Origin of the sequence: Pantoea phytobeneficialis, assembly GCF_009728735.1 — a bacterium.
GTDB classification, from domain to species: domain Bacteria; phylum Pseudomonadota; class Gammaproteobacteria; order Enterobacterales; family Enterobacteriaceae; genus Pantoea; species Pantoea phytobeneficialis.
The window spans coordinates 2,177,062-2,232,964 of sequence record NZ_CP024636.1 but is presented as its reverse complement, the minus strand read 5'-3'; the positions used below and the strand labels follow the sequence as shown (position 1 = coordinate 2,232,964).

General features: G+C 54.9%; 56 protein-coding genes (2 of these 56 running past the window's edge). 29 read left to right on the top strand and 27 right to left on the bottom strand.

Going from position 1 to position 55,903, the window contains the following annotated elements; genetic code table 11:
* Window positions 1–1,369: the 3' portion of an ABC transporter substrate-binding protein gene (locus CTZ24_RS10410; protein ID WP_208723475.1), read on the top strand. The gene continues 227 nt to the left of window position 1, outside the view; only the last 1,369 of its 1,596 coding nucleotides appear in the window; its start codon lies beyond the left edge, outside the window; the stop codon is at window positions 1,367–1,369.
* A 3-nt stretch (window positions 1,370–1,372) separates the two neighbouring features.
* Here the strand turns inward: CTZ24_RS10410 and CTZ24_RS10405 are convergent, their stop codons facing one another.
* Complete coding sequence (locus CTZ24_RS10405) at window positions 1,373–2,299, bottom strand: LysR family transcriptional regulator (protein WP_208723474.1); 927 nt, start codon at window positions 2,297–2,299, stop codon at window positions 1,373–1,375.
* A gap of 149 nt (window positions 2,300–2,448) precedes the next feature.
* Here CTZ24_RS10405 and CTZ24_RS10400 point away from each other — a divergent pair, with 149 nt between their 5' ends.
* Both CTZ24_RS10400 and CTZ24_RS10395 read left to right on the top strand, forming a co-directional pair.
* Window positions 2,449–3,870: a M20 family metallopeptidase gene (locus tag CTZ24_RS10400; RefSeq protein ID WP_208723473.1), complete on the top strand. Its 1,422-nt coding sequence runs from the start codon at window positions 2,449–2,451 to the stop codon at window positions 3,868–3,870.
* Entirely contained in the window at window positions 3,867–5,141 is a 1,275-nt protein-coding gene (locus tag CTZ24_RS10395) for an MFS transporter (RefSeq protein ID WP_208723472.1), read from the top strand. Before CTZ24_RS10400 ends, CTZ24_RS10395 begins: the two co-directional genes overlap by 4 nt.
* Before the next feature lie 45 nt (window positions 5,142–5,186).
* Here CTZ24_RS10395 and aldA read toward each other — a convergent pair whose 3' ends face one another.
* The 3 genes from aldA to CTZ24_RS10380 all read right to left on the bottom strand — a co-directional run bounded on the left by aldA (window position 5,187) and on the right by CTZ24_RS10380 (window position 7,272).
* The gene (gene aldA, locus CTZ24_RS10390) at window positions 5,187–6,623 is read right to left on the bottom strand and encodes an aldehyde dehydrogenase (RefSeq protein ID WP_208723471.1); all 1,437 of its coding nucleotides are present in this window, start codon (window positions 6,621–6,623) and stop codon (window positions 5,187–5,189) included.
* A 202-nt stretch (window positions 6,624–6,825) separates the two neighbouring features.
* Complete coding sequence (locus tag CTZ24_RS10385) at window positions 6,826–6,924, bottom strand: YoaK family small membrane protein (protein ID WP_150105782.1); 99 nt, start codon at window positions 6,922–6,924, stop codon at window positions 6,826–6,828.
* 24 nt (window positions 6,925–6,948) lie between these two features.
* Entirely contained in the window at window positions 6,949–7,272 is a 324-nt protein-coding gene (locus CTZ24_RS10380; protein ID WP_021183177.1) for a hypothetical protein, read from the bottom strand.
* A gap of 367 nt (window positions 7,273–7,639) precedes the next feature.
* On the opposite strand from CTZ24_RS10380, the gene rhaT reads away from it, so the two are divergent.
* Window positions 7,640–8,674, top strand: coding sequence for an L-rhamnose/proton symporter RhaT (gene rhaT, locus CTZ24_RS10375; RefSeq protein ID WP_021183178.1), 1,035 nt, complete (start codon window positions 7,640–7,642; stop codon window positions 8,672–8,674).
* A 93-nt stretch (window positions 8,675–8,767) separates the two neighbouring features.
* Here the strand turns inward: rhaT and rhaR are convergent, their stop codons facing one another.
* Together rhaR and rhaS are read right to left on the bottom strand one after the other, a co-directional pair.
* A complete protein-coding gene (rhaR, locus tag CTZ24_RS10370) occupies window positions 8,768–9,631 on the bottom strand; it encodes an HTH-type transcriptional activator RhaR (protein WP_208723470.1) in 864 nt (287 codons plus the stop codon).
* Window positions 9,632–9,647: 16 nt separating this feature from the next.
* A complete protein-coding gene (gene rhaS / locus CTZ24_RS10365) occupies window positions 9,648–10,469 on the bottom strand; it encodes an HTH-type transcriptional activator RhaS (RefSeq protein ID WP_208723469.1) in 822 nt (273 codons plus the stop codon).
* Between the two features lie 292 nt (window positions 10,470–10,761).
* On the opposite strand from rhaS, the gene rhaB reads away from it, so the two are divergent.
* The 4 genes from rhaB to rhaM are packed head-to-tail and all read left to right on the top strand — an operon-like array spanning window position 10,762 to window position 14,640.
* Window positions 10,762–12,243, top strand: a complete 1,482-nt coding sequence (gene rhaB, locus CTZ24_RS10360) for a rhamnulokinase (RefSeq protein WP_208723468.1) — start codon at window positions 10,762–10,764, stop codon at window positions 12,241–12,243.
* The gene (locus CTZ24_RS10355) at window positions 12,227–13,483 is read left to right on the top strand and encodes an L-rhamnose isomerase (protein WP_208723467.1); all 1,257 of its coding nucleotides are present in this window, start codon (window positions 12,227–12,229) and stop codon (window positions 13,481–13,483) included. Before rhaB ends, CTZ24_RS10355 begins: the two co-directional genes overlap by 17 nt.
* 10 nt (window positions 13,484–13,493) lie before the next feature.
* Entirely contained in the window at window positions 13,494–14,336 is an 843-nt protein-coding gene (gene rhaD, locus CTZ24_RS10350; protein ID WP_021183183.1) for a rhamnulose-1-phosphate aldolase, read from the top strand.
* Window positions 14,326–14,640, top strand: a complete 315-nt coding sequence (gene rhaM, locus CTZ24_RS10345; protein ID WP_208723466.1) for an L-rhamnose mutarotase — start codon at window positions 14,326–14,328, stop codon at window positions 14,638–14,640. The genes rhaD and rhaM overlap by 11 nt, the downstream gene beginning before the upstream one ends.
* An 84-nt stretch (window positions 14,641–14,724) precedes the next feature.
* Here the strand turns inward: rhaM and CTZ24_RS10340 are convergent, their stop codons facing one another.
* The gene (locus tag CTZ24_RS10340; RefSeq protein WP_208723465.1) at window positions 14,725–15,372 is read right to left on the bottom strand and encodes a TetR/AcrR family transcriptional regulator; all 648 of its coding nucleotides are present in this window, start codon (window positions 15,370–15,372) and stop codon (window positions 14,725–14,727) included.
* 270 nt (window positions 15,373–15,642) lie between these two features.
* Between CTZ24_RS10340 and bhsA the strand changes: the two genes are divergently transcribed.
* Window positions 15,643–15,900, top strand: a complete 258-nt coding sequence (gene bhsA, locus CTZ24_RS10335; protein WP_021183187.1) for a multiple stress resistance protein BhsA — start codon at window positions 15,643–15,645, stop codon at window positions 15,898–15,900.
* A 53-nt stretch (window positions 15,901–15,953) separates the two neighbouring features.
* Here bhsA and CTZ24_RS10330 read toward each other — a convergent pair whose 3' ends face one another.
* The 4 genes from CTZ24_RS10330 to ynfM all read right to left on the bottom strand — a co-directional run bounded on the left by CTZ24_RS10330 (window position 15,954) and on the right by ynfM (window position 19,659).
* Window positions 15,954–17,138 (bottom strand): sugar transporter, encoded by a 1,185-nt coding sequence (locus CTZ24_RS10330; RefSeq protein WP_021183188.1) that lies wholly within the window; start codon window positions 17,136–17,138, stop codon window positions 15,954–15,956.
* 192 nt (window positions 17,139–17,330) lie between these two features.
* Window positions 17,331–17,873, bottom strand: coding sequence for a cytochrome b561 (gene cybB / locus CTZ24_RS10325; protein ID WP_208723464.1), 543 nt, complete (start codon window positions 17,871–17,873; stop codon window positions 17,331–17,333).
* A 111-nt stretch (window positions 17,874–17,984) separates the two neighbouring features.
* A complete protein-coding gene (locus CTZ24_RS10320) occupies window positions 17,985–18,236 on the bottom strand; it encodes a hypothetical protein (RefSeq protein ID WP_208723463.1) in 252 nt (83 codons plus the stop codon).
* A gap of 166 nt (window positions 18,237–18,402) precedes the next feature.
* The gene (gene ynfM / locus CTZ24_RS10315) at window positions 18,403–19,659 is read right to left on the bottom strand and encodes a multidrug efflux MFS transporter YnfM/SxtP(Kp) (protein ID WP_021183191.1); all 1,257 of its coding nucleotides are present in this window, start codon (window positions 19,657–19,659) and stop codon (window positions 18,403–18,405) included.
* Between the two features lie 94 nt (window positions 19,660–19,753).
* On the opposite strand from ynfM, the gene CTZ24_RS10310 reads away from it, so the two are divergent.
* The 5 genes from CTZ24_RS10310 to CTZ24_RS10290 all read left to right on the top strand — a co-directional run bounded on the left by CTZ24_RS10310 (window position 19,754) and on the right by CTZ24_RS10290 (window position 25,864).
* Window positions 19,754–20,650, top strand: a complete 897-nt coding sequence (locus tag CTZ24_RS10310) for a LysR family transcriptional regulator (protein ID WP_021183192.1) — start codon at window positions 19,754–19,756, stop codon at window positions 20,648–20,650.
* A gap of 135 nt (window positions 20,651–20,785) precedes the next feature.
* Window positions 20,786–22,003, top strand: coding sequence for a sugar metabolism global transcriptional regulator Mlc (gene mlc / locus CTZ24_RS10305; RefSeq protein ID WP_021183193.1), 1,218 nt, complete (start codon window positions 20,786–20,788; stop codon window positions 22,001–22,003).
* Window positions 22,004–22,107: 104 nt separating this feature from the next.
* On the top strand, window positions 22,108–22,809 hold the full coding sequence (gene bioD / locus CTZ24_RS10300; protein ID WP_208723462.1) for a dethiobiotin synthase: 702 nt from the start codon (window positions 22,108–22,110) through the stop codon (window positions 22,807–22,809).
* Between the two features lie 178 nt (window positions 22,810–22,987).
* The gene (locus tag CTZ24_RS10295) at window positions 22,988–24,361 is read left to right on the top strand and encodes a nucleobase:cation symporter-2 family protein (RefSeq protein WP_208723461.1); all 1,374 of its coding nucleotides are present in this window, start codon (window positions 22,988–22,990) and stop codon (window positions 24,359–24,361) included.
* A 153-nt stretch (window positions 24,362–24,514) separates the two neighbouring features.
* Complete coding sequence (locus CTZ24_RS10290) at window positions 24,515–25,864, top strand: hypothetical protein (RefSeq protein WP_208723460.1); 1,350 nt, start codon at window positions 24,515–24,517, stop codon at window positions 25,862–25,864.
* Window positions 25,865–25,954: 90 nt separating this feature from the next.
* Here CTZ24_RS10290 and osmV read toward each other — a convergent pair whose 3' ends face one another.
* The 4 genes from osmV to CTZ24_RS10270 form a co-directional block, all read right to left on the bottom strand.
* The gene (osmV, locus tag CTZ24_RS10285; protein WP_021183195.1) at window positions 25,955–27,091 is read right to left on the bottom strand and encodes an osmoprotectant ABC transporter ATP-binding protein OsmV; all 1,137 of its coding nucleotides are present in this window, start codon (window positions 27,089–27,091) and stop codon (window positions 25,955–25,957) included.
* The gene (gene osmW, locus CTZ24_RS10280; protein WP_021183196.1) at window positions 27,091–27,738 is read right to left on the bottom strand and encodes an osmoprotectant ABC transporter permease OsmW; all 648 of its coding nucleotides are present in this window, start codon (window positions 27,736–27,738) and stop codon (window positions 27,091–27,093) included. Before osmW ends, osmV begins: the two co-directional genes overlap by 1 nt.
* A gap of 9 nt (window positions 27,739–27,747) precedes the next feature.
* Window positions 27,748–28,596 (bottom strand): glycine betaine ABC transporter substrate-binding protein, encoded by an 849-nt coding sequence (locus tag CTZ24_RS10275; RefSeq protein ID WP_244634044.1) that lies wholly within the window; start codon window positions 28,594–28,596, stop codon window positions 27,748–27,750.
* Window positions 28,597–28,690: 94 nt separating this feature from the next.
* Entirely contained in the window at window positions 28,691–29,407 is a 717-nt protein-coding gene (locus CTZ24_RS10270; RefSeq protein ID WP_021183198.1) for an ABC transporter permease, read from the bottom strand.
* 322 nt (window positions 29,408–29,729) lie between these two features.
* Between CTZ24_RS10270 and CTZ24_RS10265 the strand changes: the two genes are divergently transcribed.
* Window positions 29,730–31,193: an MDR family MFS transporter gene (locus tag CTZ24_RS10265; protein WP_208723458.1), complete on the top strand. Its 1,464-nt coding sequence runs from the start codon at window positions 29,730–29,732 to the stop codon at window positions 31,191–31,193.
* Window positions 31,194–31,261: 68 nt separating this feature from the next.
* On the opposite strand, the gene CTZ24_RS10260 is transcribed toward CTZ24_RS10265, so the two are convergent.
* Both CTZ24_RS10260 and CTZ24_RS10255 read right to left on the bottom strand, forming a co-directional pair.
* Window positions 31,262–31,555 carry a DUF1161 domain-containing protein gene (locus tag CTZ24_RS10260; RefSeq protein WP_021183200.1) on the bottom strand — a complete coding sequence of 98 codons (294 nt, stop codon included), beginning with the start codon at window positions 31,553–31,555 and terminating at the stop codon, window positions 31,262–31,264.
* Between the two features lie 52 nt (window positions 31,556–31,607).
* Window positions 31,608–31,943, bottom strand: coding sequence for a DUF1283 family protein (locus CTZ24_RS10255; RefSeq protein ID WP_208723457.1), 336 nt, complete (start codon window positions 31,941–31,943; stop codon window positions 31,608–31,610).
* Between the two features lie 130 nt (window positions 31,944–32,073).
* Between CTZ24_RS10255 and CTZ24_RS10250 the strand changes: the two genes are divergently transcribed.
* Entirely contained in the window at window positions 32,074–32,403 is a 330-nt protein-coding gene (locus CTZ24_RS10250) for a YnfA family protein (protein ID WP_021183202.1), read from the top strand.
* Window positions 32,404–32,444: 41 nt separating this feature from the next.
* On the opposite strand, the gene ydfG is transcribed toward CTZ24_RS10250, so the two are convergent.
* Both ydfG and CTZ24_RS10240 read right to left on the bottom strand, forming a co-directional pair.
* Window positions 32,445–33,191 carry a bifunctional NADP-dependent 3-hydroxy acid dehydrogenase/3-hydroxypropionate dehydrogenase YdfG gene (gene ydfG / locus CTZ24_RS10245; RefSeq protein ID WP_021183203.1) on the bottom strand — a complete coding sequence of 249 codons (747 nt, stop codon included), beginning with the start codon at window positions 33,189–33,191 and terminating at the stop codon, window positions 32,445–32,447.
* Window positions 33,192–33,794: 603 nt separating this feature from the next.
* On the bottom strand, window positions 33,795–34,136 hold the full coding sequence (locus CTZ24_RS10240; RefSeq protein WP_208723456.1) for a hypothetical protein: 342 nt from the start codon (window positions 34,134–34,136) through the stop codon (window positions 33,795–33,797).
* Window positions 34,137–35,120: 984 nt separating this feature from the next.
* Here CTZ24_RS10240 and guaD point away from each other — a divergent pair.
* The 5 genes from guaD to dcp all read left to right on the top strand — a co-directional run bounded on the left by guaD (window position 35,121) and on the right by dcp (window position 43,135).
* Window positions 35,121–36,449: a guanine deaminase gene (gene guaD / locus CTZ24_RS10235; RefSeq protein WP_208723455.1), complete on the top strand. Its 1,329-nt coding sequence runs from the start codon at window positions 35,121–35,123 to the stop codon at window positions 36,447–36,449.
* On the top strand, window positions 36,446–37,888 hold the full coding sequence (gene xdhA / locus CTZ24_RS10230; RefSeq protein WP_208723454.1) for a xanthine dehydrogenase small subunit: 1,443 nt from the start codon (window positions 36,446–36,448) through the stop codon (window positions 37,886–37,888). Before guaD ends, xdhA begins: the two co-directional genes overlap by 4 nt.
* Complete coding sequence (gene xdhB / locus CTZ24_RS10225) at window positions 37,878–40,244, top strand: xanthine dehydrogenase molybdopterin binding subunit (RefSeq protein ID WP_208723453.1); 2,367 nt, start codon at window positions 37,878–37,880, stop codon at window positions 40,242–40,244. The genes xdhA and xdhB overlap by 11 nt, the downstream gene beginning before the upstream one ends.
* A complete protein-coding gene (gene xdhC / locus CTZ24_RS10220; protein WP_021183207.1) occupies window positions 40,231–41,004 on the top strand; it encodes a xanthine dehydrogenase accessory protein XdhC in 774 nt (257 codons plus the stop codon). Before xdhB ends, xdhC begins: the two co-directional genes overlap by 14 nt.
* Before the next feature lie 82 nt (window positions 41,005–41,086).
* Window positions 41,087–43,135, top strand: a complete 2,049-nt coding sequence (dcp, locus tag CTZ24_RS10215; protein WP_208723452.1) for a peptidyl-dipeptidase Dcp — start codon at window positions 41,087–41,089, stop codon at window positions 43,133–43,135.
* Window positions 43,136–43,235: 100 nt separating this feature from the next.
* Here dcp and hpxO read toward each other — a convergent pair whose 3' ends face one another.
* Window positions 43,236–44,393 carry an FAD-dependent urate hydroxylase HpxO gene (hpxO, locus tag CTZ24_RS10210; protein ID WP_021183209.1) on the bottom strand — a complete coding sequence of 386 codons (1,158 nt, stop codon included), beginning with the start codon at window positions 44,391–44,393 and terminating at the stop codon, window positions 43,236–43,238.
* Window positions 44,394–44,704: 311 nt separating this feature from the next.
* On the opposite strand from hpxO, the gene CTZ24_RS10205 reads away from it, so the two are divergent.
* Entirely contained in the window at window positions 44,705–44,944 is a 240-nt protein-coding gene (locus tag CTZ24_RS10205; RefSeq protein ID WP_036625193.1) for a hypothetical protein, read from the top strand.
* Between the two features lie 75 nt (window positions 44,945–45,019).
* The gene (locus CTZ24_RS10200) at window positions 45,020–46,279 is read left to right on the top strand and encodes an acid phosphatase (protein WP_208723451.1); all 1,260 of its coding nucleotides are present in this window, start codon (window positions 45,020–45,022) and stop codon (window positions 46,277–46,279) included.
* A 120-nt stretch (window positions 46,280–46,399) separates the two neighbouring features.
* On the opposite strand, the gene CTZ24_RS10195 is transcribed toward CTZ24_RS10200, so the two are convergent.
* A complete protein-coding gene (locus CTZ24_RS10195; protein ID WP_208723450.1) occupies window positions 46,400–46,729 on the bottom strand; it encodes a DHCW motif cupin fold protein in 330 nt (109 codons plus the stop codon).
* Window positions 46,730–46,792: 63 nt separating this feature from the next.
* Complete coding sequence (locus CTZ24_RS10190) at window positions 46,793–47,632, bottom strand: class I fructose-bisphosphate aldolase (protein WP_021183213.1); 840 nt, start codon at window positions 47,630–47,632, stop codon at window positions 46,793–46,795.
* Window positions 47,633–47,804: 172 nt separating this feature from the next.
* On the opposite strand from CTZ24_RS10190, the gene CTZ24_RS10185 reads away from it, so the two are divergent.
* The 4 genes from CTZ24_RS10185 (at window position 47,805) to CTZ24_RS10170 (ending at window position 50,555) form a co-directional block, all read left to right on the top strand.
* Window positions 47,805–48,248, top strand: a complete 444-nt coding sequence (locus tag CTZ24_RS10185) for a GNAT family N-acetyltransferase (protein WP_208723449.1) — start codon at window positions 47,805–47,807, stop codon at window positions 48,246–48,248.
* A 16-nt stretch (window positions 48,249–48,264) separates the two neighbouring features.
* Window positions 48,265–48,720: a GNAT family N-acetyltransferase gene (locus CTZ24_RS10180; protein WP_208723448.1), complete on the top strand. Its 456-nt coding sequence runs from the start codon at window positions 48,265–48,267 to the stop codon at window positions 48,718–48,720.
* A gap of 21 nt (window positions 48,721–48,741) precedes the next feature.
* Window positions 48,742–49,137, top strand: coding sequence for a VOC family protein (locus CTZ24_RS10175; RefSeq protein ID WP_013509118.1), 396 nt, complete (start codon window positions 48,742–48,744; stop codon window positions 49,135–49,137).
* 89 nt (window positions 49,138–49,226) lie between these two features.
* The gene (locus CTZ24_RS10170) at window positions 49,227–50,555 is read left to right on the top strand and encodes an NAD(P)/FAD-dependent oxidoreductase (protein ID WP_208723447.1); all 1,329 of its coding nucleotides are present in this window, start codon (window positions 49,227–49,229) and stop codon (window positions 50,553–50,555) included.
* Window positions 50,556–50,558: 3 nt separating this feature from the next.
* Here CTZ24_RS10170 and CTZ24_RS10165 read toward each other — a convergent pair whose 3' ends face one another.
* Genes CTZ24_RS10165 through CTZ24_RS10145 form a run of 5 tightly spaced genes read right to left on the bottom strand, consistent with a single transcriptional unit; the run spans window position 50,559 to window position 54,656 of the window.
* On the bottom strand, window positions 50,559–51,500 hold the full coding sequence (locus CTZ24_RS10165; RefSeq protein ID WP_208723446.1) for an agmatinase: 942 nt from the start codon (window positions 51,498–51,500) through the stop codon (window positions 50,559–50,561).
* Window positions 51,490–52,254 (bottom strand): amino acid ABC transporter ATP-binding protein, encoded by a 765-nt coding sequence (locus tag CTZ24_RS10160; RefSeq protein ID WP_437180277.1) that lies wholly within the window; start codon window positions 52,252–52,254, stop codon window positions 51,490–51,492. Before CTZ24_RS10160 ends, CTZ24_RS10165 begins: the two co-directional genes overlap by 11 nt.
* A gap of 8 nt (window positions 52,255–52,262) precedes the next feature.
* Entirely contained in the window at window positions 52,263–52,934 is a 672-nt protein-coding gene (locus tag CTZ24_RS10155) for an amino acid ABC transporter permease (RefSeq protein ID WP_208723445.1), read from the bottom strand.
* Between the two features lie 12 nt (window positions 52,935–52,946).
* Window positions 52,947–53,675 (bottom strand): transporter substrate-binding domain-containing protein, encoded by a 729-nt coding sequence (locus tag CTZ24_RS10150; protein WP_208723444.1) that lies wholly within the window; start codon window positions 53,673–53,675, stop codon window positions 52,947–52,949.
* 15 nt (window positions 53,676–53,690) lie between these two features.
* Window positions 53,691–54,656 (bottom strand): agmatinase, encoded by a 966-nt coding sequence (locus CTZ24_RS10145; RefSeq protein WP_021183221.1) that lies wholly within the window; start codon window positions 54,654–54,656, stop codon window positions 53,691–53,693.
* A gap of 106 nt (window positions 54,657–54,762) precedes the next feature.
* On the opposite strand from CTZ24_RS10145, the gene CTZ24_RS10140 reads away from it, so the two are divergent.
* Together CTZ24_RS10140 and CTZ24_RS10135 are read left to right on the top strand one after the other, a co-directional pair.
* Window positions 54,763–55,644 carry a LysR family transcriptional regulator gene (locus CTZ24_RS10140; protein WP_208723443.1) on the top strand — a complete coding sequence of 294 codons (882 nt, stop codon included), beginning with the start codon at window positions 54,763–54,765 and terminating at the stop codon, window positions 55,642–55,644.
* Between the two features lie 246 nt (window positions 55,645–55,890).
* On the top strand, window positions 55,891–55,903 hold the 5' portion of the coding sequence (locus tag CTZ24_RS10135) for a helix-turn-helix domain-containing protein (RefSeq protein ID WP_021183223.1). It continues 422 nt past the right edge of the window; the window shows 13 of its 435 coding nt (coding positions 1–13); its start codon is at window positions 55,891–55,893; its stop codon lies off the right edge, out of view.

The following is a 55,903-nucleotide window of genomic DNA, read 5'->3' as shown; positions in this document are numbered from 1 at the left end:
CTGGGATATCAGCCCGGACGGCACGGTCTATACCTTCCACCTGCGCCAGGGCGTGAAGTTCCACAGCAACAAATTCTTCAAGCCAACGCGAGATTTTAACGCTGATGACGTCATCTTCTCGTTTATGCGGCAGATGGACCCGAACAATCCGTACCATAACGTTTCCGGCGGGGTATATTCCAACTTCAACAGCCTGGAGTTCGCCACGCTGATTAAGAAAATCGATCGGGTTGATGACCACACGGTCCGTTTCACGCTGACGCATGCTGAAGCGCCTTTCCTCGCCGATCTGGCGTGGTATTTTGCCTCCATCCATTCGGCGGAATATGCCGACCAGATGCTGAAAGCCGGGACACCGGAAAAGGTGGATATGGAACCGATTGGCACTGGCCCGTTTGAGCTGGTGCAGTATCAGAAAGACTCCCGCATTCTCTACAAAGCCTTCCCGGAATATTGGCAGGGCAAGGCGAAGCTGGATCGCATCGTATTCTCGATCACGCCGGATGCGTCAGTGCGTTACGCCAAACTGGAGAAAAACGAGTGTCAGATCATACCATTCCCCAATCCGGCTGATCTCGACAAAATGCGCAAAAATCCTGACCTGACCCTGATGCAAAAGTCCGGTCTAAATACCGGCTTCCTCTCCTTCAACACCACCAAAGCACCGCTGGATAACGTGAAAGTGCGCCAGGCGCTGGCGATGGCGATCAACAAACAGGCGATTATCGATGCGGTGTTCCAGGGCACCGGTACGGTGGCAAAAAACATTCTGCCGCCCGGCGTCTGGAGTGCGGATAACAATCTGAAAGATTACGACTACGATCCTGAGAAGGCGAAAGCCTTACTACAGGAAGCGGGCATCAAACCGGGCACCGAGATCTCGCTGTGGGCGATGCCGGTCCAGCGACCTTACAACCCCAATGCGCGACGAATGGCTGAGATGATTCAGGCTGATTGGGCGAAAGTGGGTATCAAAGCCAATATCGTCAGCTATGAGTGGGGCGAATATCTCAAACGTATCCGCAATGGCGAGCACCAGGCGGCGCTGATGGGCTGGACCACCGCTACCGGCGATCCGGATAACTTCTTCGGCCCGCTGTATAGCTGCACCTCGGCGAAGGACGGTTCGAATTCGGCGAAGTGGTGCTATGCACCGTTTGATAAAATCATCACTGAGGCGCGTGCCGAACAGGATCACAACAAACGCATTGCGCTGTACCTGGAGGCACAGCAAATCATGCATGACCAGATGCCTGCGGTGATGATTGCCCACTCGACCATCTTCGAACCGGTACGCAAATCGGTTACCGGTTATCAGGTGGACCCGTTTGGCAAACACATCCTCTATCCGGTGGATATCCAGCAGTAAATCTCAGGGCTTCCAGCGCTGGCGCAGGGGTTCCTCCAGCGCGTTGAGCTGCTGATGGAGAAAGTCCAGCAACAGATTCAGGGCGGCACTACGGGGCCGCCCTGATTGCGTCTGGAGTTGCAGGGTGCGTTGATTTAACTGGTCGATCCCGACCGAACGCAGGATCAACCCGTGCGTTTCCGCTTCATACAACACGGTAAACGGGCTGCTGATGGTCACGGCCAGCGGAGTGCGCAGCAGGAAGTGATAGAGGGTGGAGAAGTTATCGCAGGTCAGCACCGGTTCTACCACGTTCCCGCTCATATGGCAGGAGAGGTCAAACAGTTGGCGCACCGTGGTGTTTTGCTCTGGCAGTGCCAGCGGGTACTGGCTGAGATCCGCCAGCGAGACCTGATTGCCGTGGGCCAGTGGATGACTGTGATGCATGACCAGTAATACCGGCGCGGGCCAGGAACCAATCACCTCGACACCGCGTTCGGCATGCAGACTAAACTGCAACGCCAGATCACATTCGCCGTTGCGCACCCACTCGGCTACCCCCTGAGTGCTGCCAACTTTCAGGCTGAACAGCACCCCGGGATTGCTGAGGCGAAAATCGGCAAACAAGCGCGGCAACAGGGTGAAGGCCATGCCATCGGTACAGGCAACGCGGATCTGTGTGCGGCGTACCGCCGTTAAGCCCTTAATCTCCGCCAGCGCATACTCCATCTCCAGCATATTTTTACGTACCTGATGCGCAAAAATTTCCCCCGCTTCGGTCAGTACCATGCCGCGCGCGTGGCGCTCAAACAACGGCACGCCAACCTGTGCCTCAAGGCGTTGAATCTGACGGCTGATGGCGGATACCGCCACAAACAGTTGTTCACTGGCAGCACTTAGCGATCCGGCATTCACGACGGCGAGAAAATATCGGATTTCACTGCTTTGCATATTTCTGCTTCCTGGTGGTGCATGCCTCAAAATCGGGCAGCTAAGCTTTGCTTTAAAAGCAAATCTTACTCGATAAATTGATAATTGTGGCAAATCAGCCTTTCCGCAAAGATAAGGATGATGATAAAACCAACAACAGACAGGCAAACATGACAGCACAACAGGCCGTACAACAGGCCAGCGACTATTTTGACAGCGGGGAATTCCAGCAACTGCTGACGCGCCGGGTGGCGCAGGTCACCGAAAGCCAGCGTGCGGATCGTGACCAGCAGCTGCATGATTATTTGCACAAGGAGATTGGCCCACAACTGGTGGCGCTCGGTTTCACGCTGCACTTTATCGACAATCCCGTCACCACAAATCGCCCGTTCCTGGTGGCGGCGCGCATCGAAGATCCGGCGCTGCCAACGCTGTTGAGCTACGGTCACGGCGATGTGGTGTTTGGCGATGATGAAAACTGGCGTGACGGGTTATCGCCGTGGCAACTGAAAGAAGAGGGCGATCGCTGGTATGGTCGCGGTAGCGCAGATAATAAAGGCCAGCACTGCGTCAATCTGGCCGCGCTGGAGCAGGTGTTTCAGGCACGCGGTGGACGCCTCGGTTTTAACTGCAAAATGCTGTTTGAAATGGGGGAAGAGATTAGCTCACCGGGTCTGGCGGAGCTGTGCGAGCAATACGGCGATCTGCTGAAGGCCGATTTGTTTATCGCCTCCGATGGCCCGCGCCTGAATGCGGTGCGTCCGACGTTGTTCCTCGGATCGCGCGGCTGCGTCAATTTCCGCCTGACCATCAACGCACGCGACAATGCGTACCACTCCGGTAACTGGGGTGGCTTACTGACCAATCCGGGAACACAACTGGCAAATGCCATCGCCACGCTGGTCAATGCCCAGGGCGTGTTGCAGGTTGAAGCACTGAAACCGACCTCTCTGACCGACGACGTGCGCGCCATCCTCAGCGATATCGAGGTGGGTGGCATGCCCGGCGATCCGGCGATCGAGGTGAACTGGGGTGAGCCGGGCCTGACACCGACCGAACGCCTGTATGGCTGGAACACGCTGGAAGTGCTGGCGTTTCTCACCGGCAACCCGGCACGTCCTATGAACGCCATTCCCGGCAGCGCGACCGCCGTGTGTCAGTTACGTTTTGTGGTGGGAACAGATTGGGAAAATCTGGCACAGCACATTGAAGCGCATCTGCAAAACCACGGCTTTGACCAGGTGAAGGTCGAGTTTATGCGCGGATCGCCAGCTACCCGTCTCGACCCCACCGATCCGTTGGTGAGCTGGGTGCTGGAGAGCATGGCGCAAACCAGCGGAAAAAAACCGGCGTTGTTACCGAATCTCGGCGGTTCACTGCCCAATGAAGTGTTCTCCGACATCCTCGGCTTGCCGACGCTGTGGGTGCCGCATTCCTATCCGGCCTGCGGTCAGCACGGCGTTAACGAACATATGTTGAAATCCATCGCCCGTGAGGGGCTGCAAATCATGACGCGTCTGTTTTGGGATCTGGGTGAGCAAGGCGCAGACCTGATTGCCCGTCACCAGGCGCATGCCGGAGGTGCCAAATGAGTAGCATCAGTCACAGCGCACCCACCAGCGCGGTTAAACCCAATCTGCATAAAACCCTGTTCGCCACCTGCATCGGCAATGCGCTGGAGTGGTTTGACATTGCGGTGTATGGCTTTTTCGCCAGCTATATCGCCCATGCCTTTTTCCCGACCAGCGATCCCTCGGTATCGCTGCTGCTGACCTTTGGCAGCTTTGGCGTCTCATTCCTGATCCGCCCGCTGGGGGCGATTGTGCTCGGTAACTACGCCGATCGTCATGGCCGTAAAAAGGCGCTGCTGCTGTCGATCAACCTGATGATGCTCGGCGGGGCGATTATCACCTTTATGCCGGGTTATACCTCAATTGGCCTGGCCGCTCCGGTGTTGATTCTGCTGGCGCGTCTGATTCAGGGCTTCTCCGCCGGTGGTGAATTCGGCAGCTCCACCGCGTTTCTGGTGGAACACTTCCCGGAGCGTAAAGCCTTTATCGCCAGTTGGCAGTTTGCTACGCAAGGGGCCAGTACCCTGATGGCATCGGCGTTTGGCCTGGGTCTGACGCAGATTCTGAGCGAAAGCCAGATTCAGGACTGGGGCTGGCGTATTCCGTTTGCCTTTGGCCTGCTGATTGGCCCGCTGGGTATTTACATCCGTCGTCATGTACATGAACCGGCCAGCTTTGCACAGCAGCAGCCGGAAGCAGCACCGCTGAAGCGTCTGTTTGGTCGTCAGAAGGAGCTGATGCTGCTGGCGATTGGTTTGATGGTGATCTCCACCGCCGTTAACTACATGCTCAACTATGTGCCGACCTATGCCACCAAAACGCTGCATCTGCCGGGTTCGGCGGCGTTCAGCGCCACTTTGCTGGCTGGGGTGATCCTGACGGTGGTGACGCCGCTGATGGGGCTGTGGGCCGAGAAGGTCGGTCGGGTACCGCTGATGTGGGGATCGTTGATTCTGCTGCTGGTGACCATCTATCCGGCGTTTACCCTGGTGGTCAATCACACCACACCGCTGACGCTGATGTTGCTGGTGGGCTGGATGGCACTGCTGAAATCAGTTTACTTCTCGACGGTGCCTTCGGTGATGGCCGATCTGTTCCCGATTGGCACCCGTGCCAGTGGCATGGCGATCAGCTATAACATTGCGGTCACGGTGTTTGGCGGTTTTGCACCGTTGATTTGTACCCTGTTGATTAGCGCGACCGGCACCAGTCTGGCACCGAGTTATTATCTGATGGCAGTCGCATTGCTGAGCGGCATTGCGCTGGTCCGTAGTAAACAACGCCTGAGTTAATAGCTTACGTCGCGGCGCGATACGTCGTGCCGCGACGGGTTATTTTTATGCAAACTGCAAATAGGCCACATGGGTTTGCAGATACTCTTCCAGACCGTGGCGACCATCCGCGCCGCCAACCCCGGATTTCCGCCAGCCCGCATGGAAGCCCTGCATCGCTTCAAAATTCTCGCGGTTAATGTAGGTTTCACCGAATTTCAGCTGACGCAGCGCAATCATCGCGGTGTTCAGATTTTGGGTATAAATCGATGAAGTCAGGCCATATTCGCAGTCGTTTGCCAGGCCAATCGCCTCATCCAGCGTTTTAAAGGTCATCACCGGCAGCACCGGACCAAAGATCTCTTCGCGCATGATCTCCATCTCCTGACGCACGTCAGTGATGATGGTCGGCTCAAAATAGAAGCCTTGTTCTCCGACACGCTTTCCACCGAGAATCACTTTCCCGCCTTGCTCCACGGCTTTCGCCACTTTTTGTTCGACACGACCGAGCGCCGCCGCCGTGATCAGGGGTCCCATATCAATATCGGTACGCTCGGCAGGATTCCCGAATTTCACCTGTTTAAAGGCATCCGTCAGGGCGCTGATAAAGCGATCGTAAATACCTTCCTGCACATAAACGCGCTCAGCGCAGTTACACACTTGTCCGGTATTGATGACGCGGGAACTGACAATGGCTTTTACCGCCAGATCGAGGTCGGCATCATCCATTACAATCGCCGGGGCTTTGCCACCCAACTCCAGCGACACTTTGGTCACATTCTTCGCTGCCGCTTCCATGGTGGCGATACCGGCATTCACGCTGCCGGTGAGGCTGACCAGTCCCACTTTCGGGTTAGCTGCCAGCTCCTGACCGACCTCCGGCCCATAGCCGTAAACAACGTTGATCACTCCAGCCGGCAGACCGATATCATGCAGGATCCCGGCGAAAATGGCGGCGTTATTCGGTGTCAGCTCACTCGGTTTAATCACGATGGTATTGCCGGTGACCAGCGCCGGTGCCGCTTTACGCGCAATCAGGAAGAAGGGGAAGTTCCACGGCAGAATGCCTGTAGTCACGCCGATAGCTTTCTTAAACACGAAAATGTTTTCGTTCGGGCGGTCGCTGTTGACGATTTCGCCCTCGTAGCGGCGTGCCCACTCGGCCATATAGTCGAGATAATCCGCGGTGAACAGCACCTCGGTTTGCGCCAGTCCCTGAGTTTTCCCGCCCTCGGCCACGATAGTCGCGGTGAGTTCTGCCTCGTGCTGACGAATACCATTGGCGATTTTGCGCAGCCAGTTACCGCGATCAATTGCCGGTAACGCTTCCCAGCCGGGTTGTGCCGCTTCTGCGGCAGCAATCGCCTGACTGGCGATCTGTCTGGTGCCTTCTGGTACGCGTGACAGCAGCGCTTCGGTGGCCGGGTTAATCACTTCAATCCATTTGTCGTTCTGATTGGCAACAAACTCGCCATTGATGAAATGTTGATGGTGCGTTGTCATCTGTAGGGTCTCCGCGATCGGTTTCGTTAAATTTGTGTGAAATGCAGAGTGAAGCAGATCAAGGTGTAGCACCTTTTTGTCATTGCCAGGGTAAGGGGGCAGATGGCAGCGAAGGGAAGAAACAGATGACAAGCGCAGCATATCTGGCGAAATGCTGCGTATTCAGCAGGTTAGCTGGCAGAACGGCCAAGTCTGAAAAAGGTCACGACCCCGGCATCATCGCGCCACTGGCGATAAACCAGGCGAGAAAGCTGACACCGGCAATGATAATAGCGATGGGGAAAAGCAGTCCGATTTTCATGATTATCCTAAAGTGAAAGCGGGTTCAGGTAAGCTGAACCAGTGCGCGATGCGTTTTCATCATACTGAACAGCTGGAACTGCGTGGCATCGTCAATTTCACGCAGGTGTTCACCTTTCTGATAATGGATACTGTGAATATGACCCAGTTGCCGCCACACCACAATCGCTGAGGCCAGCAGGGCACAGTTATCTTCGCTCTGCACGCACTCAAGACGGGCATAGTGTATATCTTCCAGCCCGTTAATAAAGATGTTGAGTGACTCGGGCGGCACAATGGCGCGGATATCATCCAGCATTACGCGACTCACCGGACGTGAGAGCAACAGCGTCAACCTCTTGGTATTCATCCCAATCCTTGTCCTGATGATTTTTCTCAACGTTATACGGATTAATTGCAGTCGGGGGAAGCCACGATCCGTGCTTTGTGTGATTGCCATGTTAACGATGCGCATGGCAGTCAGGTTAAAACTGTGCTGATCAACACAACATTTCCAGAAAATATCGATAATAATAAACAGGTTATCTTTTTTTCTGACGTGCCTGCCTGCAAATGCGATTTTGTGATCCTTATGTTGAAAACCCACCGGATATTGCCAATTCCGCCCACTCTCCGGCAGCCATTCAAAGGCTGAGGAAAAGCTGCCCGCCGTAGACTGCCGGGTAATCGGGAGACCGCCGGTTTCCTGTTGGCCTCAACCTTACGAAGGAATAACAATGAACAGTGCCATCATTGCAGGTATCTTCTGGCATCTGGTGGGTGCCGCCAGTGCTGCATGTTTTTATGCTCCGTTTAAACAGGTGAAAAAGTGGTCATGGGAAACCATGTGGTCGGTCGGTGGCGTGATGTCGTGGCTGATTCTGCCCTGGGTCGTGAGCGCGGTGCTGCTGCCGAATTTCTGGGCCTACTACGGTAGCTTTAGCTTCTCCCAGCTGTTGCCGGTGTTTCTGTTTGGTGCCATGTGGGGTGTCGGCAACATCAACTACGGTCTGACCATGCGCTATCTGGGGATGTCGATGGGTATCGGTATTGCCATTGGCATTACGCTGGTGGTGGGCACGCTGATGACGCCGTTGTTACAGGGGCGTTTTGTCGAACTGTTCAGCTCAGAAGGTGGTCGGCTGACGCTGTTGGGCGTATTTGTTGCGTTGATCGGCGTGGCGATTGTCTCCCGTGCCGGATTGTTAAAAGAGCGGGCGCTGGGGATTAACGCGGAAGAGTTTAACCTGAAGAAGGGGCTGGTGCTGGCGGTAATATGCGGCATTTTCTCCGCCGGGATGTCTTTTGCGATGGATGCGGCCAAACCGATGCACGAAGCAGCCGCCAGCCTGGGTATCAATCCGTTGTACGTGGCGCTGCCCAGTTATGTGGTGATTATGGGCGGCGGGGCGCTGGTTAACCTCGCGTACTGCTTTATCCGCCTGGCGGTGAAACCTGAACTTTCCGTTCGCGCTGACTTCTCCGTAGCCAAACCGATGTTGCTGGCCAACATCGCCTTTGCGGTGCTGGGCGGTACCATGTGGTATCTGCAATTTTTCTTCTACGCCTGGGGTCATGCCAAAATCCCGCCGCAGTATGATTTTGTCAGCTGGATGCTGCATATGAGCCTGTATGTGCTGTGTGGCGGTTTGGTCGGATTGGTGCTGAAGGAGTGGAAGGCCGTAGGACAACGTCCGGTGCGCGTGTTGTCACTGGGCTGCGTGGTGATTATTATCGCGGCCAACATTGTCGGGCTGGGGATGGCATCCTGATGGGGCGTGATTAATAACGTATATCCGATGGCCTGATTTGCAGCGGCGCGATTTATCGCGCTGTTTTTTCCAGCATCGCGCCGTTACCGGGGCTTAATGCGGTGCGCCAATCAGCGCCGGGCGGTGCGGTAAAAATCGCTGCCGCCAGGCGCTCGGCGTCAGACCGGTTTCCCGCGTGAACACCACCGAAAAGTAATTGCTGTCATCAAAACCGCAACGCGCGGCCACTTCACTGATTAACCAATCCTGCGTGCGCAGCAGGTATTTTGCCTGGCACAACTGCAACTGACGCAGATAATGACCAACAGTCATGCCGGTTTGCTGACGAAACAACTGCTTCAACGCGCGTTCACTCAATTTATTCTGCTGACAAAAAACGGCGAGGTCGAAGGGGCGGTCAATCGCACCCTGCAACGCTGACATCAGCAGATCCAACTGTTCGCCTTCCGGTAACGCCGACGGCCGATCCGCGGCGTAACCGTGGCGACGCAATATCAGCGCCAGCTGCAAAAACAACGCTTCGGAGAGCTGGGTCGACAGTGAGTCGCTTTTGCGGCTTTCGCGTTCCAGTTGAGTGATTACGCCGCGAGCCAGCGCCATGCCGCGCGTGGTTAAGCGCCAGCAGCCGGGGCAGGCGGCATCTTCCGGTGGCAGCAACTGGCTCCAGTCCAGCCCAAGCTGAAAACGGTCACGGCAGTAGAGAATATTATCCAGTGCCAGATCGTTGACGCTGTCGTAGCTGTGGCAGTCGTTATCGCGGATATAAAAGACATCGCCACAGGTGATCAGCCACGGTCGGTCATTGAGAATATGCAGACCGTTGCCGCGCCAGACGATAACGATCTCACTGAACTCATGTCGATGCGGCGGGAAGGAGGGTTGCGGCAGGCGTTCGGCCACCGCAATCGGCAGATTCGGGGCCGGGAAGTAGTCTTCGCGCGTCAATATTAGCGACATGAGGATGCACTCCAGGTTACAACATCTGCTGGCGCTCCGCTCGGGGCGCACAGCCAAATTCCCGCCGAAACAGCGTGGAAAAATGGTTACTGTCACCAAATCCACACTGATAGGCGATATCCGTAATGCGCATATCACTGTGCCGCAGCAAGTGGCGCGCCTGCAACAGACGCAACCGATTCAGATAACGTTGCGGCGTATTGCCGGTTTGCTGCTTCATCTGCCGATGCAGGGTACGCAGCGACAGCGAAAACTGGTCAGCCAGCGCCTCCCAGGCAATTTCTTCACTGTAATGTTCATTCAACCAGTCGAGCAAACGATGCAGGCGAGCTTCCTGGTCCTGCGCTTCTTCGTTATGACCGGCCTCGCGCAGCAGCACCAGCAGTTGCAGGAAAGCTTGCTCCTGGCGCGCCTGTTTCTCCAGTGACCAGACGCCCGGCTGGTTCATCTGCGCCACGATCTGCAACGCCTGGTTCATCACCTTGTGGTTAATGCGCCAGTGCGAGCTGTATTGGCCCTCTTCCTCACGCGGGAGCAACGCCTGCAAACCGGAGAGAAAACGAAACGAGGCCGGGCTGCGATACAGCACGTTAGTCAGGCATAAATTGTCGGTTTGCTCATACAGATGACGATCGTGATCGCGTACAAAACACACGCACCCGGCACACAACGCCTGCGGCTGACCATTAAACACATGGATGCCGGAACCCTGTTCCACCAACACGATCTCATGAAAATCATGGTGATGTTCGGGGAAGGCCAGCTGTGGCACGCGCGGCTCGACGGCAATGGTGTACTCCCCAGCGGGGAAAAAATCTGCGCTGTGTAACACGGTCATGGTTCGCCTCTCATTATTAACAAAACCGTAACCGAGTCTACTCAGGCGATCAGCACCTTACCTTGAATTTCACACCGGGTGATGCAGGAAAATGGCTAATTTTTCAAGATCTCCGGGCTTGATGCAGAAAATGCGGCAAAGCTCACAACTCGGCGCTTGTGTGGTTCTGTGAGCTGTCTCACGAACATCTTTGCCACGGTGCCAGCGGGTCTGACGCGCTGGCAGTAACGGGAAGGTGAGGAAAAGGCGGGATTTTTACTCTGTACGCATCTCATCACAGGAAGAACACGCCATGAGTATGCGTAACATTGTTGCCATTGATTTAGGCGCATCCAGCGGGCGCGTGATGCTCGCGCAATGGACCACAGAAACCCAGCGACTCACGCTGCGTGAAGTGCGTCGTTTTGCTAATCAGCGCGTACGGCGTGCCGGTTATGACAGTTGGGATCTGGAGGGGCTGGAGCAGGAGATCCGTCAGGGACTGCAACAGCTGGATGAAGAAGGCATCGTGCCGGACAGCATTGGCATCGATACCTGGGGCGTGGACCTCGTCCTGCTGGATGCCGACGGCCAGCGGGTCGGCGAGGCCGTCAGCTACCGCGATGCCCGCACCGACGGCCAGATGGCGCAGGCGATCAACGAGCTGGGTAAATCCAACATTTATCAGCGCACCGGTATTCAGTTTCTGCCATTCAATACCCTGTACCAGCTACGCGCGCTGCATTTGCAACAACCTGACTGGCAGGCGCAGGTCAGCCATGCGTTGATGATCCCTGATTACCTGCATTATCGCCTGACCGGTCAGTTGAACTGGGAATACACCAATGCCACTACCACGCAGTTGCTGAACATCACTCATGGCGACTGGGATGACGAGTTACTCGCCTGGGCCGGCGTACCGGCCAGTTGGTTCGGCAAACCCAACGCACCGGGTAACACCGTCGGCCACTGGGTCAGCCCACGCGGTCATCATATCCCGGTGATCGCGGTGGCGACCCACGACACCGCCAGTGCGGTGCTGGCGACGCCGCTGATGCTGGACGACGCCGCCTATCTGAGTTCAGGCACCTGGTCGTTGATGGGCATTGAAAGCCTTCAACCCTGGCTCAGCCCGGCAGCGCTCGACGCCAATATCACTAACGAGGGTGGTGCAGAAGGTTATCGGGTGCTGAAAAATATCATGGGCCTGTGGCTGTTGCAGCGCGTATGCAGCGAGTTGCACATCAGCGACTTGTGCGCCTTGATTCAGCAAGCCGCCGATGAACCCGCCTGTGTCGCGCTGATCAACCCCAATGACAATCGCTTTATTAACCCCGCCAATATGGTGCAGGAAATTCAGGATGCCTGTGCGGAGCAGCAGATGCCGGTGCCGCAAACTGCTGCCGCGCTGGCGCGAACCATTTTTGACAGCCTCGCGTTGCTGTATCGCCAGGTGATGGGTGAACTCGGCCAGTTGCGTGCGTCACCGTTGCGTCAACTGCATGTGGTGGGCGGTGGTTGTCAGAATCCGCTGCTGAACCAACTGTGTGCAGATGCCTGCCAGTTACCGGTGTTCGCCGGGCCGGTAGAAGCGTCAACGTTGGGTAATGTCGGTTGCCAGTTGATCGCCCTCGGTGAATTGCGCGATGTGGCGGATTTGCGTCGCTGCATCAGCCAGAACTTTCCGTTAGAAAAATTTGCCCCGCTTAACAACAGCGCTTTTGCTGCCAACCTGGCACGCTTCGCCGCGCTGAGCCAACCCGCTAAGGAACTTGCTTATGACAAAGCTGATTGAACAGGCCTTTGACCTGGCGAAACAACGTTACGCTGCGATTAACGTCGATGTAGAACAGGTGATGACACAACTGGACCGCATTCCAGTCTCGATGCACTGCTGGCAGGGCGATGACGTACGCGGCTTCGAGAATCCGCACGGCGCGCTCACCGGCGGGATTCAGGCCACCGGCAACTATCCTGGCCGGGCGCGTAATGCCGAGGAACTGCGTGCTGACCTCGACAAAGCCCTGTCGCTGATCCCCGGCGCGAAGCGCCTCAATCTGCACGCTATTTACCTGGAAAGCGATATACCGGTGGAGCGCGATGCGATTGAACCGGCGCACTTCAGCAATTGGGTCGCATGGGCGAAAAATAATAAGTTGGGGCTGGATTTCAACCCCACCTGTTTTTCCCATCCGCTAAGTGCCGACGGCTTTACCTTATCCCACGCGGATAAGGGGATTCGCCAGTTCTGGATTGATCACTGCAAAGCCAGTCGCCACATTTCGGCCTTCTTTGGCGAGCAGTTGGGGACGCCTTCGGTGATGAATATCTGGGTGCCGGACGGCATGAAAGATCTGACGGTCGATCGTCTGGCCCCGCGTCAGCGTCTGCTGGCGGCGTTGGATGAGATCATCAGCGAAAAACTTAATCCTCAGCATCATATCGATGCAGTGGAAAGCAAGCTGTTTGGTATCGGTGCGGAGAGCTACACCGTGGGTTCCAACGAGTTCTACCTCGGCTATGCCTGTAGCCGCCAGACGGCGCTGACGCTGGATGCGGGCCATTTTCATCCGACTGAGGTGATCTCCGACAAAATCTCTACCGCCATGTTGTATGTGCCGCGCCTGCTGCTGCACGTCAGCCGTCCGGTACGCTGGGACAGCGATCATGTGGTGATTCTGGATGATGAAACCCAGGCGATCGCCCATGAAATCGCCCGCCAGAAACTGTTCGACAAAGTGCATATCGGCCTCGACTTCTTTGATGCTTCCATCAACCGCATCGCCGCCTGGGTGATTGGTACGCGCAATGCCAAGAAAGCGTTGCTGCGTGCCTTACTGGAGCCAACGGATCAATTACGCCAACTGGAAGCAGCAGGGGACTACACCGCTCGTCTGGCCTTGCTGGAAGAACAAAAATCGCTGCCGTGGCAGGCAGTCTGGGAGGCCTGGTGCCTGCGTCACGATGTCCCGGCCGACGCCAGTTGGCTGAGCGATGTCCGTCACTATGAACAACAAATTCTGGCTCAACGTTAAGGGACACACCATGCAAAGTATTCTTTCTTCTGCGTTTGTACAGGGAATGGTTAAAGCGACTAGTGATATGTGGCTGAAGGGCTGGGATGAGCGCAACGGGGGGAATGTCAGCCTGCGCCTGCTGCCGGACGAGGTGCAGCCCTATGCTGCCGACTTTTATGCTGAACCGCGTTGTATCGAACTGAGTAAACCCGCCCCGGCGCTGGCGAACGACTGGTTTCTGGTGACCGGTTCCGGCAAGTTTTTCCGCAATGTGCAACTGGATCCGGCTGACAGCCTGGTGTTGTTGCAGGTGGATGATAAAGGGCTGTCGTACAAAATCCACTGGGGTCTGAGCAACGGTGGGCTGCCAACCTCAGAGCTGGCGGCGCATTTCCAGTCACATAGCGTACGCAAACAGGTGAGCAACGGCGCCGACCGCGTGATTATGCATTGCCATGCAACCAACTTTATGGCGCTGAGCTACGTGGTGGAACTGGATGCGGCACGTTTCACCCGTCTGCTGTGGGAAGGCAGCACCGAATGTCTGGTGGTGTTCCCGGATGGGGTGGGTATTCTGCCGTGGATGGTGCCGGGCACCGATGGTATCGGCCAGGCCACGGCGGATGAGATGGCGACGCACAGCCTGGTGATGTGGCCGTTCCACGGTATTTTTGGTGCCGGACCGACGCTTGATGAAACCTTTGGGCTGATCGACACCGCCGAGAAGTCGTCAGAGGTGGTGGTGAAGGCGCTATCGATGGGCGGGATTCGCCAGAGTATCACCACCGAGCAGTTGATTGCGTTGGGTGAGCGTTTTGGGGTGCAGCCGTGGCAGGCGGCTTTACAGGTGGAGCGCGCCAATGTTGCGTAGAGCCTTCGTGATGCAGGTGCATGCGGATTGCCATGATGAGTATCTGCGTCGCCATTCACCCATCTGGCCGGAACTGGCGGCAACGCTGAAGACGCATGGCGCGAGTAATTACGCCATCTGGCTGGATGCGGAACGCAATCTGCTGTTTGCCAGTGTCGAAATCGAGTCGGAAGCCCGCTGGCAGGCGGTGGCGCAAACCGAGGTTTGCCAACGCTGGTGGGCGTCCATGAAGGATTTGATGCCGTCGAACGCGGATCACAGCCCGGTCAGCGCTGAGCTAAAACCGATGTTTTTCCTGCCTTAAACCACGACCATCCCACATATTGCACGTCTCCTTCTCCCGCAAGCGGGAGAAGGCCGGGATGAGGGGACGGATGTAAGCGGCAGGTTAGTTAAGCGCGCAATATCCCGCCAAAGCGGGCCAGATCGCCATCTGCGTATCCACAATCTGTTCTAAATCTTCCCGGTTTGCGCCTTCACGGGCGCGCACAGACATACCCTGCAATACACAGGCGAGGAAGCTCGCCAGCGTTGCGGTATTGCTGCACGCGGGTAACTCACCGCGCTGCTGGCGTGCGGCAAGGAACTGCTGCAAGGCCCGTTCCTGCGCATGATGCTGTTGTTCCAGCATGTGCGCCACTTCTTCAGAACTGGCCGACAGGGCGCTGGAGGTGCAGATAAAAAAGCAGCCAGCGGGTTTATCACATTCGGTAAAACAGGCTGCGGTGGCGCGAAAATAGGACTCAACCGCGGTTTTCACATCCAGCGAGGCATCATTCAGCACCGCGTTACGCTGCGCACTAAACCTTTCGATATAGCGCTGCATGGCGGCTTTAAACAAACCTTCTTTGTTAGCAAACTCCGCGTAAAGCGTTGGCGCTTTGGCGCCAGTGGCACTGACCAGATCCGCCAGTGAGGTGCCTTCATAGCCGTGTGCCCAGAACAGCATCAGGGCTTTATCCAGCGCATCGTCACGATCGAAGACTTTAGGTCTGCCACGACTTTTACGCAGGGTCGGTTCAGTTATCTGGCTCATAGATCCTCACCACAGCTCAACATGCTTATTAAATTACCGATCATTAAATTAATATGCAACACCACTTTGTCCGTTTGTGCCTTCCTGGGCAAAATCCCCTGAATGGTAAAGTCCCGGTACGCGCTGAAGCCCATACTTACGCCACTTCTCATTAAAATAACGACCGTTAATAAAATAGTTGACGCGCATCCGACTTTGGATTTAGTATTTATTTAACGGTTGTTAATTAAATGGCGACCCACCCAACTTCATCTGCAAAGAGAGACGATCATGAAAAGCATTAAACTGACCCTGGCCGCTGTGGCCCTGTCATCAATCGCATTCGGTACAATGGCGGCTGACCTGGTAAGCGAAGCACCGGTTAATCAACAGCAAATCGGTGTGGTAAGCGCATCTGGCAGTACGGATCTGACTTCACTGGAAAATCAACTGGCGGAGAAGGCGAGCGCTGCGGGAGCAAAGTCTTTCCGCATCACTTCGACCTCTGGCAACAACAACCTGCATGGCACCGCAGAGCTTTATAAATAGTAGGGATCGAGAGGGGACAGGCTTCAGATAGCGGCTATCTGAAGCCCCTTTTTTTAACCGTTGGAACGTAACTGCGGATAACGACGGAAGATATAGATACACCAGAACAGCGCTACCAGGCCGATTAACCCACCAATATTACCCACATCCGCCATTTTCAAATGCAGGCTGACCTGATTTCCGAGTAGCGCACCCGCACCGATGCCGATGTTATAAATACCGGACATCAGTGACATAGCAACGTCGGTTGCGTCCGGTGCCAGCGACAGCACACGCACCTGCATTGCCAGACCAATCATCATCATCGCCATGCCCCAGAAAATACACAGGGTTGTAATCGCGGCAGGGCGCACGGCGGCAAAAATCAGCAGACCCATGCATAAGGTGATCACCGCAATCGCAGCAATCAGCAGCGCCGAAGGATATTTATTGCCGAGGGTGCTGAACAGCACGCTGCCGATAATTCCTGCCGATCCAAACAGCAGCAGCAACAGCGTGGTGAAGTTTTCCCCGGCGTTCGCCACCACCTGCATAAAGGGTTCAATGTAGCTGTAGGCGGTGTAATGCGCTGTCACCACTACCGTGACCAACACATACATGCTGACCAGCGCCGGGCGGCGAAACAGCATCGGCACGCTGCTGAGTGACCCGGTATGCTCGCTGGGCAGGCGTGGCAGAATACGTGCCAGCAGCACCAGCAGAACCAGCGCAGACAAACCAATCATGCCGAAGGTGGTTCGCCAGCCGAGATACTGGCCGACAACACGACCAATCGGCACGCCCAGCACCATCGCCAGCGCCGTACCGGTCGCCAGCATACTGAGCGCCTGGGTTTTCTTACCTGCCGGCGCGACACGAATGGCCAGCGAGGCGGTAATTGACCAGAACACCGCATGTGCCAGCGCGATACCAATGCGGGAGATAACCAGCGAGGTGAAATCCCAGGCGACCGAGGAGAGCACATGGCTGGCGATAAACAACACAAACAGAATCGACAGCAGCAGACGACGCTCAATATTGCGCGTCAGCAGCATCAGCGGCAGCGACAGCAGCGCCACCACCCAAGCGTAAATGGTCAGCATGATGCCGACATCTGCCGTTCTCATCCCATAACTGGCGGCGATATCTGACAGTAAGCCGACCGGCACAAACTCGGTGGTATTGAAGACAAAAGCGGCGATGGCCAGCAACACGACGCGTAGCCAGGCCGTTTTACGGGAGACGGTTGTTGATTGCATGAAATTCAGATCAGTCAGGCAGCAAATGAGGGGCGAAAGGCCCGATGTAAAGTGACCTTTGTCACAAATTATGCCTATTGTGGAGGATTAATACGCTGAGGGAAACCATCTAACCGTATTTTATTGCTGAATATTTTTTATCACCGACGCCCAGGTTGATAGCCTGGGGTTATCGTCAGAACCATCGCGCCGCTACGGGTTGCGCTTGCGCGCAGGCATCATGCGGATCAGCGTGTTGTCCTTCAGAATATAGTGATGCAGCAGTGCGGCGACGGCATGCAGGCCAATCAGCCAGTAGCCGAGCGGTGCCAGGGTTTCATGCCAGCCAATCAAGGTATCGGCGAGGTCAAAATTCGGTGTGCTGCTCACCGGCATCGACAAGCCAAATACCTGCCAGGGACGACCATTGAGATATTTCGAGGCAACGCCGAGAGTCGGTAACGCCAGAAACAGCGCGTACAGCAGGAAATGCATCAGATGGGCGAGCATATGCTGCCAGCGTGGTGGTGCGGGATTGATATCAGGCGATGTATGACGATGACGTAATGCGGCACGCACCAGCATCAGCACCCACACCGATACGCCACAGCTAAAGTGCGTCATGATCATCAGGCTGCGCGCAACCGTACCGCGGGCCGCCAGACCTCGTAGCTCAATGGTGGTATAGGCAACAGCGATTAATAACAAGGTCAACCAGTGGAGGGCGATTTGCGACGTTGCGTATTTTTCCCGCATGAGCGTTCTACCTGAAGCAATATTATTGGTGTCTAACATAGCGAAATGCCACAGGAAAACTTAACAAAATGGCGCAACGTCGCGGGCCGTATCAGACTGGGAATATCAGAGTCAGACCATGTGTTTTAGCGCCACGCTATTCTGTGTGGTCAGGTTTTTTTTTACCGTAATTGGGCAACAATGTTCACAGCCCAGTGCAGAAGGATAAAACTTGCGCGCCTGTTGAATGGCAGCGTTAGCGGTATAAAAAGTGCCAAGAAAGCGCCTTGCGGCGTCGGGAGGAAGGAAAGGGCAACCCGTTGCATGTACCACATGATTGTCGTTATAGCCGGCGTATTTATCGACGTAATAGTAAAGTTCCATTTGGCTTCCTCGTTGCTGTGAAAGAAAAAATCCAACTATTTTTGGAATAGAATAAATTATAGCTAGCGATTGCTATTTTGTTTTCACTGGCACTGAAAGTTTGCCGACAGGTGTGATTACGCGAGGGGAAACGGGGCACAGTGGCCCCGCATACTGATGGAGAGAATTACAATTGGCGGCACTGCAAACGCCAGCCGACCAGCAAGGCCAGCACCAGCAACACGCTGATAAAAGCGGTCACACCGCCCCAGCCAAAACTGTGCCAGAACACGCCACCTAACGTACCGGCAACGCTGGAACCCACATAATAACTGAAGAGATAGAGCGACGAGGCCTGGCCTTTTGCCCGACGGGCGCGTGGGCCGATCCATCCGCTGGCAACCGAGTGGGCGGCAAAAAATCCGGCGGTAAACAGCATCATACCCGGCAGGATGATCCACAAGGTATTGAACGCCGTCAGCAGCAGGCCGCACAGCATGATCGCCGTGGCGGTAATCATCACCGGCCCCCGGCCAAAGCGACTGGTCATGGCTCCGGCTTTGGGTGAACTCCAGGACCCGGTCAGATACACCACCGACAACAAACCGACCACGGCCTGGCTGAGAAACCACGGCGCACTCAGCAGGCGATAACCAATGTAGTTAAACAGGGTGACAAATGCGCCCATCAGCAGGAAACCTTCGGCGAACAGCAGCGGCAGGCCTTTGTCACGCCAGTGCAGACGGAAGTTAATCAGCAAATTATGCGGACGTAATGAAGCCGGACGGAAATGACGGGAAGCCGGCAGGATTTTCCAGAACATCAGCGCCGATGCCAGCGAAAAACAGCCGATCACACCAATGGCGATGCGCCACGAGAAGAGGTCGGTCAATACCCCGGTCAGCAGACGACCGCTCATGCCACCAATCGAGTTGCCGCTGATATACAGGCCCATGGAAAAGGCGATCACTCGCGGATGAATCTCTTCACTCAGGTAGGTCATGCCCACCGCGGCGACCCCACTCAACGACAAACCAATCAGCGCACGCATCAACAGAATGCCGTGCCAGCTGGTCATCATGGCGGAAATCACGGTGCATAACGCAGCGAGCATCAATGCGGTGACCATCACCGACTTACGACCAATAGCGTCGGAGAGCGGCCCGGTGACCAGCAAACCCAGCGCCATCAGGCCGGTGGATAACGACAGCGAGATGCTGCTGGCCGCAGGCGAAACGCCAAACTGCTGGGAGAGCACCGGCAGAATCGGCTGGACACAATACAACAAGGCAAAAGTGGCAAGACCAGCCGAGAACAGGGCAAGGGTAACACGCATAAATTGCGGCGAACCGCGTTCAATCCATGTTACTGACGCTGGAGCAGAAGCAGGCACGACGGACACTTCGTCCTCATCGAGTGTCACCGCCTGAGAAGAGCGACTCACGGAAAATCCTCAAATTTCAAAAGGTATTGCTATCGTAGGAAAGTGATAATAGGTTGTACAATATATTAATAATCTCGAATGAGACGTTTAAAATATGAATGTCGAACTCCGTCATCTTCGCTATTTCATTGCAGTGGCTGAAGAGCTGCATTTTGGTCGCGCGGCCCTCCGCCTCAATATTTCGCAACCGCCACTCAGCCAACAGATTCAGCAACTGGAACAGGAAATTGGCGCGCAACTGTTCACCCGCACCAATCGCAGCGTGCAGATCACCGCCGCCGGGCAGCAATTTTTGCAGGATGCGCGTGGGATTTTGCTTCAGGTCGAACAGGCGGCCAGCCGTGCGGCGCGGCTCCATAACGGTCAGGAAGGGGAACTGCGCATTGGTTTCACCTCCTCAGCACCCTTTACCGGGCTGGTATCCGATGCACTCTACCATTTCCGCCAGCGCTGGCCGGCCGTGCATATCCAGATGCAGGAGATTAACACCCGACAACAACTGGCACCGCTGCACGAAGGGCGTCTCGATCTTGGTGTGATGCGTAATACGCCGTTACCGAGTGATTTGCAGCATCAGCTGTTGCTGCGCGAACCCTTGTGTGCAGTGGTGCACTGGGCGCATCCACTGGCCGATGCCGAGGCTATCTCGATTCAGGCGTTGGCGAACGAACCTTTTGTCTTTTTCGATCCACTTGGGGGCACCGCCTTATATGGCGAGATCCTGGCGTTGCTGCACCGCTACCAGATCAAACCCTTTATTACCCAGGAAGTCGGGGAAGCGATGACCATCCTCGGCCTGGTCGCTACCGGATTGGGAGTGTCGATTTTACCGGCCTCATTCCGTCGTGCACGGCTCGCCGATGTGGTGTGGTTACCGCTGCATGAGGCTGATGCGTTGTCTGAAGTGTGGCTGGTGTGGTCAGCGACGCGCGAGCCGAGTGCGCAAATGGCAAATATGATGAAGCTGTTACAACGTAACGCTGAAACTTAAGCCAGACGGTGCGAAAACAGCCCGACATTATGTGCGACAAATCACATATCTAATCAAATATTTGGCGCTATCCGCCAATCTGCCGCACCATAGTTGCTATTTATTTAGAAGCGCGAAAATAACCGGGAGCAGGGCGTGAATCTGGACAGTCAACCTGGCCACATTGACCAAATAAAGCAGACCAACGCAGGCGTGGTTTACCGACTGATCGATCATTTCGGCCCGATTTCGCGTATTGAACTGTCCAAACGTGCTCAACTGGCTCCCGCCAGCATCACCAAAATCGTGCGTGAAATGCTGGACGCGCATCTGGTGCAGGAAACCGAGTTTCAGGAGCCTGGCAGCCGTGGCCGTCCGGCTATTGGTCTGGTTCTCGATACCCTTGCCTGGCACTATCTGGCAATCCGCATTCAACCGGGTTACATCACCCTGACATTACGCGATCTCAGCAGTCGCGCCTTACAGGAAGATCGTCTGCCACTGATTGCCAGCCCGGACAAACCGCTGTTGCAGGAGCTACAGGAGCTGGTTGATGCCTTTTTTATTCGCCATCAGAAACAACTTGAACGTCTGACAGCCATCGCCATCACCTTACCCGGCTTGATCAATGCGGCCTCGGGGGTGGTGCATCGTATGCCCGGTTACGCCATTCAGGATATGCCGCTGGGCGAAACCCTGTCGCAACGCACCGGCGTGCCGGTGTTTGTCCAGCACGATATTTCTGCCTGGACGCTGGCCGAATCGCTGTTTGGCGCGTCGCGCGGTGCGCAGGACGTCATCCAGATTGTGATTGATGAAACCGTGGGTGCCGGGGTGATTACTGGCGGGCAGCTGCTGCACAAAAGCGGGCGGGCGCTGGTGGAAATTGGCCATACCCAGATTGATCCCTATGGTCAGCAGTGCTACTGCGGTAATCATGGCTGTCTGGAAACCGTGGCCAGCATCGGTAGCCTGCTCGGCCTGGCAGCGCAGCGTTTACCCGCTCAGCCGGAAAGCCGTTTGCACGGTGTGCCGCTGACCATTGAAGCCCTGTGTCAGGCCGCCCAGGAGGGTGACCGTCTCGCGAGTGATGTGATTGCCGGTGTCGGGCACCATATCGGTCGCATGTTGGCGATGATGGTGAATATCTTCAACCCGCGACAAATTCTTATCGGCTCGCCACTGAATCTGGCCGCCGACGTGCTGTTTCCTGCCGTGAGTAGCACCATCCGTCAGCAGGCGTTACCGGCCTATAGCGATGAAATCCAACTGGCTCCCACCGCGTTTAACGATCCCGGCACATTAGGTGCCGCGGCGTTAGTGAAAGATGCCCTTTATTCCGGTTATCTGCTGATAAAACTGCTTCAGGGCTAATCCGCCCGCCTTAAGTTTGTTCTAACGCAATCTGTCAGGTACGACATTTCCTTAAACTGCTCCTTCGTCACCTCTGGTTCACATCGCTAAACGAAGGAGGAAGGGTGAAAACACTCTTTATCACCGGTACCGACACCGCGGTGGGCAAAACCGTGGTTTCTCGCGCGCTGTTACAGTGCTTTGCACAGAATGGTCAGTGCGCCGTAGGTTATAAACCTATTGCCAAAAGTGCTAAACCCACCCCTGAGGGTTTACGCAACAAAGATGCGCTGCTGTTGCAGCAGGCTTCGGGCCTGGCATTACCTTATGCCGCTATTAACCCCATTACCCTGGAAGAGGATGAAATCAGCACCAGCCCAACGCACCAAATTGATTACCCGTTGCTGAGTAAGGGACTGGCCGCATTGCAGGATCGTTCGCCGCATGTGGTGGTGGAGGGCACAGGCGGCTGGCGCAGCCTGATGAATGATCTGCAACCGCTGTCAAATTGGGTCAAAAAGGAGCAATTACCGGTTGTGCTGGTGGTGGGCATCAAAGAGGGATGCATCAGCCACGCTTTACTGACCGCAGAGGCAGTGGCTCAGGATGGTTTACCGCTGGTCGGTTGGGTGGCAAATCGTATCAACCCTGGCCTTGCGCATTATGCTGAAATCATTGATGTACTGAGTGAAAAACTGCATGCCCCTTTGTTAGGTGAGTTGCCTTACTTACCCCGTGCCGAGCAACGAGAGCTAAGCGGCTATCTCGATCTATCCTTGCTTGCGACGCATGTTGCGCACAACGACAGTGCAAAACCTGCGGCATGATGAAACGAAAAGTGGCAAATGATAATCGGCTGAATCTAAGGTTGCAGATTCAGCCGTATTTTTTTGTTGATTAATCTCTTTTAAATTCAATGATATGTTAAAAATATCACTGAATCTTATTGCTCTGGCGTGATTCATGCATCAGCTGGTCTGATGAATTTACTGCCGGAGCACCGTTATGTCGCACTCAGATGAAAAAGGTTTGCTGTATGGGCTGGAACAACGCATTGGCCCAGCCCCCGCATTTTTTGCCGCACTGCAACATGTGCTGGCAAGCGTGGTGGGCATTATCACGCCACCACTGATTATCGGTTCGGTATTGGGGTTACAGGCTTACATTCCTTATCTGATTAGCATGTCGTTATTGGTTTCAGGCCTGGGAACCTTTATTCAGGCGCGCCGTTTTATGGGTGTCGGTGCCGGGATGATCTGCCTGCAAGGCACCAGTTTTGCGTTTCTTGGCGTGATCTTATCCGGTGGCTTGATGGTGAAAGCACGGGGCGGTTCACCAGAAGACATTATGGCGATGATTTTTGGCTGTAACCTGATAGCCGCATTAATCCCGATGTTGATTAGCCGCTGCATTGCGCCGTTGCGTAAGGTGCTGACGCCGGTAGTCACCGGTACGGTGATTACCCTGATTGGTATCAGCCTGATCAAGGTCAGCATCACCGACTGGGCGGGTGGTCACAATGCTGCCGATTTCGGCGCTCCGTGGAATCTGGCGTTGGGGGCGTTGACCTTGCTGGTGATTGTGGCGTTGAACCGTTCGCGTAATCGCTGGGCGCGCTTAGTGGCCGTGGTAGCGGGCATCGCAGTGGGTTGTATCGCCGCCGCCCTGACCGGCCATCTGCAACTTAAACCGATGGCCGAAAGCAGTTGGTTGGTGATGCCGGGCTTCTTCCGCTTTGGTTTTAATTTTGACTGGGCGATCTTTGTGCCGATTGCGCTGGTATCGGTGATCAGCGTGATCGAAGCGGTCGGGGATTTAACTGCCAACTGCCTGTTATCGCGTCAGCCGATTGAGGGCGAGGGTTTTCAGCGCCGCCTGCAAGGCGGTATCCTGGCGGATGGTATCAGTTGTGTGCTGGCCGCGATGTTCTCCGCATTTCCCAACACCACGTTTGCCCAAAACAACGGCGTGATTCAGATGACCGGCGTCGCCAGTCGTTATGTGGGGATGGTGATTGGTTTGATGCTGGTGCTGTTGGGTATTTTTCCAGTGATTGGCAACCTGTTGCAGCAAATTCCCGCCCCCGTGCTGGGCGGAGCGACGTTGGTGATGTTCGGTAGCGTGGTGGCTGCCGGTATCCGGGTAATGACACAGTCGCCGCTGGGTCGCCGCGAAATGCTGATTGTGGCCGTCTCTTTCGGCCTGGGCCTGGGAGTGGAAGCCGTGCCGGATGTGCTGAAACAGTTCCCGATGCTGGTAACCAATCTGTTTGGTCATGCGGTGACAACCGGCGGGATTCTGGCGATTGTGCTGAACGTGATTTTGCCCACGGAGCAAAGTCATCAGCCCCTCGCTTCAGCAGCAGAAGAGTCACATTAAGTGTCAGTGCCAGAGCGCAACATGAAGAGAATACTCAGATAAAAATCAGCATTTGATTATCCTGATTATTGAATAATGAAGAGCCAATACGGTCAACATTCAGTTTTAATGTTGACCGTATTCGCACTCACTTAATCTTAATTAAGGATGAATATGATTACATCAACAGGAGCAACAGAACCAACAGCAACGCCCGCTTCGTTGATTAGCCCGGACAGCAGCACGACCTGGTTAATCAACAGATGCATCAATACAACCGAGATACCTGTTACGTTCACGCGTCCCACCACAACATCAGTGACCGAAATTCATTCAACAGCCCAAAAAACCGTTAAAACTATTTTTACCAGACTACGCATCAAGCCTACCGACCTGCGTAAACATGCCTATATGGAGACACAAGACTTATGCATTGCGTTATTTAATAAATATAAGATGTTCGAAGACGGCTGCCTGAAGATCGCAGAGAGACTGACAGAAAGTAAACATATCACGGCTTTTGAAATGCGAGCCTCACAGATATTAACTGCTTTTAATTTCTACCAAAGAGAAAGCCATGATGATAGAACTCTGCATGATAAAAAAGAAATAGACATTGCCCTGTTCTATAGCATGGAAAAAATTCTGTCATCTCCGGTTGATATTGAATGCTTCAAACAGCGCCTTGCTGTGGAATATCCACTTTCAATTGATGAACTGAATAGCCTTACCGACAGGGTGATTAACGATATCGATAGTCGATTTCTGACAAATTATCTGCGTGTCGAGCTACCCGATCACACTGACAACACTGGGCGCGCTAAAGGTCATCACGTTTGCAATTCACCATTGGATGTCACCCTGAGTGAGGTCGTTGAGATAATCAGTGACGTGAATACGCAGCACAGAAAAGTTGTCATCGTTTTTGACTTTGACGATACGCTGGCGCGCGGACATGGCCCGGTTATCGTTGGTGGTACCAATCCAGAGGCAGTAAACCTTAGCAAGTCAGATGACATTCAAGGCTCATACCTTGATAAAATCGAACGAGTCATTAAACAACTCAATACACTAGACAATCTCAGTGTTTTCACTTGCATCATCTCATCGCGGCCACTTATTACGGATTGTATGATAGATATCGTCTCATTTTTAATTAAAAACAAAATTGGACATTTTTTTGGTCTCGACCAATGTGTTGACCTGGAGGGGATGAAAAATGAAATAAGAAGCGAGGTAAATAACCTGAAAAATGACAGTGCCTGTTTGCGTTATAAGAATATTTTCCTGAGCAATGAAAAACCAAAAATCACCATTATCAATGGCATTATTACTCAACTTGGTAGTGAGAAGGGCGCAAGTCATGAACAGTTTTTGTCGGTATTACTGGATGATAGTGAAATAAATGCAGATGAGGCAATGGCCTTTATGTTCGCTAATAAGAAATCAGAGGAAAGATCATTCCAGCATATCGCAATTAAAAGCTTTAGGGTTGGCATAAGATCATTGCATTATCGCGAATAAAGCAGCAGCAACCAGGTAGATAGCTGATCTGACAAATAACGGATAAAGCGGGTGTTATTGTCAGATCAGGTGAATGCAAGGCAATCCCTCTCAGGGATTTAACCGCCGCCGCGTCCGGCCGGAGCTCAAATAATCCGCAATATAATCCTGCGAAATTTCGCCACTGTAGCGGCCCTCTTCATCGACAATCGGCATCCAGACCAGATTGTGTTCATACAACTTCGACAGCACCACGCGCAGGTTTTCTTCCGCCTTGCCGGTGACGGTGAAGGTATGCAACATCTCTTCACAGCGACCACTGGCACCACGCGCTTCGCGGCGTTTGACAAATCCCAGCGGTTTACCGTCGTTATCGACCACCGTCACTGAACGCATATCGTTGTCGTCCATAGTGGCAAAGGCCTCGGCGAGTGGCGTGCTGCGCTGCACGGTGATGGTCGGTTGTTGATCGGTGACATCGCCCGCCTGTACCAGCAACAAACGTTTCAGCGTGCGGTCCTGGCCGACAAAAGATCCAACAAAGTCGTTGGCGGGCTTTGCCAGCAGCTCATCCGGGCTGGCGCACTGAACGATTTTTCCCTGACCAAACACCGCGATGCGGTCGCCCAGCTTGAGTGCCTCATCAATGTCATGGCTGACCAGCATCACGGTCTTTTTCAACTGTCGCTGCATATCAAGAAACTCGTTCTGGATCACCTCACGGTTAATCGGATCGACCGCGCCAAAAGGTTCGTCCATCAGCAGCACCGGTGGATCTGCTGCCAGTGCACGGATCACGCCAATGCGCTGCTGTTGACCGCCCGACATCTCACGCGGGTAGCGATGCAGAAACTTCGTCGGGTCGAGCGCCACCATACTCATCAGTTCAGTGGCGCGCTCACGACAACGCTTTTTATCCCAGCCCAACATGCGCGGCACCACGGTGATGTTTTCTTCAATAGTCATATTCGGGAACAGACCAATTTGCTGAATCACATATCCGATGTTACGGCGCAGCGTCACCGTATCCTGGGCGCTGGTATCTTCACCGTTAATCAGGATGTTGCCGCTGGTCGCCGGGATCAAACGGTTGATCATCTTCAGCGTAGTGGTTTTGCCACACCCGGAAGGGCCGAGCAGCACGCACATTTCCCCGGCGGGAACGTCAAGGCTGACGTTATCAACGGCGTTAAAGGTCGTACCGTTTTTCTGGGTAAAGGTTTTCGTCAGGTTTTCCAGTTTAATCATTAGCGAATCCCCTTTGGAGTCAGCGCTGACTGCAAACGATGCAGCAGCCAGTCAAGCACAATAGCCAGCAAACAAATCATCAACGCACCGGCAATTAACATACGAACATCGCTGCCGCTGATACCATCCAGCAGCTGTAAACCCAAACCACCCGCGCCGATCACCGCAGCAATTGCCATCACGCCGACATTCATCACCACGGCGGTGCGGATACCGCCAAAAATCACCGGCAGCGCCATGGGGATTTCAACCCAGCGCAAACGCTGCCAGAAGGTCATGCCAATACCACGACCTGCTTCACGCAGACCCGGCGGCAGGTTTTCCAGCGCGGTGTGGGTGTTGCGCACGATGGGCAGCAGCGAATAGAGAAACACGGCGGTAATGGCAGGCAGGGCACCAATTCCCTGACCGATCAGCGAAAACAATGGGATCATCAAACCAAACAGCGCGATAGTTGGAATGGTCAGCACAATGGTGGCGATGCCCAAAACCGGCGTCGCCAGCCATTTAAAGCGCACAATCAGAATCCCCAACGGGACGCCAACCAAGATGGCAAAACCGACCGCCACCAGTACCAGCCAGGTATGTTGCCATGTCAGAGCCAGCAGGCTGTCCCAGTTATCCATGATGTAATGCAGGGTATCCATCACGCCTCCTTACAGCATGTTTTTTGATTTGAGAAAATCACGCGCCACCTGTTCAGGTGACTGGTGATCGATATCGACGCGCTTATTCATTTCGGTAATCGCTGCGTCGGTAATCAGCGGTGACAGTTGATTCAACGCTGCCGCCAGTCCGGGATGGCTCTCCAGCACATCTTTACGCACTACCGGCGTGACGTTGTAACTTGGGAAGAAGTGCTTATCATCTTCCAGCACCTTGAGATCAAAGCCTTTTACTCGCCCGTCGGTGGTGTAGATCAGCCCCGCATCGACAAACCCTTCTTTGACGGCGTTGTACACCAGCCCAGGGTCCATCTGCCGAATCTGTGGGCGGTCAAGCGGCATGTTGTAGGCTTTTTGCAGCGGAACAAGGCCATCTGAACGCCCGGCAAACTCCAGATCCAGGCCCAGTTTCCAGTTATGGTCCGGGTCGGTTTTACGAATCTGCTCCAGCTTTGCCACCAGTTGCGACATGGTGCTAATGCCTTCCTTGTCAGCCCTGGCGCGCTGCATGGCAAAGGCGTACGTGTTGTTCATCGGTGCCGGGTCGAGCCAGACCAGTCCCAGCTTGCCGTCGAGTTGTTTCACCGTGTTATAGGCTTCCTGTGACGACATCGGTTTGGTGATGTGATTGAAGATGATCAGTGAGGTGCCGGTGTATTCCCACGTCATATCAATCTGTTTGTTAATCATTGCGTTACGACCGATAGTGGTCGCGATATTGGTTTTCGGGATCACCTGAAACCCTTTCTTTTCCAGCCACATTGCCGTCATGGCGGAAAGGATGTGTTGCTCGGTAAAACTTTTGGTCGCCATCACCAGCGGTGTGGCAGCAGCAGCCATCTGGCTAAGCGCCAGGGTGGCGGTCAGAACCAGCGCGCTGCGTTTTATCCAGCGCGCAAATCGGTTGGCAGTGGCCATCACAAAACTCCTGTTGTTATGCCGCTGCATGCGGGCTGAGGTAACGTCCAAGCGCCGCTAACAGCATGTCCAGGATCAGGGCGAACAGGGCGGTTGCCACTGCCCCGAGGATCAACGTCGGGAAGTCGTTGAGGTAAATGCCGGGGAAAATCAGCTCGCCGTAGCTGCTGGCGCCAATCAGAAACGCCAGTGGTGCAGTGCCGACATTGATGGCGGTGGAAATGCGTACCCCGGCGAGAATGACCGGCAACGCGTTGGGGATTTCCACCTGACGCAAACGCTGAAATTTCGTCATGCCAATACCGTTGGCGGCTTCCAGTAGCGAGGGGGGAACCGCGCTCAGTCCGGCATAGGTATTACGCACGATGGGGAGCAGAGAGGCGAGAAACAGCGCAATCAACGCCGGACGATCGCCGATGCCGACAATCACCATCGCCAGTGCCAGCACCGCTAACGGCGGTAGCGTATTGCCAACGTTGAAGATTTGCATCACGTATTCAGCCCACCCGCGGGCAAACGGGCGGCTTAGCAGAATGCCGCTGGGGATGCCGACCAGCAGCGCAAAAAACATGGACCAGAACACCAGAAACAGGTGCTGCTGCCCAAGGTAGATCAGATCGACCCTACGGGCGCGCAGAGTATCCAGCCCAAGCCCCCATACCAACAGGCCCACCACCAGCACAATGGCCAGCACGGCTAACCCGGTGCGTCGGGCGAGCGATGCGTTTTGCATAGCGAATGTCTCCCTGATTCGTGAAAAACAACCAAAATTGCCTGATTAAAGATAAAACGACTATCTAATGCCACTTTTCCAGTGAGAATCGGGAAAGTGGTTTTAGACCTATAGCAACGTTAATCGCGACATGCCAGTTTTTAGGGGAAAATCAGACAGATAGAAAAGAGGAAAAAACCGGCTTAAACCGCGTGAAATAAGGCACAATCCTCAATAAAAAAAATTCATCGATTATTTGTGACACCGTCACACACACGGAGCACGCAGAGGAAATCGACGGCTAAAAAATTCGGCCAGGATTACGACAAAGGAAGGAAGAAAAATGACTGAGAGCGCAGAAATTCAAACGGGTAACCGCCACTGGATCCTCATGGCCTGCATGCTGGCGATGTTTATGGCGGCAATTGAGGTCACCATCGTCGCCACCGCGATGCCAACCATCATTGCCGACCTGGGCGGGTTTTCGCATTTCGGCTGGGTCTTCTCTATCTATCTGCTGACACAGGCGGTCACAGTGCCGCTTTATGGTCGACTGGCGGATTTGTGGGGGCGTAAGACGCTGTTTTTTATTGGCGTCTCGCTGTTTCTTATTGGGTCGGTGCTGTGCGGTTTCGCCCATACCATGACGTGGCTGATTCTGTTCCGTGCGTTTCAGGGTTTAGGCGCGGGTGCCATCATGCCGTTGACCACCACCATCGTGGCGGATATTTATTCACCGCGCGAGCGTGCCAGCGTGCAGGGTTGGCTTTCCAGCGTCTGGGGCGTGGCGGCGATACTCGGCCCGTTAAGCGGAGCCTGGCTGGTGCAGCACTTTAGCTGGGCGGTGATTTTCTGGGTCAACGTACCAATTGGCCTGATCTCGATGCTGTTGCTGGCGCGTTTTCTGCCGGCGCGGGAACGGCGGCAGCACAGTTCGCTGAATATAACCGGCTGTGCCTGGTTGATGATCAGCGTCAGCGCGCTGTTAATCGCCTTATTGCAGGCCGAAGTGCTGGGCTATTGGTTGCTGCTATTTCTGCTGCTGGCATTGATCGCCGCTGTGTTCCTCAAACGTCATGAACAACGCGCCAGCGCGCCGCTGTTTCCGCTGGCTATCTGGCGCAGTCGATTGATTGTGGCGGGGAATGCCGGAAATCTGATCATTGGCGCAGCGATGATGGGGATCAGTGCCTTTCTGCCAACCTGGATTCAGGGAATTACTGGCGGTACGCCGTTGCAGGCGGGCAGTGCGCTGGCAATGATGTCAATTGGTTGGCCGCTTGCCAGCACCCTGAGTGGTCGTTTGATGTTGGTCACGTCTTACCGATTTACCGCGCAGTTGGGCGCATTGCTGCTGATTGCCGGTAGCGCCTTATTGCTGTTGCTGCGCGCCGACAGCGGGCTGATGCAGGCGGGGCTGACAGCCTTTGTCATCGGTACCGGCATGGGGATGACCAGCACGACCTTTCTGGTCTCGGTACAGAATCACGCGCATTACGAAATTCGCGGTATTTGCACTGCCTCAATCATGTTCAGCCGGATGCTGGGATCGGCGATTGGTACGGCGTTGATGGGGGCGGTGTTGAATTACAATCTGATGCGGCGCTTACCGGAGGCCAGCGATCCGATGCAAAAAATCATGTCGCACGAGAGCCGCCAGGCGTTACCACACGGCACTTTACAGGAATGGATTACGCAAATTGCCAGCTCATTGCACTGGGTTTTCGTGGTGGCGTTGTTGATTGCCGCATTGACGCTGTGGATCGCCTGGCTGATGCCGCACCAGCGGCCGGAGAACGAGGATTAATCCGTAGCGGCGCAATTTAGTTCGCATTGCAGGAAAAAACGCGCGATAAATCGCGCCGCTACGATCGTTTACTGTGGTGTATCGTGTGAGCTGCCAGCATCATTCGGGACGTTGCTTTGTGCGTCGCGACTCAGCTTCTTGTAGACAATCTTCTGGGTGTCATTTTCACAATGGCCCACCACCTGACCACCCGCCTGGTCGGCCTGATCGTTAGGGACGATCTCCAGTGTAAAATCCGATTCAGCCAGCCCGTTACTGACCAGTTTCTTGCTGATCTCTGCTTTAACGCTTTCGCAGGAGGCCTGCGCCAGCATCGGTAACGCCAGCAGGGACAGCAACATCACGGCAAGACGCTTTTTCATCACACACTCCTTTGGTTTGAACTCCCTTGATAACTATAGCAGCGTCAGCAACTTATGGTGTGACGATACGACCGGTGCGACGGTCAAGGCAGCGCAGCGTGTTGGGTTCCCAATAGGCGTTAACGTTGTAGCTTTTCTCGCAGGCATCACGGCTATCAAACGCTTTATCGGTTTTATCAAACTCTTTCTCGACGCGGGTATTCACTTTATTGCGCAGGTTGCGGGTGTCATTCCATTGCTCCTTGCTTTGACGTGCCGCCTCATTGCTGGACGCGCTGTTGCCGTTTTCAATGATCAGGCGATCGGTTTGCGCTGAAGCCAGTGGGGCAGCCAGCAAAACGCTGGAAGTCAGTACCGCTGCAAGCAGTGCGGGAAACAATTTTTTCATCGTCTTTTCCTTTAGTTAACGCCAGCACCATCGCGATGGTGGCTGTAACAACAATGCCCGGTAGTATATCATCGCTGCTTCTTTACTCACCAGCGGTGAGGCATTTGTTGAGACTTCTGAGAGACTTTTTATGCTGGTGAAAACCACCTTGCTGTTTTTTTTAACTGCGATTGCGGAAATTGTTGGGTGCTTTCTGCCGTGGTTATGGCTGAAGAAGGGCGCGACAGCATGGTTGTTACTGCCTGCGGCGGCCAGCCTGATGCTGTTTGTCTGGTTGCTGACCCTGCATCCGGCGGCCAGTGGTCGCGTTTATGCCGCTTACGGTGGCGTTTATGTGTTGACCGCGTTGATCTGGCTACGTGTGGTGGATGGGGTAAAACTCAGCCCGTGGGATTGGGCCGGGGCGTTGATTGCCTTGAGCGGCATGCTGATTATTGTCGCGGGTTGGGGACGGGCCTGAGTTTCGCGTAGCGGCGCGATTGATCGCGCCGCCAGGTATTTTTAGTCCTTATGTACCTTCAAACCCGCCAGGGTTTGCGTCACCGGCATCATTTCCAGCGTGTTGATATTGACGTGCTTCGGTAGCGTCGCCACCCAGTATACCGCTTCGGTGACATCCTCGGCGGTCAGTGCGGTAGTCCCTTCATAAACCTTATCGGCTTTACCGTCGTCACCTTTGAAACGCACATTAGAAAACTCCGTACCGCCCACCAGACCCGGTTCGATATCGGTGACGCGCAACGCGGTGCCGTGCAGATCGGTACGTAAATTCAGGCTGAACTGGCGCACAAAGGCTTTGGTTGCACCATAGACGTTGCCACCGGCATACGGCCAGCTTCCGGCAATCGAACCAATGTTGATGATATGGCCAACGTTGCGTTCCACCATAGCGGGCAGCAGGGCGCGCGTCATGTACACCAAACCTTTGTTGTTGGTGTCGATCATATTTTCCCAATCTTCGATATTGGCTTTATGCGCGGGTTCGATACCGAGCGCCAGACCGGCATTGTTGACCAACACATCGATATTGCGCCATTCAGCCGGCAGTGCGGCGATAGCTTCTTCGATAGCGGCACGGTTGCGCACATCCAGTTGTACGGTGTAGAGATTGTCGCCCAGTTCGTCTTTCAATTCCTGCAAACGCTCAACGCGGCGTCCGCTGGCGATCACTTTATGACCTGTAGCAATGAAGCGGCGGGTGATACTTTGACCAAAACCGGCCGTCGCACCGGTAACAAAAATAATCATCTCACTGTTCCTTAAACGATTGCGTGTCACAATTAATCTATTGATTCAAATTGGAAAAATCCACCTAAAATTCGAAAGAGGGCAAAACAAAACTGCCAGCAAGGTGTTAAGCATGGCGACCTGATCGCCGCTTAACGCCAAAATCCATGAACCTTAAACATCATAAACCATCTGTGCATTTTCATGGCCCATCTGGGTCACGTTGCATGTTGCATGTTGCATGTTGGACAGGTACATCCATCACGCATAAGTGTCACAGGGCTGATGTATGCGCTGTAAGGCGATACGTTACTCATTCTGAAATTGTTAAAATGTGGATAGCCAATATCTTTATCGAATTGAACAGCCGGAATATAATTAACATTGGGCGTCAAATGAGAATATCTATATTTAACATGGAGTTGTGCAATTGATATTTATCAAAATTATCGGCATAAAACAGATTCAAATTAAAGGCGTGTGATACGCGAATGTGACACGCTTTGCTTTCATATTATATGTGAGCTTTTCAGTACCAACCCTAATCACTGCTTCATGTTATTAACCCGCGCAAGCGGGTTTTTTTTGGATGATATTCGATAAAGCCGTCGGGAAGCCTGATTGTTACAAATCTGCGTATTCAAGAATTTCTTCGCCCATGAGCGTGCAATCAAGGTCGGAATAGTAACTGAAACGCATTCTGTATTTGCCTTTGTAGATATAACCCCACGCTTCTAATACATCGAATTTTTGTGATGGATTCTGAGGATTACTCACTTTCTCCAGCGGAGTTACTTTGTTGTCTATAGAGATTCGGTCATCATTATCCCGATAAAAAGACAGGAGTTTTTTTGCATCTTTAAGAGCCGTATCTTTACACGTCATTGACGATTGTTGTCCGGCTGCGTATGAGCTGAAAGCCGAGAGCAGAAAAACTAAAGAGAAAACAAATTTAAATTTTAACATTGTCAAATACCCATCTCATTCTTGATCCGATCAAGTGCACGCTTCCTCTCAACAAGTCCGTTATAACCACCGTTAACGGCATAGGTTACTGCTTTGAAATCATCTCGGTCGGCAGGTATGTTTACGTGTCGCTTGTGCCAGAATTCACAGGCAGTCCTGACGGCTACATCAGGATTAGATGAAACCAGTCCAGGGTGATTAACCAAATCCTCATGGAGAATACGTCCAACCCGGATATTTGTTACCGAGCGCCCGACCAACAGCGGTGTTGTATTCGTACTCCTTACCGCCGTTTCTGGCTCTTTCCGTCAGCGATGAAAAGTTTGCAGTTTCAACACAAGACTGTGCCAGAAAGTGTGCGAGTCGGAGGTCTGAGTCGATTTTGTAAAACGGTAACCATTGGTTGAGTGAGGGGACAAGAGCACTGACATTGTGCTGTTGAGAATTTAGAAGGCTTCTTTCATGAAGATAATGCTGAGCGATTTTCCATAAAAAAACCGGGTGTGATGCGGAACATTGAATGATTTCCTCCATTAAACTGAAACTTCCATCCATTCAAAAAAGCATTGAGCACATCAGTTCTGTAGATACTCATTGTAACGTGACTTTAAGAAATTTTAACAACTGACTTTGTCCAGAAATGTTTCCGTACCATCAGCACAAGCCCTCTGGCCATCCAAAGGCTTTGCTTAATTCCACCTGCACGATTTCAGCGCACAACCGCACCAATATGGCACAAATCATTGCCACGCAAAGGGTACAAAAAGCCCGTCTCACCGGCGGTTGTTAAATCGCAACCGATTGCGAAGCATGGCAACCGTTTGCGCATTCGGTTGCCTGGGCATGCTGCCATAGAAATCCCTTATAACAACCTAATATATTGAATATAAACATAAAAATAAGTTATTTGTGTTGGCATGGTGTTTGCAAAACTCCTTAAAGGCCATCACCTGCCATAACAAAGATAACGCAAGGAACTACTTTATGCCTTTTGCATCCGAAACCACGCTGCGCGCCAGTTTTTTTGATTTTACCGGCGTGGCACAACAACCCGATACCATTGCTGATCAGGCGCGCTACCTCGAAGATGGTGTATTGACGCTGCACGACGGAAAAGTTGTCAGCCTGGAGAGCTGGGAAAGCGCACAGTCGCGCATCAACCCTGCCACGCTGATCGACCTGCGCGGCAAACTGATCGTACCGGGATTTATCGATACCCACATTCACTATCCGCAAACCGAGATGATAGGGGCGTTTGGTGAGCAACTGCTGGAATGGCTGAACCAATACACTTTCCCGGTCGAGAGCCAGTACCACTGTCCCGATCATGCGGCACAGATGTCAGCGTTCTTTCTGCATCAGCTGCTGGCGAACGGTACCACCACCGCGCTGGTATTTGGTACCGTGCATCCGCAGTCGGTGGAAGCATTGTTTAGCGCCGCAGAGCAGCTCAATATGCGTCTGATTGCCGGTAAGGTGATGATGGATCGCAACGCACCGGCTTATCTGACCGAAACCCCGCAGGCAAGCTACCTGCAAACCCGCGCCTTGATTGAACGCTGGCATAATCGTGGCCGTCTGAGTTATGCGCTGACGCCACGCTTTGCCCCGACATCGTCGCCACAGCTGTTGGAAAAAGTCCGGCAGCTACGGGCAGAGTTCCCCGACACCTGGTTGCACACCCATCTGAGCGAAAATCCGCAGGAAATCGCCTGGGTCAAAGAACTGTTCCCGGAGCATGACGGCTATCTCGATGTGTATCACCAGCATCAGCTCACCGGCAAACGCAGCGTGTTTGCCCACTGTCTGCATCTGGATGACCATGAATGGCAGTGCCTGCACGATACCGATTCATCAATTGCTTTCTGTCCGACCTCCAACCTGTTTCTCGGCAGCGGGTTATTTAACATCAAACGCTGCTGGCAGCAGGGCGTACGGATGGGGATCGGCACTGACGTCGGTGCTGGCACCACCTTTAACATATTGCAAACCCTTGGTGAGGCTTACAAAGTCGGCCAGCTTCAGCACTATAAACTCAGCGCCTGCGAAGCCTTTTATCATGCCACGCTCGGCGGAGCGCATGCGCTGGATCTCGATCATGCCATCGGTAACTTCAATCCGGGTAAAGAGGCGGATTTCGTGGTGCTCGACCCCGCTGTTTCAGCGTTGCAGCAATTGCGTTACGCCAACAGCAAAGATATCTGGGAAAAATTGTTTGTGCTGATGACACTGGGTGACGATCGCAATATCGCGCAGACCTGGGTCAATGGTCAGCCGGTCTGGCAACGGGAAAGCGGGGTAAAAGCGGCATGATTCAGTTTCTGCTCAATAATCGACTGGTGACTGAACGCGATCTCGATCCGAACCTCACCGTATTGAATTATTTGCGTAATCATCAGCAACGTCGTGGCACCAAAGAGGGCTGCGCCTCGGGCGACTGCGGTGCCTGCACCGTGACGCTGGGGAAGGTGATGGATGGACGCATGCATTATGAGACGGTGAACAGTTGCCTGACGCTGGTCAGCAGCCTGCAAGGCAAGCAACTGATTACCGTCGAGGATTTACGCCAGGGGGGCGATCTGCACCCGGTACAGCAGGCAATGGTCGATTGTCACGGTTCGCAGTGTGGCTACTGCACGCCAGGTTTTGTTATGTCGTTGTTCACATTACAGAAAAACAGCCACGGCTGGGACCGGCACCAGGCGGAACAGGCGCTGGCGGGCAATCTGTGTCGCTGCACCGGTTATCGGCCCATTATGGATGCGGCACAGCAGGCCTGTGAGCAGCCGGTCTGCGACAACTTCAGCCAGAGCGAAGCCAGCGTGGTGCAACGCTTACAGGCGTTGGTCAGCAACGAGGTGCAGATACTGGAAGCCAACGGCAACCGCTGCCTGGTGCCAAAAACCCTGGATCAGCTGGCAGCCCTCTACCAACAACATCCGCACGCGCGTTTGCTGGCGGGCGGCACCGACCTGACGTTACAAATTACCCAGCAATATCAGCAGATTCCGCTGTTGATCGCGCTGGAGCAGGTCGCAGAGCTGAAGGTATGCAGCGAAGATGAAGCGCACTGGCGTCTGGGCGCAGGGGCGTCACTGCATCAATGCTATCAATTTCTCGCAGCACGCATTCCGGCGTTCAGCCGTATGCTGGAACGCTTTGCCTCGTTGCAAATTCGTCATCAGGGCACGCTGGGCGGCAATATTGGCAACGCTTCGCCGATTGGTGATGCTGCGCCGATGCTGCTGGCGCTGAATGCCCGACTCGAATTACAGCAGGGGGAACAGTGTCGGGAAGTGCCGCTGGATCAGTTCTTTACTGGTTATCGCCAGACGGTGTTGCAACCCGGCGAGTTTATTCGCACTATCATCATACCTCGCGTGACAGCGTCACCTGACTTTGTCGCCTGGAAGGTATCCAAACGCCTCGACGACGATATTTCTGCAATTTTTGCCGCCATCAACCTTCACGTTGAGGACGGCACGGTGCAGCATGTCCGCATTGCGTTTGGCGGCATGGCGGCCACCCCCAAACGTGCGCTCAATGCTGAAGCGGTGCTCAACGGTGCCACGTTTGACCTGACAACTATCGAATCGGCCTGCGCCGCCCTGAGCCAGGATTTCCAGCCGCTGAGTGATTTCCGCGCCAGCGCTGCCTACCGTTTGCAGGTGGCGCGGAATCTGTTGCGTCGCTACTACGCACAGGCCAGCGGCGAACTGACCATCGCAGAGGTGACGCGCTATGTCTCATAATCGCCCGCAACTGAATGAAACCCTGTTAAAAACCCAGTTTGACGCCGGTATACAAAGCGGTGTCGGGCGTAGCCGTAAACATGAAAGTGCGGATAAACATGTCTCCGGCGAAGCGATTTATATCGATGACAAACCCGATCTGCCGGGTTTACTGCATCTCTGCCCGCTGCTGAGTCCTCATGCTCACGCGCGTATTACCAAACTGGATGTGCAGCCCTGTTACGCAGTGCCTGGCGTGGTCAGCGTACTGACCTGGCGTGATGTGCCGGGCAGCAACGATGTTGGCCCGTTAGAACCGGGCGATCCGCTGCTGGCACAAGAAAAGGTGGAGTATCTCGGCCAGGTGGTGATAGCCGTAGCAGCAGATTCACCGGAAGCCGCGCGCGCCGGTGTCGAGGCGGCGATTGTCGAATACGAAGCGTTACCGGCGATCCTCGATGTTTGTCAGGCGCTGGAGCAGGGGCTTTTTGTCCAGCAGCCGCACGTCCACCAGCGCGGCGATGCGGATGCAGCGTTGGCCCGTGCACCGCACCGTATTCAGGGCAGTTTCCATATTGGTGGTCAGGAACATTTCTATCTGGAAACCCAGACGGCATTAGTGATCCCCGGTGAAGACCATGCGCTTCAGGTGTTCTCCTCCACCCAGAACCCGACCGAGGTACAAAAGCTGGTGGCTGAGGTGATGGGGATCAGCATGAATAACGTCACCATCGATATGCGCCGGATGGGCGGGGGTTTTGGCGGCAAAGAAACTCAGGCAGCGGGCGTTGCCTGCCTGTGCGCCATCGCCGCACGTCAGACGCGACGACCGGCGAAAATGCGCCTCGCACGCCGTGACGATATGCGTATCACCGGCAAGCGTCATCCGTTCTACGTGCGTTACGATGTCGGATTTGATGACACGGGACGTTTTTGTGGTGTGAAGCTCGATCTGGCAGGAAATTGCGGTTTTTCACTCGATCTTAGTGGATCGATAGTCGATCGAGCTATGTTCCATGCAGATAATGCTTATTACCTCGGCGATGCGCTGATTACCGGTTATCGCTGCCGTACCAACATCGCGTCGAATACCGCCTACCGTGGCTTCGGTGGGCCGCAGGGCATGGTGGCGATTGAGCAGATCATGGATCACATCGCGCGCGAGTTGCAGCTCGATCCACTGGAACTGCGCAAGCGTAACTACTACGGCAAGCAGGATCGCAACATCACCCATTATCACCAGCAGGTAGAGGATAACCTGCTGGATGAGATCACCAACCAACTGGAAACCAGCAGCGAATACACCGTGCGGCGCGCGGAAATTCAGGCATTTAACGCCGCCAATCGTGTGATGAAGCGCGGGCTGGCACTGACGCCGGTAAAATTTGGCATCTCCTTTACCTCCAGCTTTCTGAATCAGGCGGGCGCGCTGATTCTGATCTACACCGACGGCACGGTGCAGCTCAATCACGGCGGCACTGAGATGGGACAGGGGCTGAACACCAAAGTGGCGCAAATTGTGGCGGAGGTGCTGCAAATCGACATCAGCCACATTCAGGTTACCGCCACGGATACCGGCAAGGTGCCCAACACCTCGCCAACGGCGGCCTCCAGCGGAGCCGATCTTAACGGCAAAGCGGCACAGGATGCGGCGCAGACCTTGCGTGATCGCTTAACCGCGATGTTGTGCAAGCTGCATCAATGTGAGGCTGAGCAGGTCAACTTCAGCAACGGTATCGTGCGCGTCAGGGAGCAGCATTTCACCTTCGCCGATGTATGCCAGCAGGCGTGGCTCAACCAGGTGCCGCTGTCGGCTACCGGTTTTTATCGGGTGCCGGGTATCCATTATGACCGCAACGCCGGACGCGGCACGCCGTTTTACTACTTCTCTTACGGTGCCGCCTGCTGCGAGGTGTTGCTGGATACCTTAACCGGCGAGTACCGCTTGCTACGCGCCGATATTCTGCATGATGTCGGGGCATCGCTTAATCCGGCCATCGATATTGGTCAGGTGGAAGGCGGTTTTGTGCAGGGCATGGGTTGGCTGACCTGCGAAGAACTGGTGTGGAATGACCAGGGCAGACTGCTCACTGACGGTCCGGCCAGCTACAAAATTCCGGCCATCAGCGATGTGCCTGCCGATCTGCGCGTGACTCTGGTGGAGAACCGCAAAAACCCGCAGCAGACGGTGTTCCATTCCAAAGCGGTGGGCGAGCCGCCGTTTATGCTGGGGATTGCCGTATGGTGCGCGTTGCAGGATGCGGTCGCCAGCGTCGCGGATTACCGTCAACATCCGCTGCTGGATGCGCCAGCCACGCCAGAACGGGTTTTCTGGGGCGTACAGCGCCTCTCAGGAGCGGATGATGATCTACCATGACTGGATTAGCGTGCTGCATCGCCTGCGGGAAAAACGGGAAAGTTGTGTGCTGGTCACCGTGCTGAGCGAGCGCGGTTCGGTGCCGCGTGACAGCGGCAGCAAAATGGTGGTCACCGCCAGTGACAGTTTTCTCACCATCGGCGGCGGCCATCTGGAGTATCAATGTATCGCTCAGGCTCGCGAGATGTTGCAGCAGCAGCGCGCTGCACCGCATACGGAAGAGTTCGCGCTGGGCGCGCGGCTCGGTCAGTGTTGTGGCGGCATGGCGACCATTTTGTTTGAACCGCTGATGCAGCAACAACCAGAAATTCAGGTGTACGGTGCCGGGCATGTCGGGCAGGCGCTGGTGCAGCTATTGGCGACGTTACCCTGTCACATAACCTGGATTGACAGCCGTGCGGCACAGTTCCGCAACGTGCCGGAAGGCGTCACGGTATGTCAGGTGGATGACCCACTGGACTGCGTGGCGGAAGCCGCCCCAGGCAGCTATTTTGTGGTGATGACCCATCATCATCCGCTCGACCTGGCGTTGAGCGAAGCCATCCTGCGACGCGGCGACTTTCGTTATGCCGGGGTGATTGGTTCAGAAACCAAAGCACAACGCTTCCGTTACCGGCTCGAAGGTAAAGGTATTGCGGCAGATACGCTGGCGCGCCTGCGTTGTCCGTTGGGGTTGCCGGATGTCAAAGGGAAGCTACCCGCCGAAATAGCCGTAGCGGTGGCGGGTGAGATCATCAGTGTTTATCAGCGGCAGACGTGAGTTGTTGAGACGCGCTGAAACTGCCAGGATAGAAACATTCCGCCGGGGCTTGCTCCGGCGTTGCTGATGATCAGGAGCGATAATGAATTCAAGAGCCAATCCTTTCTTCACTGCCAGCACCTTACCGTATCAAACCCCACCGTTTGACCTTATTCAGGAAGACGATTTTCGCCCGGCGCTGGAAGCCGGCATTGACGAAAAACGCCGGGAAGTCGCGGCGATCGCCAGCAATCCAGAGCCTGCCAGCTTCGAAAATACCTATGAGGCGCTGGAGCGCAGTGGCCAACTGCTCAGTCGTGTCAACCTGGTGTTTGGTGCCATGACCTCAGCCAATACCAGCGAACGACTCCAGGACATTGATGAGTTGATCACCCCTAAACTGACCGCGCTGACCGATGAGATCACCCTCAACAGCCAATTGTTCAGCCGACTGGATTATGTTTATCAGCATCGGGGTTCACTCTGCCCGGATGCGGAAGCGATGCGGCTGACGGAAGTCACCTGGCAACATTTTAAACTGGCCGGTGCCGCACTGAATGACGCAGATAAAGCGCAACTGCGCGCCTGCAATCAGGAGCTGGCGACGCTCGGCACCAAATTTGGTAACCGCCTGCTGGCGGCCTCCAAAATGGGGGCGTATACCGTCAGCGACCCCGCAGCGCTGGCTGGGTTGAGTGCCGAAGAACTGGCTCACGCTAAGGCAGCGGCTGAGGCGCGCGGCTTATCTGGCGAGTGGTTGATCCCATTGCAGAACACCACTCAACAGCCCGCGTTGCAGTCACTGAGCGTACGCGCCACGCGTGAAGCGTTGTTCCAGCGTGCGCTGTCACGGTGTGAGCAGGGCGACGATAACGACACCCGCGCGCTGGTGCTGCGGATGGCGCAGTTACGTGCGCAGCGCGCCAGCCTGCTCGGCTTTAAAACCTATGCCGAGTGGGGGTTGCAGGATCAGATGGCGAAGACCCCGGAAGCCGCGTTCAGTTTTATGCGCAACATCGTACCCGCGGCGCGTGAACGCGCTGAACGTGAAGCGGCGGATATCCAGCAGGCGATTGAACAGGCCCATCACAGTTTTCCGCTGCGCGCCTGGGACTGGAATTTCTACGCTGAGCAGGTGCGTAAAGCCAAATATGACCTGGATGAAAGCCAGATTCGCCCGTATTTTGCGCTGGAAAACGTGCTGGAGAAAGGGGTGTTCTGGGCGGCCAGTCAGCTGTTTGGCATTCGCTTCAGCGAACGCCACGATCTGCCGGTCTACCACCCTGATGTGCGTGTGTATGAAATTTTTGATGCAGACGACACGCCACTGGCGTTGTTCTACACCGATTTCTTCAAGCGCGATAACAAAAGCGGTGGCGCGTGGATGAGCAATTTTGTCGATCAGTCGACGCTGCTCGACACCAAACCGGTGATTTACAACGTGTGCAACTACACCAAACCCGCCAGTGGTCAACCTGCGTTGCTGAGCTGGGACGAAGTCATCACCTTGTTCCACGAGTTTGGTCACGCGTTGCATGGTTTGTTCGCGTCGCAGCGTTATGTCAGCATTTCCGGTACCGCGACACCGCGCGATTTTGTCGAATTTCCGTCGCAGATTAACGAACACTGGGCCAGTAACCCGCAGGTGTTTGCCAACTATGCCCGCCACTATCAAAGTGGGGAACCCATGCCTGCCGAACTGCGCGAAAAAATGGTGCGTGCGGCAACGTTCAACAAAGGTTATGACATGACCGAGCTGCTGGCGGCGGCACTGCTCGACCTGCAATGGCATTCGTTGACCACGACGGATAACCCGGAAGATGTCAGCCATTTCGAGCTGCAAGCGCTGGCTGCGGAGAATATCGCGCTGAGTGCGGTGCCACCGCGCTACCGTTCCAGCTATTTCCGCCATATCTGGGGCGGCGGCTATGCCGCAGGTTATTACGCCTATATCTGGACGCAAATGCTGGCTGACGATGGCTATCAGGCGTTTGAGGAGCGGGGCGGCTTAACCCGCGAAAATGGGCAGCGATTCCGCGAGCAGATTTTGTCGCGCGGCAACAGCACCGATTTGCAGTATCTGTGGCTGGCCTGGCGCGGCAAAGCGCCGGAAATCGGCCCGATGCTGAAAAACCGCGGATTGTCGTCGTAGCGGCGCGATTTATCGGTTCAGCGCGTGCGGTTGCCCTCATCCCGTCCTTCTCCCGCAAGCGGGAGAAGGACGAGTGCATTATGCCAGCGGGGGGAGAGGATCAACCCAGCGGGCCGCCTTCAATGGTGTCGCACATCCCGGCGAGCACGCGCTCGCCGGTTTCATTTTTCAGTTCCTGATACCATGCGGCGGTAATCGCTGCATCTTTGGCGTGGGTAACGTCACAACGCTTACGCGCCTTCAGCACCAGATCTTTCGTGCGCTCCACCCGACGCGCCTGGTAACGCAGTAAGCCATCCTCAATCCCCAGCGAATGTGCCGCCAGCGTCTGCGCCAGCACGATCGCGTCTTCCATCGCCGCACAACCGCCCTGACCGATATCCGGCGTCGTGCTGTGCGCCGCATCGCCCAGCAGCGCCACCCGCCCTTTGACGAACTGGCTGAAAGGTTCGATATCGTGAATCTCCACGCGGTTGGTGGTTTCCGGGTTGATCGCATCGATCAGTCGCTGCACCGGATCGGCCCAGCCAGCAAAGTAACCACGCAGATCGTCTTTCAACGTGCTGCGATCTTCCGGCAAACCTTTCGGCAACGGTACATCAAAGAAGAAGTAAAAACGGTTGCCGCTCACCGGCATCAGCGAAACACGTTTGCCTTCGCCGACAAAGGTGGTCCACTGATCCGCCGGAGCGATGCTTTCGTCAATGGTCACCAGCCCGTTCCAGTTAACGTAACCGGCATAGCGACGTTCGACGCTTTCGCCCAGCACGTAATGGCGAATGACCGAATGGGTGCCGTCGGCGGCAATCAGGAAATCAGCTTGCTGCTGGCTGCCATCATCAAACCATGCCGTCACGCCAGTGGCGGTCTGCTCAACCTGGGTGACGCGCTTGCCGAAGCCAATGCGTGAACGGCCATAAGTATCAATCAGCATTGCCTGCAACTCGGCGCGTGCGACCGGGTAAGGATGTTCGCCAACCTGCTGCACCAGCGGATCCATGCTAAAGCGGGTCAGGGTAGCGCCGCTATGGGCATCGTTGTAGGCCATAAACGCCATATTGCCGCCCAGCGCCCGCAGGGACGCTTTCATACCCAGCGCATTGAGACACTTCACCCCATTGGGCCAGATTGAAATGGCTGCGCCTACCGGTTTCATCTCTTTGACCGCTTCAAACACGGCAGTGGTAAAGCCTGCTTTTTCCAGCGCAATTGCCGCGCTCATCCCGCCGATACCGGCACCAATCACAATCGCTTTCATAACCTTCTCCTTTGCTATACCGGAACAAGCTTGCAACTTTTGTACCAATAACGGAAGGTCAGGTTCCCAGGCAGCAATGCGCTGATATTTATTGATATTAATCAATTTATATCAGGGTAATTTCACAAGGCTGCACAACGATGCATCATCAGCTTGCACCGTATTGGTTCAATTCTTGCTGAGGTGTGAATCAATGGTTTCATTCGTAGCGGCGCGATTTATCGCGCAATATCGCACAACGACAAAAAGCCTGCGATAAATCGCGCCGCGACAGCCATACTCTTTCCGATTAACCACACGAGGGTAAGGCGATGAAGTGGACCATCCTGTTGCTGCTGCTCGTCAGCATTGGCGCAGCTGCTCAAACCCGCTGGCAACCAGAAGGCAAATCCCCGATCCCGCAGCTCACGCCTGCGGCGGCGAAATGCGATGTGTCGGCCTGTCAGCAGAATTGTTATATCCAGCAGTCACAATGCAACAACGACAAAAACGGCGCATGTGGCTCGCTGGCACAAATTTGTGTACAAAACTGTGCCAGCCAGTGTCGTTAACTGAAATAAAACTGTCATAACAGGGTGTTAGCGTGTTTCCCCGGCAAGGTAATATTCTGATAACAGGGGAAAATAATGAAAACCCGCTTCACTCTGATCGCAGCCCTGCTGCTGCTGGCGCAGCAGGCGCAGGCGCTCTCACTGCCGGACGCCGCTGCGCTCGCCAGTCAGACTTCCATCGGTTCTGCTCAGGCAGGTTACAACGATCTTGAACAGCAGATGCAACAAGCGTTGCGTGCGGCGTTACAGGGTAACAACCCGCAGCTCACACGTAATCTGCTGGAAAAAGCCAAACAATCCCCCACGCAGGCGGATTACGCCTGGCTGAAAAGCAGTGGCTACGATTTCCAGACCAAAGCCAATCAGCAGGCGGGTATCGCGCTGCTGGCGGGGTTTAGTTCGCTGCCAGCCAGCGTACTGGATGCGAACCGCGCCACCGTCACCCAAATCAACCTGAATGCCACGCAGGGCACACGCCATCAGGCGCTGGCTGATGCCGAAGGTATCAACCATCTCTATTTCCTCGCCGATGCGCTTGGCCCGCGCCTCGGAAAAGCCTTTCTGACCGCCTATGACAAAGGAGAACTGGGCAAAGCGGCGGCGCTGATTAAAGCCAGCGAAGTCAGCACCAGTGCGGCGAAAAAACACTTCAACTATCCGCGTCCGTTCCTGCATCAAGGCAACACCATTCACCTGGTGCCGGACGATGTGGTGGTGAAGGATAACCACCCGTACACCGCCGAGGGCGGTTCTTTCCCGAGCGGGCATACCAATACCGGTTATACCGATGCGCTGTTGCTGGCGGAGATGGTGCCGGAGCGTTTCGAAGCGCTGGTCACCCGTGGTGCGCGTTACGGTTACTCGCGTCTGGTGCTGGGGGTGCATTACCCCCTCGACGTGATGGGTTCACGCATGGTGGCGGAACGCAATGTGGCGAATTATCTCAACGATGCCCGCTATCAGGGATTGTTCAGTGAAGCTCGCGAGCAACTGCGTGCGGCGCTGGAGAAAGAGTGTGGCACCTCACTGGCGGAGTGCGCGCGCAGTACCGGCAAGGATGATCCATATCGGTCACCGCAGATGAAACGATTTTACCGTTTCACCCTGAGCTACAACCTGCCGCAAACAACCGGCAAACATGTCGCGGTGACGGTACCTGCCGGGGCTGAAGTGCTGCTGAAAACCGCGCTGCCACAATTGTCTGCTGCGCAACGGCGCGCGTTGATGGTGAAATCGGCACTGCCCGGCGGTTATCCGCTTTCCGGCAATGCGGAGCAGTCATTCTGGCAACGTCTGGATTTGACAGCGGCTTACGCGCTGGCAACTCAACCTTAAGTATTTCATCACGTAGCGGCGCGATTTATCGCGCGGATTTTTCTCACAACGCGCACGGATTTGCACGATAAATCGCGCACGGATTTGCGCGATAAATCGCGCCGCTACGGGATAATGGCATCAATCAACGATAAACAGCTTCGCCCCGGTTTCCGTTGAGGAACGGTGCGCTTCGGCATTATCCGCCACCTGATAACTGACGCCAGGCGTCAGGGTAAAACGGCGACCATCTTCCAGTTCTGTCACCATTTCCCCTTCCAGACACAGCAAAATATGTCCCTTCAGACACCAGTGATCGGCCAGATACCCCGGCGAGTATTCCACCATGCGCACACGAATATCGTTGAAACGTTGGGTACGCCACAACGCAAAGCCGCGATCGCCGGGGTGGGTTTCCGGTTCAATCTGATCCCATTGGGTAATGCCAAAAGGTAACTGGTTAATCTGCATGTTGCCGATCCTTTCATCAGGTAGATGATTGTTTATACATGCATTTCAACCCGCTGCAAACCCTTACCCCTGCTGATAAATCTCCAGCGCATCCGGGCCACTCGCGCCCTGATGAATGATCGCCATCAGCGCTTTCACCACCCGTGATGGATTATCGTGCTGATAAACGTTGCGTCCGTAGACCATGCCGCTGGCCCCTTGCGCCATCAGCGCGGCACTTTTTTGCAGCACTGCGCCCAGCTCACCTTTTCCGCCGCCGCGTACCAGCGTTGGGCAGCGAGCGGCTTCTACCACACGGTGAAAGTCTTCCACGTTATCGGTGGGGTCGGCTTTGACAATATCCGCACCGAGTTCACGCGCCAGTCGCACCAGCGGCACGATTTTTTCGACATCGCCCAGCGAACCGTAAGCGGCACCTTGTCCGGCCGGGGCCATCACCAGTGGCTCAATCATTAACGGCATGGCGTAGCGATCGCAGGCCTGACGCAGACGGCCAATGTTCTCGACACACATACGGAAGATGCCTGGCTCATCCGGGATCAGATAGAGATTGACCACCACTGCGGCAGCATCCATCTGCAACGCCGCCAGAATCGGTTCTTCCGGGTTGTGCAGCACCGCCCACATCTCGCGATGGCGGGCCGCGTTGTAGGCATTACCGACATCGGTGCGCATCACCAGCGCCGGTTTGCGTCCTGCTTCGCGTTGCAACAAGTCGGCCTGACCATAGTTGACCTGAATAGCATCCGGCTGGGCGGCGATCAGGTTGCGCATCACACCTTCAATATTCTCCAGCCCAATCAGAAAATCGGGTTCATTAGCAATGCCGTGATCGATCGCCACATCGAGGCATTTGCCCTGTTGAAACAGGCGATTCATGCGTACTTTCGGGGTGACTAACATGACGTGTTTCCTCCTGAAAAACCGCGAGATAAGAAAATCATTGTAAGTCCCGCTGCGTCTCAGCGACTAATTGCGGTGACGCAGTTGTGAAGTTGTTCACTTAATTGGAAAAGGTTCTATAGTGGTGCGTCGTTTACAGAATGATCAATGCAAAACAGGAGAATGAATCATCATGGAAATTCGCGCGTTAAGTTTTGACGATCGTTCTGCGTGGCAAAAGTTATGGAAGGGCTATCAACGTTTTTATGCAGCCAGTATCAGCGATGTCGCCACCGAACAGACTTTTCGTCGATTTATGGCCGATAGCCAACCCATGTACTGCCTGGTCGCGGAAGAGAACGGGAAGCTGATTGGCCTGGTGCATTATCTGACGCACCGCACCACCTGGACTGTCGGTGATTACTGTTATCTCCAGGATCTGTTTGTCAGTGAAGCGGCGCGGGGTAAAGGGGCAGGGAAAGCGCTGATCCTGGCCGTTTATCAGCAGGCCGAAGCCTTGGGTTGCTCGCGGGTGTACTGGACAACGCAGGAGTCCAATGCCACCGCGCGCAAACTTTATGATCAGATCGCCAGCAAAACCGAATTTATTCAATATCGCAAATTGCTGGGTGCGTGATAACAGGAGTGCAGGGATGTTTGCTATCAAAACCACATCTGCTCATGACCGCCATTTCCAATTGCTGGTGGCCGAGCTGGATGCCTTCCAGAGCGTGCTTTATCCGGCGGAGAGTAACCATTGCCTTGATTTGACCACCGTCGCGGAAGATGGGCTGCATTGTGTGATTGTCACCGGTGATGCAAATCAGCCGGTTGGCTGTGGCGCGGTGTTGATGCAGCAGGATGGCAGCGCGGAACTCAAGCGTATCTACGTACGCAGCGCCTGGCGTGGCAAACAATTGGGCGAGGCGATTGTACAGCGGCTGGAAAAGATCGCCATCGCACAGGGCTGCGACCAGGCCCGACTGGAAACCGGCAATCAGCAGCTCGCCGCCATTCGTTTGTATGAAAACCTGGGCTATCGCCAGTGCGAGGCCTTCCCGCCGTATCAGCCTGATCCGCTGAGTGTCTTTATGATGAAACCACTTTAAAACTGACAAGGGAGTGAAGTAATGCGCACGCAAAAACGTTGCATGGGATATGTGGCAATTGTCGTGGATGATTACGACCGCGCGATTGAATATTACACCCAGAAACTGGGTTTCCATTTAATCGAAGACACGCCGCAGCCCGGCAAACGCTGGGTGGTGGTGAATCCCAACCCGGAAAGCGACTGCAATTTGTTGCTGGCGAAAGCCTCCAATCCACGCCAGGAACAATTTATCGGCAACCAATGCGGCGGGCGCGTATTTCTGTTTCTGCAAACCGACGACTTCTGGCGTGATTACCAGCAGATGAAAGCCAATGGCGTCACGTTCTGCGAAGAACCGCGCGAAGAAGAGTACGGCATGGTGGTGGTGTTCGAAGATATTTACGGCAATCGTTGGGATCTCTACCAGAACGCCTAGTTGCAGACCGGCCATAAATAACTCCGATAGTTAATTATTGTCCGTTAAATCAATAATGAGCGATGAGCCTGTGACCTTGAGGATGTTGTATGCGCGTAAAGATTGATGCAGTACCGGACAGCCCGTCGTTTCCTGAGGCAGTTGACGTGGTGGTAATTGGCGGCGGAATTATTGGCACCTCGGTCACCTACGAACTGGCGAAACGTGGCGTAGCGGTGGCGCTGTTTGAGAAAGGGGTGATGGCCGGTGAGCAATCCAGCCGTAACTGGGGTTGGGTGCGACAACAGAATCGCGATCTGTACGAGTTGCCTATGGCGATGTACAGCCTGCAATGCTGGTCCGAACTGGGTGAAGAAATTGGTAGGGACCTGGGTTTTCGCCGTAGCGGTATCCTGTATGGCACCACCGAAGCCGCCGACCTGGCGAAATGGGAGAACTGGGGCAAACAGGCAAAAAATATCGGGTTCCATAGCCAGATCTTATCTGCCAAAGAGGTGCAGGAACGTATTGGTGGTAAGACATCCTGGCTCGGCGGCGTCTGGTCCCCCACCGATGGTCGTGCGGAACCTTCCCAGGCGGTACCGGCGCTGGCGATCGGGGCACAAAAGCTGGGGGCCAATATTCAACAGCGTTGCGCGGTACGTGGCCTCGACATCAGCGCTGGACGGGTAACCGGCGTCTGGACTGAACGCGGGCTGGTGAAGGCCAGCAAGGTGATCCTGTGCGGTGGCGCCTGGAGTTCACGGTTTTGTAGCCGCTACGGCATTGATTTGCCGAGCGCCAACATTCTGGGCACGGCATTTAAAACCACGGTTGCGCCCCAGGTGACAGAAGGGTGCCTGAGTGTGCCGGGCCTGGCGATTCGTCGTCGGCTGGATGGCAGCTACACCGTGGCGATTTCCGGGCGTGGACAGCTCGATCTGGCGCCGCAAAACCTGCGCTACGCCACGCGCTTCTATCCGATGTACCGCAGCAAAATCGCCAAAAAGCTGAAAATTCGCCTCAATGGATCCTTCTTCTCCGGCCCGGAAGCTGCCGGATCCTGGTCAATGGACGGGATCTCACCGTTTGAAAAGATCCGCGTGCTTGATCCGGCGGCAGATAAGCAAATTCTGCGCGAGGCGATTGCTAAAATGGTGCACGAATTCCCGCAATTGCAGGGGATTGCGGTTGATCACGCCTGGGGCGGCTGGATTGATACCACCCCGGATCTGGTGCCGGTAATTGACGAAATCAGCCAGATTCCGGGGTTGATTGTCGCCAGCGGTTTTAGCGGTCATGGCTTCGGTATCGGGCCAGGAGCCGGTAAGTTGTGCGCGCAGATGGTGATGCACGATCAACCCTATACCGATTTGTCGCCTTACCGTTTAAGTCGCTTTGACCGGGGCAATGCAATTCGTGAACCGCAGATGATGTAACGCTTATTGCAGCAGGTGGCCCAGCATTTCCACCAGCAGATGAGCAGCAAGATATGAGGTGACACCCGTAGCAACATCCAGTTGCGGGTTAACCTCCACCAGGTCAATCCCCACCACCTCCATGCGTGCCATCAGCGCCAACAGCGACCGCAGCAGTTCGTCATATTGCATCCCACCCGGTTCGGCGGACGCACAGCCGGGCACCAGCGCCATATCCAGCACATCAATATCGATACTGATGTAGCATTTTTCCCCGGCGGGCAGATGGTTAAACAGCGCCTCGGCTGAGCGTTGGCGGAACTGTTGGTGCGTGATAATGGTGCTGCCCTGTGCCGTGGCATCGCTGAATTCCGAGGGGCGCACACGTCGGCTGCGTATGCCAATCTGCGTCAGGCTTTGTACCTGTTCCAGCGCCATGATATGGCGGAAGGGTTGCCCGTTGCTGTAATGCACGCCGTTGGTGACCGGGGCGAAATCGAGATGAGCATCGAACTGCACCACATGCACCGGCTCCTGAATGCCGCGAATCAGCGGCCAGGATACCGAATGATCGCCACCGATGGCGACGGGAATCGCCTGACGCTGGCGAATCGACTGCGTCATAGCGCTGATATTGTCATGGGTACCCATCACATTGGTTGGCAACACATCCACATCCCCGACATCCACCAGACGCCCCTGCGTCACCACATCGGTCAGGAAATGTTGCTGACGCTCAACATCAAAGAAACCCGTCGGGGCAAAACGCATTGAATGTTCGCGAATGCTGCGCGGGGCAAAACGACTGCCCGGTTGCCAGGGGGAACCTTCATCAAAGGGCACGCCAAATACCGCCACCGCCGCATTCAGTTCGCTCAGGCTGGCGCAATAATCCGCGCGCAGAAAGGTGGGAATACCGGTAAACGCGCGGTTCAGCCGTTCGCTGCCGCGCAGATTAATGCTCATGTTTTTCTCCAGCGGAAATCAGCGCATGCTGCAACAGTGCACGGGTACGCGGGTGAGTCGGGGAGGAGAACAGCGTGCGGGTCGGACCTTGCTCGACAATCACACCATCCTCCATCACTACCAGCCGGTCGGCAACTTCACGGGCGAAGTTCATTTCGTGTGTGACGATGATCATCGTCATTCCGTCCTGCGCCAGTTGCTTCATCACCTCCAGTACTTCCCTGGTCAGTTCCGGGTCGAGGGCCGAGGTAGGTTCATCAAACAGCATCACCTCGGGCTGCAATGCCAGTGCGCGGGCAATCGCAACGCGTTGCTTCTGACCGCCGGAAAGGCTGGCAGGCATCGCCTGTGCCTTATGCGCCAGCCCGACTTTTTCCAGCAGTTCCAGCGCCAGTTGCCGGGCGAAGGCGCGTCCCTGTTTCAGAATTTTGTGTGGACCAATGGCGACATTATCGAGAATTGACAGATGGGGAAACAGGTTGAAGGACTGGAACACCATCCCCGCCTGACGCCGCAGGATGTTCAGGTCCGGCTCGGTCAGCAGTTTGCCATCCTGCAATAACTGCTGGCCACACAGGCGGATACTGCCAAGCTGTGCGACTTCGAGGCCGTTGCAGCAGCGTAAAAAGGTGCTTTTACCGGAGCCGCTGGGGCCGATAATCACCACCACCTCACCGCGAGCCACCGACAGGCTGACCTGCTTCAGCACATGGTGCTGGTCGAAATACTTATCGAGGTTAAGCGCCTCAATGATGGCGGTACTCATTGCACCATCCCCCCGGCACGCAGTTTTTTCTCCACCACGCGCAGCAGCAGCATGGTGCTGCTGGTCATCAGCAGATAGATAAAGGCAATCACGATGTAAACCTCCAGCGAGCGGTAGGAGACGCTGATCACTTTCTGCCCCTCATGCATCAGGTCGTGAATGGTCACCAGCGAAACCAGTGCGGAATTTTTGGTTAGCGCAATAAATTCATTAGCCAGCGGTGGCACCATGCGTACCAACGCCTGCGGCAGGATAATCAGGCGCATCGCCTGGGCACCGGACATCCCCATTGAGCGCGCCGCTTCGGTTTGCCCACGATCGATCGACAAAATTGCACCGCGTACCAGCTCAGAGACATACGCCGCCGAGTAGCATCCCAGACCGATAATGCCGCAGACGAAGGCCGGGATAACGATGTTAAAATAGGGCAGACCGAAATAGAGGATAAACAGCTGCACCAGCAGCGGCGTGCCACGGACGAACACCACGTAACTGTTGCACAGCCACCACACCAGTTTGCGCTGGGGATTGAGCCTCCCCAGACCGATTAAGGTACCGAGACAGCAGCTGATCAGCAGGGCGCACAGGGTGACCTCAATCGTCACCCAGGCCCCTGACAACAACTCCGGCCAGGCAGCAAACGCGGGGGTAAAATCAAATTCAACCATGCTTACCCCGGCTTATTGTGCGGCGGTGCCAAACCATTTTTTCTGCAACGCATCGTAAGTGCCGTTCGCTTTGATGGCTTTCAGCGCGTCATTGAGTTGCTGGCGCAGTTCCGGCTCACGTTTGCTCACCGCAATGCCGTACTCTTCGTGGGTGAGCGGTTCCGTCAGGATCTGCGTGGTGCCACGGGTTTTGCTGTAAAGCAGCGCGGCCGGTTTACCGGTCACCACCGCATCGGCACGGCCCGCTTCCAGTGAGTTGAACATCTCTTCGTTCTTTTCCACTTCCACGGTTTGTGCGCCGGGGAACTGATCCGCCAACACCTTGACCGATTTGGTGCCGACCTGCACGGCAACGCGTTTACCGGCCAGATCCTGTGGTGTTTTGATGCGGGTGTCGCCTTTTTTCACCATCACCACCAGTCCGGCAGAGAAATAGGGGGCGGTGAAATCCACCACTTTTTTGCGGTCGTCGGTGATGTAGATGGCAGATAACACGATGTCCTGACGTCCCGCCAACACCGATGGCACCATCGCTTTAAAATCCATATCGGTATACACCAACGGACGGCCCATCTGTTTCGACAGGGCGGCCGCTAAATCCACATCAAAGCCGGTGCGCTGGTTGTTCTGGATATATTCCATCGGCGGGAAGGTGGGATCAATCGCCACCCGAATAGGGTCAGCAGCCTGAGAAACAGATGAAAACAGCAGCGCACTGAGCAGAAGCGAGCGAAGAGTCATAGGTCCTCCAAAAGGTTAAATATTGCTGTCGCAGTAACCGGCGCGAATTGCCGCACCAATCAAATTGAGCACCAGACGGCCTGCGGTCATGCAGGAGAGCTGATGAACATCTTTGGCCGGCTGGATTTCAACGATATCCATGCCGACCACCCGGCCTTTTTTCACTAAACCGTGAATCAGTTTACGTGCCTGAACAAAGGTCACGCCGCCCGGTGCCGGGCCAGCCACGGCAGGCATCACCGCCGGATCAAAACCATCAGCATCAATGGTCAGGTAATAGCGACCGCCGTCCGGGATCTGCGCCAGTACGGCGTCCATACCCTGATCATGCAGCTCATAAGCGGTGATGATTTTGGCTCCCCATTCACGGGCATAATCGGCTTCTTCCTGGCGGGCACTCCCTGAGGCCCGCATACCGATTTGAATAATGTCTTTGATGAACGGCAGTTCAGAAGCACGGCGCATCGGGCTGGATAAGCCGTCAGTCACGCCGTTGACGTCATCACGCCAGTCGAGATGCGCATCAAGATGGACAATAGTGATCGGCCCCTGATCGTCAAAGGCGCGCAGGATCGGGTTGGTAATGCCGTGATCGCCACCCAGGACGATGGGAATCGCACCGGCGGCAAGAATCTTACGCACGGCCTGTTCGGCGCGAACGAAGTGACCGCGTGGATCATTGAGGTCAGCAGGGACATCGCCACAGTCGACAAAACGCACGTCATCCCGGCCCTGCAATAACGGACCATCGATATCGAAGTCGTAGCGTTCGGGGCTGCGAATGACACGATCGGAGGCCTGACGAATGGCGGTCGGGGCGCGAACCTGGTCATTGTTGTAGTCCTGCGGGGTGTAAGCCGCGCCGTAAGGCATCCCCAGCACGGCAAAATGTGCTTGCAAATTATCGAGATCGAGGGCTAATTCGGAAAACAGCAGTGATTTATGATTAGTTTGCGGTGGCACTGTTAACGGTAAAGACATAATGATTTCCTGGTATTGGCGAAAAACGAACTGAGGCGAGTGTAGGGATGCCGGTTTACCAGGAAAACTGATCTTATTTGTAATCACGGTTACGGAAACAGCAACCATGAAATCCCGGACATTGAATGAGAAAGACCTGCGCGCCTTGCGAATATTCTGCGCAGTGGCGCAATCTGGCGGATTTTCTGCTGCTGAGAAATCCCTGAATATGACCAAGGCGACCATCAGTCGTCAGATCAAATCGATCGAAGAAACCCTCGGAACGGCGCTGTGTACGCGCGGGCCGAAAGGCTTCGAGCTGACGGTGGCGGGGGAGTCAGCGCTGCTGTATGCCCGCGAAGCGTTAGGCGCGCTGGATCGCATATTCCCGGCGATGGATGCCAGTCGCGGCGTGATTTCCGGGCCGCTGGTGATGGGGATCACCGACAATGTCATCAGCCACAGCGGTTCGCATCTGCAACAGGCGTTGCGCGCGTTGCGCCACCATGCACCGGGAGTCCAGCTATCGTTAAGCGTCATGGCGGGATCGCAATTGATTCAGGCGTTGCTGGACAGACGACTGGACATTGTCATCAAAGGGGTGATGGATTACCAGAAGACCCCGTCACTGCACTATGTCGACCTGTTTGACGAGTCGCACGGCCTGTATACGCTGGCTGGCAATGAGTTGCGCGCGCGGCAGTTACCGTTAGTCTGGCGTGCACAGCAGCCGTTTGTTGAGGACGCGTTGGCGCGTCTGCACCTGAGCCGGGGACCGGAGGCGGTGGGGATTGAGGCGGTAGCGATGCTGATTGCCGCGGGCGATGTGGTGGGTATCCTGCCGCACCATTATGCACAGTTGATGCAGACGCGCTTTCCGCTGGTCTGCGTACCGGACTCACCGACATGGACAGTGACCCATTATGCCGTCACCCATGCCGCCTATCCCGTCTCCCCGGCAGCAGAACAAATGATCAGAGAACTGCGGCTGGCACAGCAGATGATGTAATGGCGGGGTAATCGGCTTTGGTTATGGTTAGCTGCGGCCTGACGGTGGCAGAGATAGATAATTCATATCAAAAACGCGCGATAAATCGCGCCGCTACAAAAATGTGCTCAGCCGGAGCGGCGCGATTTATCGCGCATCCTGAGCAACAATCAATTATCCCTTCGTATACCTATCCATTTGTATAACTACCTTTTCCAGCGCGCATGACTGATATTGTCACCCAATCTCTGCAAAGCTGGGTGTGATATGAATGCTATCA

What these genes read in the sequence shown, in the direction of transcription:
- CTZ24_RS10405 (WP_208723474.1), bottom strand. Translation starts at nt 2,299, where the DNA reads ATGCAAAGCAGTGAAATCCGATATTTTCTCGCCGTCGTGAATGCCGGA.
- CTZ24_RS10400 (WP_208723473.1), top strand. Translation starts at nt 2,449, where the DNA reads ATGACAGCACAACAGGCCGTACAACAGGCCAGCGACTATTTTGACAGC.
- CTZ24_RS10395 (WP_208723472.1), top strand. Translation starts at nt 3,867, where the DNA reads ATGAGTAGCATCAGTCACAGCGCACCCACCAGCGCGGTTAAACCCAAT.
- aldA (WP_208723471.1), bottom strand. Translation starts at nt 6,623, where the DNA reads ATGACAACGCACCATCAACATTTCATCAATGGCGAGTTTGTTGCCAAT.
- CTZ24_RS10385 (WP_150105782.1), bottom strand. Translation starts at nt 6,924, where the DNA reads ATGAAAATCGGACTGCTTTTCCCCATCGCTATTATCATTGCCGGTGTC.
- CTZ24_RS10380 (WP_021183177.1), bottom strand. Translation starts at nt 7,272, where the DNA reads ATGAATACCAAGAGGTTGACGCTGTTGCTCTCACGTCCGGTGAGTCGC.
- rhaT (WP_021183178.1), top strand. Translation starts at nt 7,640, where the DNA reads ATGAACAGTGCCATCATTGCAGGTATCTTCTGGCATCTGGTGGGTGCC.
- rhaR (WP_208723470.1), bottom strand. Translation starts at nt 9,631, where the DNA reads ATGTCGCTAATATTGACGCGCGAAGACTACTTCCCGGCCCCGAATCTG.
- rhaS (WP_208723469.1), bottom strand. Translation starts at nt 10,469, where the DNA reads ATGACCGTGTTACACAGCGCAGATTTTTTCCCCGCTGGGGAGTACACC.
- rhaB (WP_208723468.1), top strand. Translation starts at nt 10,762, where the DNA reads ATGAGTATGCGTAACATTGTTGCCATTGATTTAGGCGCATCCAGCGGG.
- CTZ24_RS10355 (WP_208723467.1), top strand. Translation starts at nt 12,227, where the DNA reads ATGACAAAGCTGATTGAACAGGCCTTTGACCTGGCGAAACAACGTTAC.
- rhaD (WP_021183183.1), top strand. Translation starts at nt 13,494, where the DNA reads ATGCAAAGTATTCTTTCTTCTGCGTTTGTACAGGGAATGGTTAAAGCG.
- rhaM (WP_208723466.1), top strand. Translation starts at nt 14,326, where the DNA reads ATGTTGCGTAGAGCCTTCGTGATGCAGGTGCATGCGGATTGCCATGAT.
- CTZ24_RS10340 (WP_208723465.1), bottom strand. Translation starts at nt 15,372, where the DNA reads ATGAGCCAGATAACTGAACCGACCCTGCGTAAAAGTCGTGGCAGACCT.
- bhsA (WP_021183187.1), top strand. Translation starts at nt 15,643, where the DNA reads ATGAAAAGCATTAAACTGACCCTGGCCGCTGTGGCCCTGTCATCAATC.
- CTZ24_RS10330 (WP_021183188.1), bottom strand. Translation starts at nt 17,138, where the DNA reads ATGCAATCAACAACCGTCTCCCGTAAAACGGCCTGGCTACGCGTCGTG.
- cybB (WP_208723464.1), bottom strand. Translation starts at nt 17,873, where the DNA reads ATGCGGGAAAAATACGCAACGTCGCAAATCGCCCTCCACTGGTTGACC.
- CTZ24_RS10320 (WP_208723463.1), bottom strand. Translation starts at nt 18,236, where the DNA reads ATGGAACTTTACTATTACGTCGATAAATACGCCGGCTATAACGACAAT.
- CTZ24_RS10310 (WP_021183192.1), top strand. Translation starts at nt 19,754, where the DNA reads ATGAATGTCGAACTCCGTCATCTTCGCTATTTCATTGCAGTGGCTGAA.
- CTZ24_RS10295 (WP_208723461.1), top strand. Translation starts at nt 22,988, where the DNA reads ATGTCGCACTCAGATGAAAAAGGTTTGCTGTATGGGCTGGAACAACGC.
- CTZ24_RS10290 (WP_208723460.1), top strand. Translation starts at nt 24,515, where the DNA reads ATGATTACATCAACAGGAGCAACAGAACCAACAGCAACGCCCGCTTCG.
- osmV (WP_021183195.1), bottom strand. Translation starts at nt 27,091, where the DNA reads ATGATTAAACTGGAAAACCTGACGAAAACCTTTACCCAGAAAAACGGT.
- osmW (WP_021183196.1), bottom strand. Translation starts at nt 27,738, where the DNA reads ATGGATACCCTGCATTACATCATGGATAACTGGGACAGCCTGCTGGCT.
- CTZ24_RS10275 (WP_244634044.1), bottom strand. Translation starts at nt 28,596, where the DNA reads ATGGCTGCTGCTGCCACACCGCTGGTGATGGCGACCAAAAGTTTTACC.
- CTZ24_RS10270 (WP_021183198.1), bottom strand. Translation starts at nt 29,407, where the DNA reads ATGCAAAACGCATCGCTCGCCCGACGCACCGGGTTAGCCGTGCTGGCC.
- CTZ24_RS10265 (WP_208723458.1), top strand. Translation starts at nt 29,730, where the DNA reads ATGACTGAGAGCGCAGAAATTCAAACGGGTAACCGCCACTGGATCCTC.
- CTZ24_RS10260 (WP_021183200.1), bottom strand. Translation starts at nt 31,555, where the DNA reads ATGAAAAAGCGTCTTGCCGTGATGTTGCTGTCCCTGCTGGCGTTACCG.
- CTZ24_RS10255 (WP_208723457.1), bottom strand. Translation starts at nt 31,943, where the DNA reads ATGAAAAAATTGTTTCCCGCACTGCTTGCAGCGGTACTGACTTCCAGC.
- CTZ24_RS10250 (WP_021183202.1), top strand. Translation starts at nt 32,074, where the DNA reads ATGCTGGTGAAAACCACCTTGCTGTTTTTTTTAACTGCGATTGCGGAA.
- ydfG (WP_021183203.1), bottom strand. Translation starts at nt 33,191, where the DNA reads ATGATTATTTTTGTTACCGGTGCGACGGCCGGTTTTGGTCAAAGTATC.
- CTZ24_RS10240 (WP_208723456.1), bottom strand. Translation starts at nt 34,136, where the DNA reads ATGTTAAAATTTAAATTTGTTTTCTCTTTAGTTTTTCTGCTCTCGGCT.
- guaD (WP_208723455.1), top strand. Translation starts at nt 35,121, where the DNA reads ATGCCTTTTGCATCCGAAACCACGCTGCGCGCCAGTTTTTTTGATTTT.
- xdhA (WP_208723454.1), top strand. Translation starts at nt 36,446, where the DNA reads ATGATTCAGTTTCTGCTCAATAATCGACTGGTGACTGAACGCGATCTC.
- xdhB (WP_208723453.1), top strand. Translation starts at nt 37,878, where the DNA reads ATGTCTCATAATCGCCCGCAACTGAATGAAACCCTGTTAAAAACCCAG.
- xdhC (WP_021183207.1), top strand. Translation starts at nt 40,231, where the DNA reads ATGATCTACCATGACTGGATTAGCGTGCTGCATCGCCTGCGGGAAAAA.
- dcp (WP_208723452.1), top strand. Translation starts at nt 41,087, where the DNA reads ATGAATTCAAGAGCCAATCCTTTCTTCACTGCCAGCACCTTACCGTAT.
- hpxO (WP_021183209.1), bottom strand. Translation starts at nt 44,393, where the DNA reads ATGAAAGCGATTGTGATTGGTGCCGGTATCGGCGGGATGAGCGCGGCA.
- CTZ24_RS10205 (WP_036625193.1), top strand. Translation starts at nt 44,705, where the DNA reads ATGAAGTGGACCATCCTGTTGCTGCTGCTCGTCAGCATTGGCGCAGCT.
- CTZ24_RS10200 (WP_208723451.1), top strand. Translation starts at nt 45,020, where the DNA reads ATGAAAACCCGCTTCACTCTGATCGCAGCCCTGCTGCTGCTGGCGCAG.
- CTZ24_RS10195 (WP_208723450.1), bottom strand. Translation starts at nt 46,729, where the DNA reads ATGCAGATTAACCAGTTACCTTTTGGCATTACCCAATGGGATCAGATT.
- CTZ24_RS10190 (WP_021183213.1), bottom strand. Translation starts at nt 47,632, where the DNA reads ATGTTAGTCACCCCGAAAGTACGCATGAATCGCCTGTTTCAACAGGGC.
- CTZ24_RS10185 (WP_208723449.1), top strand. Translation starts at nt 47,805, where the DNA reads ATGGAAATTCGCGCGTTAAGTTTTGACGATCGTTCTGCGTGGCAAAAG.
- CTZ24_RS10180 (WP_208723448.1), top strand. Translation starts at nt 48,265, where the DNA reads ATGTTTGCTATCAAAACCACATCTGCTCATGACCGCCATTTCCAATTG.
- CTZ24_RS10175 (WP_013509118.1), top strand. Translation starts at nt 48,742, where the DNA reads ATGCGCACGCAAAAACGTTGCATGGGATATGTGGCAATTGTCGTGGAT.
- CTZ24_RS10170 (WP_208723447.1), top strand. Translation starts at nt 49,227, where the DNA reads ATGCGCGTAAAGATTGATGCAGTACCGGACAGCCCGTCGTTTCCTGAG.
- CTZ24_RS10165 (WP_208723446.1), bottom strand. Translation starts at nt 51,500, where the DNA reads ATGAGCATTAATCTGCGCGGCAGCGAACGGCTGAACCGCGCGTTTACC.
- CTZ24_RS10155 (WP_208723445.1), bottom strand. Translation starts at nt 52,934, where the DNA reads ATGGTTGAATTTGATTTTACCCCCGCGTTTGCTGCCTGGCCGGAGTTG.
- CTZ24_RS10150 (WP_208723444.1), bottom strand. Translation starts at nt 53,675, where the DNA reads ATGACTCTTCGCTCGCTTCTGCTCAGTGCGCTGCTGTTTTCATCTGTT.
- CTZ24_RS10145 (WP_021183221.1), bottom strand. Translation starts at nt 54,656, where the DNA reads ATGTCTTTACCGTTAACAGTGCCACCGCAAACTAATCATAAATCACTG.
- CTZ24_RS10140 (WP_208723443.1), top strand. Translation starts at nt 54,763, where the DNA reads ATGAAATCCCGGACATTGAATGAGAAAGACCTGCGCGCCTTGCGAATA.